Here is a 57,671-nt window from a genome sequence, read left to right on the forward strand (position 1 = left end):
TTTACACGTTAAATAACAACGGCGTGTTTCAATCCAATGATAGCGGCGAATCGTGGGAACAACTAAACATTCCGTGGAAAGATGAGTATAAAACGCAGCATCCACATGCGTTACTCGTAACTAGTTTTTAGCGAAAAGAGAGACTGCCTAATGTTTTTAGGCAGTCTCTCTTCTATTTCTTTAAATCAATTACGATATCATCTAGAACAATATCTTTACTCTTCGCTTCTTTTTTCGGCACTTCAATTTTCTTCTCTTTTCCATTCACATACTCCACTCCACCATGATTTTCAGGTGTATGCACTCGCAAATTCACATGAGGCGTAACGATAAGCTTTGTAGCATTTTTATTCAATTTTTGGAATGTAGTACTCCAACTACTTTTATGTGGTTCTGCTACTGTACCCGTTCCGCCATTTCCTTCACCAGCGTATTGATTTCCTAAATCATCTTTTATTTCTAGCTCAACATCTGCACTATCCCATATGCGCCTTAATGCCTTAGATTCTTCCTGATTATAAAAAACGATAAATGACATAGGTGTTACTTCCATTTTGTCTATATTTACTTTTATACCTTCTTTTTCGGAAATCCCATTAACTTTTATATCCTTACTATCCATCGCCTTTAAAGTAAGAGCAAAATTCCAATTCCCTTTTATTGATTTTTTTTCTTCGTACATATTAATTGATTCCATATTCCATCTAACATTTGCAACGTCCATTCTTTTACTACCAAGATCACTTGTTGTAGTCATACCTACATATTTTTTATCTCCTACTTTCGTAGTTTTAGAACTTCCAGCCGCACCATTAGACATGCTTACTTGCGGGGAACCAAATATGCTCGGATGCTCTCCTAAATCTTTTTCACTTTCGATAGAATACGTTATCGTTACAGTTCTCCCATCAAACACAGCATCATTAATTGTAACCTTAACCCCATTACTCTCTCTCGTCATATTCAATTCAGTCGAAAACTCTTTATAATTTTCATGTAGCCCTGTTCTACCATTATCTAAAAATCGGAATATATCTCCTACTATAGGAAGACCTCCAGCATAGGTTGGAAAACCAATACCAAGTGTTGCAACTGATAATCCTACTAAAATAGATGCAGCAGCGACACCTTTTTTCCAACTTTTCATCTTTTTCTTCGTACGTATCGATTGTTTTACATTACGCTTCACTTTTTCTTTTTCAATTTCAGAAGCCTCAATTTCCTCTAGTTCTTTTTCATCTATATCAATATCATTTAATAGTTCATAAATGTCTTTCATATTGCACTACCTCCAAAACTAATTTTCGTAGCATTTTGTTGTAGTTTCTTTTTCCCCCGGTACACTCGATTATCAATTGCTGCCCGAGTTAATCCTAACTTGTCACCTATTTCCTCTGTCTTCATACCAAGTAAATATTTCATAATGAATACCTTTTGATCTAACGGTTCTAATTGATTAATGAGCTTCAATAATTCTTCCCTATCTTCCATAACGATTAATTCGTCTTCTGCTGATTTTTCTGTACTGATATGAAACTCATCTGAAATAATTTCTACTTTTTTAGTCGCTTTTCGGTAATAATCAATTGCTTTAAACTTTGCAATCGCTGCAATCCACTTTTTAAAATCACTCGGCTCTCCATGGAATTTATTTGCGTTATTCCAAATGGAAAGAAATATATCGTTTATACATTCCTCTATGAGTCCATCATTTTGAATTGGAAGTAGAACTTTATGCGTGATCCCCTTTATGAGTGGTAAGTATGTATCGACAACAAATTCTAACGCGCCTTCTTTTTGCCGCTGTAATCTTTTTATAAAATTTTTCTCATTTGATTTCATGTAGCGATTCCCCTTATTGTTTTGTAAAAGCTTTTACACCCTATATAACGTCTGAAGAAATTTTTTCTCTCATCTTTTTTATTTTTTGTATGTAATGGAATACTTCCCCTTAGCCATTGTCTCACATGACTATGCGTTCAAAGAAAATTTTCTCAAGTCTACAATTTAATTCATGTAGTACACTATTTATATAGTCATTCTTTAATTTGGTGTACATTTTATTTCATTAATATATTTTTTAAATTAGGAGATGAGATGTGTATGTGTGGAATTACAGGTTGGGTAAATTGGAATAAGGATCTCTCCAATGAACATGTTATTTTAGAAAAGATGGCAAATAGTATCCAGCATCGTGGTCCTGATGCTGAAGGATTTTGGTTTTCACCTCGCGCGGCCTTTGCACACCGACGTTTAATTGTTATTGATCCAGAAGGCGGGACGCAGCCGCAGACATTTCGTGCTGGTGATTATACGTATGCTCTTACTTATAATGGAGAAATTTATAATTTCCGTGAACTGAGAGAGCAACTTCAAAAATGTGGTCATACATTTGAAACCCATTCAGATACAGAAGTATTACTACATGCTTATTTAGAATGGAAAGAAGACTGCGTACGACATTTAAACGGAATTTTCGCTTTTGCATTATGGGATGAACAGAAGCAACAATTGTTTTTAGCACGAGATCATTTAGGTGTAAAACCGCTCTTTTTTACAGAAAGAAATGGCAGTATTATTTTCGGCTCTGAAATTAAAGCATTATTAGCGCATCCATCTGTCCCTGCTGAAATTGATGCGGATGGAATAAATGAAATATTTGGATTAGGCTTATTTCGCACTCCAGGATGTGGTGTGTTTAAGCATATTCAAGAAGTACGTGCTGGACATTCTATAACATTTACACGTCATAAAAAAGTAGTTACGAAGTATTGGAATTTAGAAAGTAAGATCCATACAGACTCTATAGAAGATACATCTTCGCATATTTTATCTATTTTACAAGATACAGTAAAAAGACAATTAATTGCCGATGTTCCTCTCGTTTGTATGTTATCAGGCGGATTAGACTCTAGCGGTATTACTGCACTTGCAGGTAAAGAATTTGCAGAGGAGCACGAAACACTTCACACGTATTCAATCGACTTTTTAAATAGCGCCAAAGATTTCGAGCTGACATTTGCTCGCACTGGCTTAGACGCTCCTTGGGTAAAACGTGTTTCCGAACATGTAGGGACATCGCATCATGACATTATTGTGAATGCTGAAGAATTAGCAAATCACTTATTCGTTCCCCTCCATGCGAAAGATTTGCCAAGTGCAGGCGAAATGGAAACTTCACTATATTTACTATTTTGCGAAATGAAAAAAGATGCAACCGTAGCTTTATCTGGTGAATCGGCTGATGAAGTATTCGGGGGATATCCTTGGTTTCATCAAGAAGAACTACTGTATGTAGATAAGTTTCCATGGTTAACAAACTGGAAAAACACATCTTCTCTATTATTAAACGAAGTAACAAAGCAATGTAATCCTGAACATTATATCAATAAAAGATTCCATGAAGCTGTTCATGAAGTACCTACTCTTGAAGGGGAAAGTAAAAAATCCGCGAAACAACGCCAAATGTTTTATTTATTTTTAACGAGATTCCTTCCTTTCTTACTTGACCGTAAAGATCGTATGAGTATGGCTGTTGGTTTTGAAGTTCGTGTACCGTTTTGCGATTATAGATTAGTTGAATATTTATGGAATGTTCCTTTCAACATAAAAAGTATTGATAATATTGAAAAAGGCATTTTACGTAGAGCACTACATCCAGCTTTACCTGACGATGTACGCAATAGAAGAAAAAGCGCTTATCCAACTTCACAAGATCCACACTACTTAAAAACAATCCGTAATTTAACACTTGATATGTGTAGCAATAAAAACAATCCTATTTTCTCACTTATTAACCATTCCATCTTACTTTCAATTGCTGATCAAAGTAATAAAGAGATTAACAATTTTGAGGCAAGAAGTGCCATGGAGTATATGCTACAAGTAAATGAATGGTTGAAAACATATCATATTCATATTGCTTAACAAAAAAGAGTTCAAGGATAAAAACCTTGAACTCCTTTTATATTAATTAGCACATTGTTTATTATCAGTATCAATAGACCATCCAATAATCGTGGCACAATCTCTACCTTTCCACTGCAATACATTTGTTAATACGGGCTCAATCTGCAAGCAACTTCCGTCGTGTAATATTTCTACTAAAGATTGATCATCATCAAACCTTCGTTTGTCACACTCTAAAATACCATCTGTTGCCATTACAATGTGATTCATTCCTTTTTCTAATCCTCTTACACCTGACGTAAAGCAAGGTGTATTTGCTGCAAAAATATTTTTCCTACCAATATATTCGTAATTTTTCCGTTTATTTAATCGTCCTTTTCCATTTTTCGTTTTCTCAGAATGGAATAAATACGCGAAACAATCACCAACTGATAACCAATATAAAAATTCGCCTTTTCGTAAACAAATTAAGCAAGCGAGTTCCTCATCATCTTGATCACATTTTTTAATAAATAACTCATCTGTAAATAACGCTAATAAGTACATATGTGTATGATGAAAAGCTAAATGTATTGGATATGAGAATAACTCTTTTAGTTTTTCTTTTCTTGCCGAAATCGCTTCTATTATATAATCTATATTTTTTGTTTTGTGATGTGTATCAAAAATCATAACAAATTCAAATTGTAATTCAGGATCCCACCAAGCAAGCACCGCATCTCCTCGTTCATATGCATCACTCTCTTGATTCCCCCCATATACGCCGACTGAAAGAGGACCACATTTTTCAACATGTATTTCATCTACATACATCTGTTCATGACTAATCCATTTGAATGTATTCACAGCTATCATCCTCTCTCTTGCTAAATGTATACCTTTACACATAGATTACCTTATATTTCAATAAAAATAAACTTTTTCAACATTTTTTATCCAAATAAAAGGATTTTATTTCTAAAATAACGAATATATCTTACTATACGATATAAAAAGGGGATTTATTATTATGAACAACATTAATCAACATTGGGAGAGCATTTATTATCACTTACGATACGAATACGAGGACAACCTTTCCCACCAAGCAATTCGTATTTTACAAATCGTTTCTCGTGAGAAAGATATAACAATTGGAAAAGTCGCTACTGAGCTTAGTCTTTCTCATAACACAGCGTCTGAACACATAAAGCGCCTTATTCAAAAGGGCTTCATCGTTAAAGAGAGAAATAAACAAGATGAAAGAGTGGTAAACCTTACATTAACAATTGAAGGGATTGAAGTATTAGAAAAACATACTTTACTGGATAAAGAAAAGATAAAAATATTAGAATCACAGTTATCAAAAGAAGAACAACAATTAATTGAAAAAGCATTTTCGTTATTAGCGAAGGAGGCAAAATATGCATTTCCTCGTTAAAGTAATCGTTTCGGCACTTATTATCGGCGTTATCACTGAAGTTGCTAAACATTTCAGTACGATAGGTGGCTTTATTGCTGCCCTTCCACTCGTTAGTTTACTTAGTCTATTTTGGATTTCATTCGAAGGCGGGAATAAACAAGAATTAAGTCAATTTGCTTTAGGGGTATTATATGGATTCCCCGCATCAGCACTACTATTATTTATCGTCTATATTGGTTTAAAAAATTCATTTACACTTAGTACATCTGTCCTACTCGGTATAGGTGTTTGGTGTATCGTTTTTGCTTGTCAAAAATTATTTCAAGCTTAGGAGGAATTAACATTCATAAATTTGTAGAAATAATGGGGCAAAATATAGAAGTACATATAAAAGGAAGTGGTAAACAAACTGTAGTCATTCAAACCGGAATGAGTTGCTCATTTTATGATTGGTTTCCTATTATAGAAAAGCTTTCAGAGTACTTTACAGTCGTTTCATACCATCGCCCAGGTTACGGAAAAAGTGATGTAGGCCATCAGCCGCGTACAATAAGGCAAGTTACAAAAGAGCTACATATGTTACTAAACAAACTAGCTATTCAAGAGCCATTTATTCTAATCGGTCATTCCTACGGAGGATTATGTGCACAACATTTTGCGATGTTACATGAAGATAAGCTGCAAGCACTTATTTTAGTTGATTCTACTTCGATGAACTTACACCGTTTAGATGAACTTCATTTACCAATTTCTGATCAAACTGATTCTGATGATGTTTGGTTTCAAAAATATAATATGTATTCCAAAATGGATGTAGACACACTTTATAATGAACTAAAATCTATGCTCGCCAATCAATCAAAACAGCAAATTGAATTCTCTACCTCCGCCTCATTATATAAAGCGACAGCTTCTGAACTATCTGAGTGGAAAAACTGTGCTCTCTCACTAAAAGAGCTATGTAAAACATTAGAAATACCATTAATCGTTATCGGTAGAGATCCTCAATATTCTATTACTCAATTGACTAATGGTGGCATGCCAAAAGAGGAAGCAACACAACTTGAAGCAATGTGGCAAGAACTAATTCATGAACAATTACACCTCTCAACTAACAGCCACTATATTCTTGCCCAACATGCTAGTCACGGTATAGAAAATGATCGACCAGATATTATTATTGAAGCAATTCATTTCTTACAAATCAAAAAAGGAAGCAACTAAAGCTGCTTCCTTACTTATCTTCTATTCATAATCTTCTTCATCATCGATTTCTTCGTAATATGAACTACCATTACTTACATATATAGGGCCATTCGCAACATCAATACGTAGTACCCACGCCCATGGCACAGCTAAACGTTTATGTATCGCTCGCCAAAAGCTCATTGATTTTCTTTCGTACTCCTGGAACTCCTGAAGTAACTCTTTGTAGGAGGAACCGTCTAACTGAATATTTGCTTCTAACAAACGAGAATGAGCATAGTACTGTAACTCTAGTTCAGCAGCAATTTCCATTTCTTCTTCCGTTGCCATACCAATAATTGTTCCATCTTCTGGTGCAATTTCATATACGTTTTGAACTTCAATAAGCCCTTCTTTCTCTTTCTCAAACATGTAAACAGCCTCCTTTAACATATATTTTTTATGTTACAAAGTCATACTTCTACAATAACTTCTCTGTTTCCTCTTTTTTTGATAAACTTTTACAAAATATTTAACCGATGACCTGTTTTCTCTATTCTTTCAGCAGAAATGAAGCGATTTTTATCAAAATTTAATTTATACACATCAGGCATATGAAGTGTTTTCCAAAACTCAAAATCATATTTCGAATTAAAATAATTCATTAGTAATACCATAATATTCCCATGCGTACCTATTACAATGTTCTTACCTTCATATTGTTTTAATATATTTTGCATACATATTACAGCGCGCCTTTGTGCGACATCACTCGATTCTCCGCCTTCGTATGCAAAACTCCAATCTTTCCACACATTCTGCATAGCAACATTAAAATCTGCTACTGGCTCTGTACTCAATAATCTTTCACGCAAATCTTCTTCTGTTTGTATTAATAATTTATATGTATTCGCAATTCCTTGTACAGTTTGGATCGCTCTTTTGTACGGACTAGAAATAACAACATCAATATGTTTATCTTTTAATAAATGCGTTACATTCTCTGCATCACAGTGCCCTTTTTCAGATAAAGGTCGTTCCCTTTCTTCTTTTGTATATGTAGAGTGGGCATGGCGAACGAAATAGATTGTCGTCATTTATTCATCTCCCTTTTCCGTTTTTATCCAAATTCAATACATTACCATCAAATCCCTTTACCTTTATTATAAGTACTGTCAAATTTAAATGTTGATTTTCATATTAATAAAAGGGAAACACCTCATATGGTATTTCCCTCAATTAAAATAGACTACATCCAATTAAATACTTTATCAATTTTATTTCTATCGTATTCTAATATCCAATCATTATATGTATTATAAATATCCCTAATTGTATCAGGAGAGATAGCTAATACATCACAACCTCTATCATCATAAACGTGAAATATAGTATTCTTGTTAACATTTATAAAATACACCCTATGAAAAATACTCGGTTTTATTCCCATATCTTGATTACAAATTGCTTTTAGCATAGGAATGTATGTAAAGTCAGAGATTTCACATTTCAAAGTATATCTATGTGTTTTATATGCTCCATCTTCATCTTCATCTGGAAAAACATAAGGGATTGTATTTTTCTGTAACTTAAACAAATCGGACTTCTCTTTGACATACTTAGAAAAGATATTCAATTTCTGTTTGAAAGTTTCACCGTTTGCATGGTCATTTACATCCACTACAATATAAATATCATCTTTTGTTGAATGTAAAGACTGAAATAAAGTAATCGTCCTTTTATAAACGCCTTCTAAATATAGACAATTTTCATAAATGTTATTACAATCATAGTCCACACCTAATCTAAAACGAATACCAATATCCCAATTATAAAATAGAGGTGGTCTAAGTTCTAAATTCGGAAACGTTTCAAGCATATACTCATTCAACCTCATCTCAATACCTACCTTTAATAGCATGTTGTTTACATAATAAAATTATTTCATTATAATTTATTTCTAAACTCTTCATCTGTTATAGCATCTTGAATAAAATAATTTATATTATTTCTCAGCTTTTGATATACAGCTTGATTTTCTATATCGTTAAACATAATGACAGCTTCTATCTTATTACCTTTCTTATCTGTACTATACAAACTTTTGGTCAATACGAATGCGGTAGATCCACCTTTTTGCCCCGCAAATTCTAACTTACTATTATTAACTGTTCCTTTGAAAATATTCTCGATTTCTTCTTGCATTAATTTAGGAAAATAATTTCTACTATTTATTTTTTCCATTATACTCATATAATCTTTAGCGTTTGCACTCACTAATCGATCTGACCAAATTCGCTGAAATTCCATATCTACCTTTAATGGAATTTCACGTTTTTTCCATTCTTCTTCATCTTTCATCCATTCATGAATTTGTAACACATGTTTATTATACTCATCTTTTGACATGTTACGTAACGTTTTTAATGACTGATTTTCTGGCACATGAAGTTCTTTTTCTACGTATCCTCTCATATATAGTGCAGCCGTATAAGAAGTGAACTTATCATGACTAGTAAGCTCTAACTCTTTTATACTTTCATTTACTCTTTCTATTCCAAGCTTATCTAACAAATATGTTGTATTTGCATTAGAACTATAATGAATCATTCCTTTAGCGACTTCTTCTAAAGCGATTTGTCTATTTTTCACTAATTCTCTCACTTTGGCATCTTCTAACCAGGTAGGATGCGCTCCACCATCAGTATTTTTAACGTAATATTTTTCTAGCTCCTGCAATGAAATTTGTTCATCTCGACTTATTTTTCCTTCTGACACTTGCTTAGCAAATTCAACTGCTATTACGATTTTTGCCGTACTCGCTAATGGCAATTTTTTATTTTCATTTATAGATGTTAATACCTCACCATTTTTTCTAATCAGTAATGAACATGTCTCATCGTCTTTATGTTCTTTTATATACGTTAATACGTAATCAGAATCTTTTTTTGACAAATAATACTTCATTATGACAAAGAAAACTATAACTGCTACTATGATCACTCCTGCAACAATTCCTATAATCTTTAATATGTTCACAATGTACCTCCTCTAACAAATTTCCTTCTATATCATAATTATACCGAACTAAATTACAAAATTATACAAAATAGAATAACTCTTCCTACACATAAAGAATTATTATTTTATTTCACACTGTATTGCACGAAAAAAATCTCATGAATATGTCTAACATTCACATAACAAAAAAACATGCTTTCATGATGAGAGCATGTTTTGTGATATTCTTCACATTGTTTCGTTAAAAAATTATCTTTTTATTTACCATGATGTAACATTAAATCACTAAGTTCTTCTTCAATGTGATTTAATTTCGCAACGCTTTCTTTCCATTTATGAATATAACGTGAAACCCCAACAAAAAACAAAACAATAATTGTGGAAAGAATAATACCATATACGATTGCTACAGTACTCATAGTTACACTTCCTTATAATTAGTAATGTGGTTATTAGTTATATTTTTATTATAAACCTTTTTCTTTTAAAATACTTCAATTTCAACTTTTTGTAACAAAATTGATTTTTCTAATATTTCATTCGTAAAAATGGCATATTTTTCACAAATTATACAAAACTTCACCATATGTACTATTACCATATGAGTTATATTATTAAATAGAATAAAGGGGATGATTACTATGACGACTTGGTTTATTGTAATGTTAGTTGTATTTGGGGCATTTAAAATTATCGTTTCTAGCCTTCCTAACACTGTTATTGAATCCATTATTAGCAAGTACGAAACACATCCAAAACTTGAAGAAGAGAATGTGACTATTACAATTCACGGAAATAACGTAGAAGGCGAACAGAAATCAAAAATTATTCATGATTTTAACGAAGGTTTATTTTTAGATCGCTATTATGCACCACCCCATAATGAAGGCACTCCTTTAATTATCAATGCAAAACGTGGTAAAAAAGATTTCACATTTTATATTTACAGTCATGAAGAGCATGTTGATGTTGTAAAACAATATAAAAAGAAGGTAGTTGCTTATAGTTTACGCTCTAAAAATCTTCAAAATAGTGATATGTTCGTGTCAGCTGATTTGTATAGTGATAATAAAGTTATTGAATTTTGACTAAAAAAGATAAGAGGCTTACTACATTCTATATGCAGCAAGCCTCTTTAAAGTTGTTTCAAATTATATCCATCTGCTTATGTAATGCTTAAAAAATGAATAATACAGTTGTTTACTTCTTATTGAACTAACGCCCCCGTTAGTTTAAGTGTAACTCTTCACAATTATTTCATATTATATAGGTAAATAGAAAGATAAATTAGAATTTAGTTTATAGTTATAAAAATAAGTTATTTATATCCGTATAATTCTTCAAAAGGAGAGTGTATGAAAAAGACTATTGTTTTTGTATTAACTATATTTATATTATTCCCAGGATTCGCAACACAAAGTTATGCGTTGTCAGATTCGAAATCTGAGGCAATACAAGCATTGCTAGATGATGCCCGTCGTACATCAGGTGTGCCTGGAATGTCAATCTCAATACTTGCTGATGGTGAAGTGTTCTACTTTTCTTCTGGGTATGCGGATCTTGAAAAGGGATTGTCTGCAAGTGAAAATACACTCTATGAGTTGGCCTCGGTGAGTAAAGCTTTTACTGGTATGGGGATTTTGCTATTGGAAGAGCAAGGGCTGCTATCAATGACTGACCCTATCCAAAAATATTTACCTTGGTTTACGTTAAAGTATCAAGGTAAACCTGTTGATATGCAAAACCTTACACTAAATAACTTTCTTCACCATACCAGCGGCCTAACAAATATTAGACATATTCAAAATATTCCACAAGGTAATACGCCTGATATGTTGCAAAAGACCGTGGAAAAGCTGGTAGATGCAGAATTGGCGTTCTCTCCCGGTGAACAATATAACTATGGAACCGTTAATTATGACGTATTGGGTTTGGTTATTGAGATTGTATCACGACAAAGCTATGAAGACTTTATGAAGGAACAGGTATTTATACCCTTAGGTCTTCACCAGACGTATGTTTATAAAGAAGATGCTCAAGCCACTGGACAGTTAGCACAGGGCTACCGTTCTTCCTTTTTTATAACAACTCCATTTAACGCTCCGGATTATGCTGGGAATAAACCTGCCGGCTATATCATTTCTAATACAAAAGATATGGCGCGTTGGATGGGCATACAGATGGGTATTGTGCAGGACATACCCGAAATATTTCACAGGGCTATCGAAAAATCACATAGGGGTGATATGTCTGTTTCGGCTGTCAATGATATGTATTATGCGGCAGGTTGGTCGGTAAACGCCGAACAAACGTTTATAGAACACACTGGGGGTAATCCAAATTTTAGTACCGAAGTAGCCATACTGCCAAATGAAAGAACAGCCATCTGCTTACTGAGCAACGGCGCAAATACCAATATAAACCTGGTACTAAAAGTTAAAAATATATTAAACGGCAATCTAACTCAGTCATATGAGATAAGCGGCACACAGCTTTTGGACATCATTTTGTCGTCTACCACAATTATTCTTTGCCTATTAGCCGTTCTGTTATTTTTCTTAGGATTAAGAAAAAGGAAAACGAATGAGCAGCAGCCAATGACAAAAAAGAGAACAATCGTAACAATTATTTTCCTAATCGCTACGATTGCCCAGTGTATAATGTTTTTTGCCTTCGATTGGTCAACGATACTTATTTGGCAAACATATAGTGTTCTTACAGCTTTAATTTCGTCAACATTATTAACAGCAAGCATTACTTGGTTTGTATATACTCACCGATTAGATGCCTCGGTCCGAAAATAAGTATAATGTTAAGTAAATAAATCCTAATTTATCGATATTTTTAATTTAAAAAACAGAAGACACCTCGGTGTCTTCTTTAATGTCATCGACACTTCTCCTAGTTAAACCCACTTGCTATTTCTTCCACTAACCTGCCTCGTTAGTAGAAGAAGGATTTTTAAACAACTATATTATTTTTTAAATGACTTTATTGTAAATTAAACAACTTTATTATCTCTGTACATGATTTAGCTTAATACTCATATATAAAAAGGAATCCATGGCATATGGATTCCTTTTTACTATTTACTGAAAAATAAGCTCTGTCTTCAAACTATCTTTCGGTAACAACCAGCCTTTTTTCTCTAAACTCGCCATTAATAATTCCCTTTGTTTTGTCGCAATACTTTCTTCATTTGTTTTAAATGACACTTCTATTACGAAGTCATCTTCTAATTTCCCAGTATTACTTAATGGCCAAATTTCAATATTTGCTTTTATGTTTTCAAACTCTCCTGTATATCGCTTCATCAATACAGGACCGTAAATACGGGAATTCTTTAACATCTCTTCTCCCCAATTTGTATACAACCATTTGTTCATTTTCCCTGGTAATTTTTCTATTAACATGTTTTGAGCAGCTTGTTCATTTGGTAAATCAAGTATCCCATATCCTTTAGCACTGTAGCTTTTCTTATTTGAAATGCTTAATGTTTTCTTCTCAAATCCCCAATCTATTTCCGCCTCATAACTATCCGTATTACTATCGAATCCTTCTTTTTTAGCTACTTCTAGTGCATCTTGAATTACACCATTTTGAATAGGATATCTTTTTTTATATGTTAGTTCAAAATCTTTACTAAATTCTTTCTTTCGAATTCTAGCAAACCAACCTTCATCACTTAAACTTTTATTTGCAGTATCTAAAAATTGTACTTGTATTCTTTCATATTTTGTACCAGCCTGGAAATGTTCTAGCACCTCTTGCTTCATCTCTTTGTTATAACCTAATACTTGTTCTGGCTTCAATAATAACTTTACTTCAAAACTAGGTTTCATTGGACTAGCAGCAAACCCTTCCTTAACGTTATAAAGAAAACAACAAAAGAAAATACTTACGAATACAAATACTTTTTTCATATACCTATCCCCTTTACATTTTAAATGACTTCTATACGTTCCATTGCAAGTGAATATACATTTTCATATCCTGCTGTACTTAGCTTTTGTTGTAATCGATCCGTATCCTCTTTCAAAGCATGCACTAGCACCGTATGTTCTGGTAATAATGTATTTAACATCTCTTTAACGTCTTTTATACTTTGGTGAACTTTATACGGAACTCGCTTCACCCTACATGTACTCCTTACATGTTCTTTCATAACTCTTTCTGCAAAACTCCCTTTCGCAATATGCCCAGTAAAAATAACGGAATTACGTTTTTCATTCCGAAGCTGTTCATAGCATAACTGTGCTCGTTTCGTTTGCATATTCGCATCACTCATTACAACTATTCCATAACTATTTTGCATACTAATGTCATTATCCATCACTATTATGTTTCTTTTTAAACTCTCCATAATCCATTTAAGTTCTTCATTATTTTTTATCCAATCTTTATATATGAACATCTCTTCAAATCCAGCCAAAATTTCTTTATCTACTATAAGCGGAAATTCTTTATATCGTTCATATAAATACAATACTATATCTTGCGCCCTACCAAGTTGTGGCAGCGGTAGCAATGCTATTCCTTTATTCTGCATAACTCGCTCAATTTCTGCACATAGATCATCTAATCTTTCATTTTGCGAAACATCATCTGTGTGGTAAGCGGCATCTACAATTGCAACTTTTATATTGTGGCCCAATTTCTCAGGTAAATTAGCTCGTAGTATATTAGACTCTGCTGAATAATCGCCGGAATAGAACACGTATGTATTACACAAATCAACTAAAAACCAAACAGCTCCTAATACATGCCCACTATATCCCCACTGAAACCGCAATGTAGGAGTAATTTGTATCCATTCATTTGGATTACTAATCTCATCAATACATACATAATTTAAATCTTTTATGTGTTGGTCGCTATAAGGTAAATTCCACCCTTGCATCACATTATAGTTTCTCCATTTTTCATAATATAACGGCAGTTGCTCCTTCGTATAACGAGTCGTCCAAATTTTTTTCTTATATCCATACTTCGCTAATAAAGGTAAACCCATCGTATGATCTTCATGAATATGTGATAAAAATACCGCATCTAAAAATGGAACAGCTTCTCTCTCTATTTTTGGATAACTATCCTCATAAGATCGATTAATACCACAATCAAATACTATTTTCGTCTCTTTATTTTTTACAAAATAGCAGGAGCGACCGTATTCTCCTGCCCCACCCCATACTTCTATCCTCATCATGCTACCCCTTTTCGCTTTTGCTCCATATGTTGTAGCAGTAATAAGCACATTGTTGTAAGTCCAACAGAAACAACGGCCATCGCCATGCCTATAGATACTTCACCCTGTTCAAATTGAGCAAAAATAAACGTTGCTGACGTTTCTACTGATGGAGGTAATACGAGAAGCGATGCTACTAACTCTCTTATCGAAATTGTAAATGTCATCGCCCATCCAGCAAGAATGCCTGGGATAATAAGAGGCAATATTATTTTTCTAAAAATATAAATATAATTTCCCGAAAAAACACTTCCTGCCTGCATGAGAGAATCATCAATTTGTCCGAGTGATGATTTTACATATTGCACCGTGTAAGGTAAAAACAGCACAACATACGTTACGATAACCATGACTGGTGTATTGTAAATTGACAGGGGCATATATGGTGAATTCCAAAATAGAATAAGACCTACAACCATAACGATTCCTGGTACCATATTGGGTAACATACCGCACATATCGAGCCATTTTTCAGAGTTTTTTTTCCCCTTTCGAATCATAAGTGCCAAAAAGACTCCAATCATTACCGCAATAATCGCTGTTACGAGTGAAAAAAGAAAACTATTCCATAAAGCCTCTAATCCCGGAGATCCCATTGTAAACAATGCCTCATAATGGCTTGTTGTAAAGTTATTTACATGTAAACCGCCGCCTCTTAATTTTGACAAAGAAGCAATCAGTATAGAAAAGTATGGAATTCCAATTGATACGATTAATAAACCAATTACATACATCCATGCTACAACGCGCGTAAATATAGACAAAGTATATCTTTTAGATTTCACACCTTTTCCACTAACCATTGCATATGAATACTTTCGATTCAATACATTTTGCATATACCAAATGAGCATACAAGCACTAAGTAATAAAGAAGATAATGCTGTTGCACTACTAAAATCAATTGGCCAACTCGAAATAAATTTATGGATTTCTGATGTTAACACGTGGAATCCTATTCTACGTCCGAATGTAGCCGGTGTTCCAAATTCAGCAATCGTCTTTACGAAAATGAGTAAAGCACCCATTACATAACTTGATACTAATAACGGCAATATTATTTTTCTTAAACGATAGAGAAAACTTCCGCCATGAACTGCTGCAGCTTCTTCTTTACTACTCCCAATCTGAAGTAACGTGTTTTTCAGCATGAAATAAAGGAATGGGAATAAATGCAGACTCATAATTAAGACCATACCTCCTAAACTAAAAAACGATGATGAAACTGTCTTTAGCATCGGAAAAAATTGTTCAAAATAGCCGTTAGGTTGCATGAACAAAATCCAGCCCATTGATCCAATATACGGCGGTGTCATAAATGGAATCATAAAAACAATATCTAACTTACTATACTTTCCTACATCTGTTTTGCTCATAATAAACGCCAATGGAAATGCAAATATTGTAGCTCCTATTACAACGAGTACACCTAGAAGCATCGAGTTTAGAAAAATCCCAGCTAATCCACCACTCTGCATCACTTCAAAAGGCTTTAAAAAGTTCCAGCTGCTATTTTCATATATACTAGAAAATAAAATGAGAAAAAGCGGAATGACGATTAACATCGCCACAAGTAATAACGCTACCGTCATTCCAACTTGTCTTACTGATATGAATCGATTTACCATGGAATCACCATCTTATTGAAATACTTTCTTAAATTGTTTTCCTATTTCATCTTGCTCTTTCTCAACTGTTTTCCAATCAATATTTAATACTGGAATCTCTTCTACATTCGGTCTATTTTCAGCTTTTATATCTGTTCTACCTGGCAATAAATACGCTTTAGCAACTTGTTTTTGCACATCATCTGATAATAAATAATCAATAAACTCTTTTGCACCCTCTACATTTTTACTATCCTTCATAATCCCCGCTGCACGTGGGCTAATAACTGTTCCGCTTTTTGGATATACGATATCAACCGGTTCACCCTTTACTTTTGCGCTGTACGTCATATAATCAACACCTGCAATTACCATATCTTTCGCACCTGTTACTACTGGATCTAAAGCTTCTTGATTTGCTCCTGCTACTGTAACTTCATTTTTCTTAAGCTGTTCAAATAAATTCCATCCATCTTTTCCATTCTTTTTCACATATCCTGTTACAAAGTCTAAAGCTGAACCTGAAAGTGCTGGATCTGGAAGATTCACTTTTCCTTTCCATTCCCCTTTCGTTATATCGCTCCAATCTTCAGGCGCTGTCTTCACATTTTTTGTATTGTACACAATCCCTAATGCTGAAGCACTATACCCGAAATAATGTCCTTTATCATCTGACCATTCAGAACGCAGCTTATCAGCTTGTTTCGCTTCTTTATAAGCTAACGTTTGACCCTCTTTCTTTAATCCTTCCATCGCTGGTAATGATGCAAGTACGACTACATCAACGACTGGATTTTTCTTTTCAGCTTCCATTCTCGCTAAAATCTTACCTGTTGTTCCTTGAAACATTTCTACTTTTATACCTGTTTTCTTTTCAAAGTCTTTTTGAATTTTTTCTGCTAACCCTTTTGGCCCTGCACTATATACAACAATTTTCTTTTCATTCGTATTTTTACTTTTTGCATCTGCATTGCCTGTCTTTGAACTACACCCTGTTACTACAGCCGAAAATAATAAAGTACATATAAATAAAGACTTAAGCGAACTGAATTTCTTCATACGATTCTCCCCCTATATGATGAATACATTTTTTTGGCACATATAACGATACTGGTTTACCGATGCTTAATTTACTATTGTGATAAGCTGTCCATATTCCGAGTGCCCCCATGTTTACTTTTATTTCATACCGTTCTCCTACATATGTAACGTGCTTAATTTCACCTGTATACATTTCGCACACTTCATTTTTCGTCCAGCTCACATGCTCTGGACGAACCATTTTTTTACCCTCTACAAGCCAATTCGCCTTACCAACAAATTTGGCAACAAATTCATGAGACGGTTTCACATAAATATCTTCCGGTGTTCCTTTTTGTAATACTTCTCCTTGTTTCATGACAATAATTTGGTCTGACATTGACATTGCTTCTGTTTGATCGTGAGTGACATACAGTGCAGTTAAACCAATGGAATGAACGATATCCATAAGCTCTATTCTCATTTCTTCTCGCAAAATTGCATCGAGTGCACTTAGCGGTTCATCAAATAAAATAAAATGAGGTTTTGTTACAATTGCTCTAGCGAATGCGACACGTTGTTGCTGTCCACCAGAAAGTTCGTGTGGATACCTTTTCTCCATACCTTGCAGGCGAACTCGCTTTATCGCATCTTCTACTTTTTCTCGTAAATGATTTGTTTGCTTTGTAGCCCTTAAACCAAATGCAACATTGTCAAAAACAGTCATGTGCGGCCATAAAGCAAAATCTTGAAATACCATACCGATATTCCGTTCATGAGGAGGTGTCTTTATCTTTTTTGCAGCAGAATACATGCACTGGTCTCCAAAATATATTTCTCCCTTATCCGGTTCTTCAAGCCCTGCTATCATTCTAAGTAAAGTCGTTTTCCCACACCCCGAAGGTCCTAAAAGTGTAGTGAATTCCCCTTGTTTCATTACAATCTGCAACGGCTTTAACGCCTGTGTTTTTCCAAAGTTCTTTTCTAATCCACTAATAGTAATATCCATTGCTTCACCTCTCTCCCCTCATTCTTAACCTGCTTTCATTCTATATGGAAGATTTATACTGAATGTTAATGTACTGTAAAGATTAAATTAAAAAACTTCTAATAAACTATTTATTTCTATAGATTTTTTCTATAGTTAAAATAAAAAAGGCGGCAATTCATAATGAATCTCTTAAAATTAGAAATTGTAGTACTTATTAAGAAATACAAAAAGCTTACAATTGTTGCAGAAAAACTTGGCGTTAAACAACCAACTATTACATTTCATATAAAAAGCTTAGAAGAAGAACTCGGTGTGTCTTTATTCGAATTACGTTCTGGAAGGTATTTCTTAACAGAGGCTGGTGAGGCTTTGCACCATTATGCTTCTAAAATAGATGCACTTATGAAAGAAGCTAGACGTGTCACGCAAGAGTTTAAAGATTTTAATAAAGGTGCTATAACAATCGGCGCTAGTTATGTACCAGCGACTTATCTTTTGCCAGAAGTCGTTCATGAATTTCAATGTGAATTTCCCAATATAAAAATAACGCTACTAGTTAAAACAGCCCCTGAAATTCGAATGATGCTACAAAATCACGAAATCGATTTTGGGATAATTTCCGCTGCTCCATTTGATGAACCACTTTTAAAACAAACGAATATAATACCTGATACACTTGTTCTTGCCTTTTCCAAAGAACATCATTTTTCAAAGAAAGAAAATGTATCGTTACAAAATATCGAAAAGGAACGCATACTATTGCATCGTAATCCATCTACAACGAGAGATTTACTTACAAAATGGATGTCAGTTCATAACATTACATTCCAATCAGAAATTGAATTAGACTCATTAGAAACGATGAAACAAATTTTAAAATATGGTAATGGAATTGCCTTTATTTCTAAACTTGCTATTGAGCAAGAAATACAACGAAATGAGCTATGCTATATACCAATCCCAGAATTTGAATTTCAACGTAATATTTATACGATTCATCATGAGGACAGATGGAATTCTAAAATCATTACTTTTTTACTACAGAGCATCCATTCATTTGCAACAAAAAATTAAAAGGCTGTCGTTATGCACGACAGCCTTTTACACTATAAATCTATTTATTTTTCTTTGCCTCAATTTTTGCTTGCGCCTCTTCAGCCTTATCTAATGCTTCTGATACTTTCTTCTCTTTTTCTTTCACTTCATCTATACTATCGACAGCTTTAATAATTTTATCGATTCCTTCTTCTTCTACCTTTCTACGCTTTGCTACTCTTTCATTCACTTTCTCTTCTACATCTTTTGCTTTTTGAAGCATATTCTCTGCATTTGATGTTACAGCTTTTTCAAGTGCATCATCTTTTTTCTTTTGTAACACTTCATTTGCAATGTCTTTCGCTTCTAAATACTTACCGTCTTTTAATACTGTTGCCCCGTGATCCATTTTCTCAGCAACTTCTTTATATGATTTCGCTTCATTTCCTGATTTCTCTTTTTCTGCTTTTTCGAACCACATTGTTGCATCACTATACTTTTCATCTTTCAATGATTGCATACCTGTTTCAATATATGTGTCATAATTGCTACATCCAGCCATTACGATTAATAGAAAAAGCATAACAAAACTTAATTTTTTCATGCTGTTGTCTCCTTTTCTTTGCAAGCTCACTTTACTTTAACATACATGAAAAAGAGTTTCAAAAACTAAAATACTAATTTAGTCATTTTTATAATGATAAGTCAAATTTTTATTATTTTTAAGCGGACACATCTACTTGTTTTTTCGCCATATGTTGCTTTACTCCAACTAATACAACTAACAATAACCCTCCGCCTATTGTCATCATAACAATGCTAGTTGGCAACATATCTAATAGTAGTCCATATACAATCATACCAAGTGGTGCGATTGCAGTCGCAATTGTTTCAAGTAGGCCAAACACACGCCCTAGGTAGCTCGGACCTGTCGTTTTTTGCATATGTACTTGCATTGGAATGTTTACAATCATAATTGCTATACCAGTTAACATCATAAAAGCAATATAGTAAATAAAACTTGCTACTTTTGGAATGACAACTAACAACGGAAAGACTGTACATAAACTTAAACCTGCAAACAAAAACAGTCCAGTATAAATAGAACGAAACGGATTATTCAATTCTTTACGCACTGATAAAGCAATCGCTCCCATTAGCATCCCGACTGCTAACATTCCCTCTACAGTACCGAGTTGCTTTGAAGATAAATGCAATGTATGGACGATAATGTACGGAAGTGCAACTGTTAGACCACACGCAAAAAAGTTTACCCACAATGCTATTTTCATTAAACCATATATTTCACGTTGTCTTTTTACATATAAAAAACCTTCTTTTATACTCGTCAAGAAATGCTCTGTACTTTCAGCCACTTCTTTTTTATATAAATCAAATACGATAAATAATTGCAAAATAACCGCTAAAAAGAACGTAATGCTATTTAATAGGAAAAACGATTTAATTGAAAAGAAACCATATACAACTCCGCCAATAATCGGTCCTAAAATATTTGATAAAGAAGCCGCCGTTTGATTTAAAGCACTCGCTTTTTGAATACGTCCTTCATCTACTAAACTCGGAATAGACGAAGTTAATGCAACAGAATAAAAACTTGCACAAATTGATAATAATGCTGCTGAAATATAAATAAAAAGAAGTGATGGCCCAAATATAGTAGCAAGAATAAACATACTAAGCATCGTTAAACTACTTAATAAATCAGTACCAATGACAAGCCATTTTCGATTCACACGGTCTGCTACAGCACCAGCAATTGGGCCACAGATCATCCTTGGAAGTGATCCGCAAACGAGCGTAATTGCAAACCCCATCCCTGAACCAGTAGTCTTTAATACATATAACCCCATTGCGAACGTATAAATACCTGCGCCTAATAAAGACGTCATTTTTCCAATCATCATTAAAATGATATTTCTAGTTGCAATCTTCATTCTTGAATCATGTTGTCCTATACTTATATCTCCCATTTTTGACTCTCTCCCCTTAAAAGTTAAATTGTGTTAAACTTATTATATAATCAACTTTCCAATTTTCACAACAAAAAGTTAAATACAATTAAACTTTTTAAATATAAAGGAGCAATTATATGGCAACTCTCGGTGAAAAAATTAAAGCATTACGAAAAGAAAAAAAGCTTACGCAAACAGCACTGGCAGGTTCGGAACTGACAAAAAGTATGCTTAGTCAAATTGAAAATGGAAAAGCTACACCTTCTATGAAAACATTACAATATATTGCGGAAAAACTTGAATGTGAAACGAGCTTTTTATTAGAAGAAGATGAAGAAGAAATTGTGGAACTCATTCAAAAAATGGAGCCATTAATAAAATCAAATAAATGCGATGAAGTATACAAGACTTTACTACCTATCGTTCAAAAAGAACTACCCCTTACTTTAAACACAGCACGTTTATATAAACAGTTCATAACTGGAGCGGCCATTATGAACGATTACAATATTGAATATTACGTTGAAACAGCTGTTTCTATATTTGAAAAATATACTTTGTATCGTGAAAGTACTGAAACGAAACTACTGTTTTACTATATGCTCTACAAACGGAAAAAATATAAAGAATGTTTACAGTTGATTAGCAGAATTCGCGATGAATATAAAACGAAGAATTTAGAAATGGATCTTATTACACATATACAATTATATTTAAAAGAAGCAATTATTTTACTCGCATATGGTAATTATGAAAAATGTGAAAAAATCATTTTAGATGCACTTGCATTTTCAAAAAAACATCAAGTGTATTATAAAACAGATGAATTTTACCGTATTTTATCTTATCAAAAAATCATTACAACCGATAAAGAACGATATTTATATTACATAAAAAAATCGGAGCAATTTGCCATTTTTACAGAAGATACTTTATCCGCTGCAAATATAGATATATTAAAAGCTTATTACTACAATACCGTTACGAATGAATATACAATTGCATTAGAACATTTAGAACAATTCCGAGAAAAACTAAAAGATGTACCGATTTTTCAAGACGATGGATTGTATTATCTTGAAAAAGGAAAATCTCTGTATGGTTTAAAACGTTACGAGGAAGCTTTGGAAACATTAAAACGTGCTAACATTCCAGATTATATGAGTCATCCACTTGATCAGTCATGGTTATTAACAGCTGGATCATATCGTGCCCTGTGTCATATAGAACTTCAAGATAAAACGGCTGCTCTGAAAGAAGCAAAAGAAGCAGTTCAAACGATGGATGGTTATCCTAATTCCATCTTTTCTTCATTTATTAAAGAAACATTACAAATAATACAAAAACTTTAAGAATGTCTCAAAATGGTATATTATTCCTCTTTTTTAGCAAAGATAATAATGATGGGAGGAATATAAATGAATATACAACGTGCAATAGAGCTTTCTGTGTCAGCGGAACAAGCCAATGTCAGTTTTCAAGGCATGCCTGTTATGATTCAACACGTCGATGAAAGCAATGAAACCGCCCGCATATATGAAGTAAAAAACCCAGGACGCGAATTAACTGTTCCAGTTAATAGCTTAGAGGAAATATAAGAAATGCCACTTCTCTTTTGAAGTGGCATTTTTCTTATGAATCAAAAATACAACTATTATTTCTTCTAATTTTTTAAGCTTATAATAAGAAAATGTAAATTTTATACTCTAACCCTATATTTTGTGATATTTTATACTCTGGAAATAATCAAATCTTTATAGATGAATAATATAAATTTTTTTCTATTTCCCACTCTATACATAAAGGAGGAATTGTATGAGCCTCTCTATATACGAAGGTTTAGGTATTATTTTTTTCGTAATCATTATTACTTACGCCCTTGCACACAAATATTTATGGTCAAAAAAATTACTTATTATTCTATTTCTCATTTGTAATGCTATTTATCTTATTTGGCGAACTTTTTATTCGTTACCAACTATTAATCTCATAAGTATTATCGCTGGTATTATATTGTTAATTACAGAATGGGCTGGTTACTTACAATCTATCGTTTTTAGCATTGTTTCATGGAAACCATATAAACGGAAAGAAGTACCATTATCCACTTTTGAAAAACTACCTACTGTCGACATATTTATTGCCACTTACAATGAACCGATCGATTTGTTAAAACGTACTGTAGCTGGTTGTACGTTGATTACTTATCCAAAAGAGTTACTAAACATTTATATTTGTGACGACGGGCGCCGTGAAAGTGTAAAGCAACTTGCGGCAGATTTTTCTGTTCATCACATAACTCGCACCGAAAACAAGCATGCAAAAGCTGGAAATTTAAATCATGCGATGCTTCATTCAAAAGGTGATATTATCGTAACAATGGATGCCGATATGATACCACGAGCTAACTTTTTAGAGCGAACGATTGGATATTTTTCTAAAAATAATGTTGTATTCGTTCAAGCACCACAAGTTTTTTATAATGCTGATCCTTTCCAATATAATTTGTTTTTTGAAGATAACATCGCCAATGAACAAGATTTCTTTATGCGCCAGTTAGAAGAAGGGAAAGATCGCTTTAATGCTACGATGTATGTTGGTAGTAACGCCCTATTTCGCCGCACCGCGCTTGAAGAAATTGGAGGATTTGCGACTGGAGTTATTACTGAAGATATGGCAACTGGTATGCTACTACAAGCTAACAAATGGGAGACTATATTTGTCAATGAAACACTAGCTGTTGGATTATCCCCAGAAACATTTAGTGATTTATTAAAACAACGGGACCGCTGGTGTAGAGGGAACATTCAAGTCGTAAAAAAATGGAATCCTTTCACTATAAAAGGATTATCTTTTATGCAGCGTCTTTTATATGCAGATGGAATTCATTATTGGTTTTTCGGTGTTTATAAAATGATATTTTTATTAGCACCGCTATTATTTTTAGTATTTGATATTTATAGTTTAGAAATTAATTTCATGCACTTATTTATGTTCTGGGCACCTGCCTTTTTAACATCACAGCTTATTTTCAAAGCTGTTTCTAATAAAAAACGAACAACTACGTGGAGTCATGTGTACGAAGTTGCTATGGCTCCTTATATGGGATTTGCTATTTTATCAGAAATTTTCTTACGTAAAAAGTTTCAATTTCATGTGACAAGAAAGGGAGTTCAAAATAATACAAGGCATTTTTTATGGATTGCAAGCATCCCTCATCTCATATTACTCATTTTAACAATTATTGCACTTATTCGAGCAACACTTATGCTCTTATACCCTGAGCAATATTATATTGAAAGAGAGAGCTTATATATTAACATTTTCTGGTTACTATACAACGGGATAGCTATTGTCACTTCACTATTTGTAGCATTTGAAAGACCGCGTTTTCGAAATTCAGAACGTTTCGTAGTAAATTTACCAGGTACTTTATATGCCGAAGATATGATCATTTCTTGCAATATCCTTGATATTAGTGAAACGGGGGCACGTTTTGAATTAGATTCCTCCATTCCATTTGAAACTTTATCAAGTCTATCTTCCTATATGCTATCTTTTGGCGAGGTAGAAAAGATTTATAGTACAAAAAAATGGATTCGGAGACAAGAAAGTTCTGTACAAGTTGGTGTATCATTTGATGATGTATCCCATGAGCAATATTGTAAACTCATTCTTCATCTATTTAGTAAACCGGTTAATGACCGGGTGGAAAAGGTGTACGATAAAGCATTTCTTACACTAGCAATTGCATCTTTCATAAAAAACACAAAAAAAGCACCAAGACAATTTCGCAGGCAACATATACGTGAGCAACTGATGTCTCCTGGAACATTGCATATGAATGGGATGCCGATTGAAGCGACCATTATCGACTATAGTACAGGTGGGTGCCAAGTACAAACGAACATCCCTCTTGTGATTGACCAAATTATACAAGTAACAATGGAAGAACGTAATATTCAAAAGAAAAATGCACAAGTGTGTTGGATTCAAAAAAAGGGTCGTAAAATATATGCTGGATTAAAATTCACAGCGTAAAAAAGAAAAGAAGCGTCGTGCTTCTTTTCTTTTTTACATGCTAAAATACTTATTAAAGGGGGAATGTATATGAAAAATACTTCACAAAAAATGAGTCATTATTATGCTGTGATATTCACTTCTAATTTATCAAATGATACAACAGACTATAATACCGTTGCCGAAACAATGGAGGAACTTGCAAAGCAACAACCTGGATTTTTAGGTGTAGAAAGTGCACGAGGTAATTCTGGGCTCGGAATAACAATTTCTTATTGGGAATCACTTGATGCAATTGAAAATTGGAAGAAGAACGCCTTACATAAAGAAGCGAAAAAAAGAGGTCGTGAGCAATGGTATGAAAACTTCCATCTGCGTATTTGCCTTGTTGAGAAAGAATTTAAGTTTCAAAGAGGCACAATATAACTATGAAGGAAAAATTAGCTCTCGTTATTGTTCATGAAATATATGGTGTGAACGACCATATGCATCACGTTACCGAGCAATTTACTTCATCTCATATTGACGTATTCTGTCCTAATCTTCTGCACTTACAACACGCATTTCATTATCGTGATGAAGAAAAAGCATATGAACATTTTGTAAATCATATTGGATTTAATGATGGAAAAGACCAAATTGAAGCATTCATCAATACCCTTTCAAGCAATTATACACATATTGGACTTATCGGCTTTAGTGTTGGAGCTACCATCTCATGGCTATGTAGTAACAATCCGAAAATAGATTTTATCATCGGATGTTACGGTTCTCGTATACGCGACTATGTTCACATAAAGCCTACATGCGCTACACTACTTATATTTCCTGAAAAAGAAGCTAGTTTTTCAGTATCCTCTTTAATTCAAACATTGCAGCAACAAAAAAATCCTTTACTAGAAATACAACAACTACACGGTGAACATGGATTTCTAAATCCGTACACTGAAAAATATAACGGGCACTCTACAAAACAAGCATACAATGTAATAGATTCATTTCTTGTAAAGTGAAACTTTATTAGTTCTTTATTTGGGTTATTGTTGTTAGTTATTTCGGGGATGTAATAGAAGAAGGAAGAAAAGCCAACATTCAACTTTTCTTCCTTCTATCTTTACCTTTAGCTTTCACTGTCACTGATTCACAAGGTGTATAATATATTTGAGGTGTCGCCTTATCAACAAACATCATAAACGTAATAAAGCCGATAATAAAGAAAATAAACAACGTTAACAAAATTGCTCCTATCGTTAAAAGTATCATAACACCACCCCTATATTTTTCATGTTATTACACCTTTCGCTATTATATGAGCGTAATCCTTTTTAGAAAAAGAAACGTAACAAAATAATCACAACCACTCCCGTTAATACTGTACCTAATAAACTACGAGTATATATCGCTACAAGAAATGTGGGAATTGCTGCGATAAGGTAATCCCACTGCATCGTCTCATGCATAAATAAAACTTGTGCTAAAAGCGCTGCTAATATCGCAATTGGTATGTAATTTAACCATTTTAAACCCCAGTCAGGAATTTGTAGTTTGCTAAATACGAGTAGAGGTAAAATACGTGGCACGAGTGTAACAGCTCCTGCTGCTAGTAAAAGTAATAATACATCTAATCTCATTTCCATTTTTCAATCACCACTCCAATCGTCGCAGCTAGTAAGGTTGCGATAATAACCGCTATACTATCTGGCATAAATAGGTGTGAAACGTATGCGATGATAATCGCTACAATTGCAACACTTAAATGAATTGCTAGTTTTGGTTTACTACTTATGAGCTGAAGAACAAATAATCCAATAAACATCGCTGGTAATGCATAATCCATCCCGTATGTATGTGGATCTGGTATCCACTCACCAAACAGTCCACCAATAATAGTAGCAAGAATCCAATTTAAATACGCTGTTACGTTAAGCCCGATCATCCATCTTTCACCTAAATATCCTTTTTGCGCCGCGTGTTGCACTGCAACGCCGAAAGTTTCATCTGTAATTTGCGAACCGATGATTAAGTTTTTAAATAGAGGAATTTTCGTAAAGTACGGCGCGAGTGCAGCACTCATAAGAAGGTGGCGCAAGTTAACAAAAAATACAGTAAAAATAATTGCGGAAGCAGGAGCACCGGCTGCATACATACCAGCTAATATAAATTGGGCAGAACCTGCATAAATTAAAGTGGACATAAATGCAATTTCAATGATAGAAAAACCTGCTGTTTTTGCAATTACACCAGCTGCTATACCGATGCTCAAGTAACCAAATACAGTTGGTAAACAATCTTTTACTCCTTGCTGAAATGTATCATCGCTCTGCAAAGCTACATGTGCCTGAGCTTTACTCATCTCTATCATCCTCCATTCCTTCTAAAGTTCGTTTTCCTGTTACGACATGAACTAAATCTATATTTTCACGCCATAACGTATCTAACTTATCAGCTCCAAATTCCTTCGTGATTTCTTCAACCATAATATCGTGCCGCACATACTCTGTAGCAACGAGAACTAGCGCTGGGTCATACGTTGTAACGGCCCATGAAGTGCTATCATTTGAGAAGTTCGCAATTAATACTTCCTCTCCATCACGCGCAATAACAGTTAAATGACCACCCATTCTCTTTTCAACAACGTGAGGCGTCATATAATTATGGTGAAACGTCGCTCCTATTTTTGTTTCTGGAGCTCCAAATAAGATTGAAAATATATGTACGCCTTCCTCTTCCTTTTGATAAATGTATGGCTCAATTTCATGCACTTGATCTTCCCATACAGAAATCCATAATTCTTCCTTTGCCCTATTAATTATATTGCATATTTCTTTTAAAACACGATCATTTGAGCGAATATGCGAAATTACATCTATTTGTCGCTCTTGTTCTAAACAATTTAATTTCTCATCTAAAAATTCAAAGGACTTTTCAAAGTCTTTTCGCATTCGATTCATTAATTCGGTAGCTGGTACTGGTACATATTTAACTGGTTCAGAAGGTACAATATGCACTGCTCCTTTATCCATTAACTTACCGAGTACCTCGTAAATCATAGAACGAGGTACTCCTGTTTGTTTACTCACTTCATAGCCAGTTACTGGGGAATGTTTTAACAATCCAATATACGCTTTACATTCATATTGGGAAAATCCTAACTTTTGTAATTCCTTTATAATTTCATCCATCGGTAACCCCTCACAATCTAAATCGCTCTTACTTCAAAACGGCGATTTTGCTTCCCTTTACTTTTTACTTTATCAATAACAAGTGTTCCTATTTCACTCGTATTTTTCACATGTGTGCCTCCACAAGCTTGTTCGTCTAAGTTTTCAATTGTAACAATGCGGATTTCTTGGATAGTAGTTGGCAGGAGATTTATTGCTGTTTTAATCATTCCTACAGCATTTTCTGCTTCTTCGCGGCTCATATAACGAGTGGAAATTTCTTTATTTTGCTTAATAAGTTTATTCACTTCCTCAACAATTTCTTCTACTTCCACGCTCGATAACTCTTGTAACTCATTAAAATCGATACGTGCTTTATCAGGATAAATTTGATTTCCGGTGCATAGAGCTCCATACTTTTCATAAACTACAGCTCCGATAAGATGCAGTAAAGAGTGATGACGCATTAAATTATGACGTCTTTCCCAATTAATCTCTAATTTAACTGGACCTAATTTTACTTGAGCTTCATCTTTTATATAGTGAACTATTTCTCCCTGCTCCTTCTTTACTTTTTCAACTTCAAATACAGACCCATCTTGTACAATGACACCCGTATCACATTCCTGTCCTCCACCAGTTGGATAAAAAACTGTTTCTTTTACAAATACTTTATTCCCTTCCACTCTTATCACTTCTGTCTCGCAACTCGTTTTGTATGCATCTTCTAAATATAATGCCGTTTTCATACTCTCACCTCTTTAGTAGTTATAGTTATACCTACTAATATAAAAAATAATATTCATACAGTCAACTTATATTTCAGAATTTTTAATTTTAAATAAAAAAAGCCTTTTATAATAAGGCTTTTTTATACATGCTATTATTTATTTTAACTGTAAAGTATTTAACATGTTTCCCGCCAAATGCTCCCGTAAAGTAGAACCTGTATACTCTTCCCTAAATACCCCCGCCTTCACAAATAAAGGAATGACTTCACTAAAGAATAGATTTAGTGACTTGGGAGGTCCTCCTGGAATAGCAATAAATCCATCTAACGCTCCGGCCTCAAACCTATCCATAATTTGCTTCGCAACGCCTTTTGGTGTACCAACCGCAACCCAATGAGCCGATCCAACAACTTCTGGTCGCTCTAGTATTTGTTCAACTGTTGGTTCATTTTTAATAATGAAATGCCGTAATAATTCTGCATGTGTTTTACTACGTACAGTTTGATCCCGACTTGGCAGCATCTCTTCGGTAATTTTACTTTCTAGCGGAATCCCTCTCGCATCTAATCCGAGAACCATTTCAAGTAACGCATATCTCTTCTCTTTTGTGAGATGTTGATGAGCTTGTCTATGCATTTCTAGCGCCTCTTCATATGTATCACCTATAAAGAAATATAATCCAGGTAATACGCGTATAGCATCTTGCTTCCGGCCATGCTGTTCTGCTCTTCTTCTTAAATCTTGACGAAGTTCAATACCTGACTCTACATCTGGCGTTGCAGCAAAAATTGCATCTGCAACAGAAGCAGCAAAATTCCGACCAGACTCTGAAGCACCGGCTTGAAATAATGGCATTTCTCCTGATATATGCTGTGGGATATTCAGTGGACCTTTTACCTCAAAATATTCACCGCTATGTTCAATTGGCTTGGCCATCTCTCTAATAACTTCAGTGTTATCTATTTTCAACACTTCATAAGGATGGCTCCTCCAAAGTTTTCTTACTAACTCTGTACATTCTGCCGCTTTCGCGTATCGTTCCTCAGATGATGGCATCTCTTCCTTACCAAAGTTTTCAGCACCGTCAATTGATGTAACAATATTCCACCCTACTCGTCCGTTACTAATCCAGTGTAACGATTGTAATTGCCTTGCTAATATATATGGTGGATAAAATGAAGTTGAAGCGGTTGTAACGACTCCAATTTTTTCTGTTGCATAAGCAATAGCAGTAAACAGTAACGTCGGGTCTAAAATGACATTCCCTTTATTACGAGCGATTAAATCTGGGTGCGCCACTAAATAATCGGCTTTAAAAACAAAATCTAACTTAGCCTTTTCTGCCTGTAGTGCCAACTCTACTTGCTCATCAATTCCGGAATTAAACTCATTCTCTTGTTCTTTCTTTCTAGAAATTAAACATAATCCAATGCAAAGTTGATTCTTTTTAGACATCTTCACACCATCCCCTTATTTTTAATTCACTTAGTTAAACAAATGTTGCTGTCATTATGAAATTCTATTCTTATGAAAATATATAAAATGATATTGATAATCATTATCATTTTATGATGTAACTGTAATAAAAGCAATAACAAAAAAGACTCCCACTTTTGGAAGTCCTTTATCTCAATATTTCATTCGCTTCTTTTTCATAAATTTTATCAAATGACGTCATAACGCGCTGTGATGCTTGAATCATCTTTTGATCCGTCATAAGATCGGCCATCTCTTTCGTCATATCTACATTTGAATTTTCTAGCATATGATTTTTTACTATTCCTGTTCCGTTCGGTAAATTAGCAATGTTTCCTTCTGCTAGTGTAAAGCTTTTGTTTTCACGTTGCACGAGACGTGCATTCGTTTCTGCATCTACTGTTTTTGTTTGTAAACGAGCAATATTATTTTGTGTTACTTCATCATATAATGTACCGTCTGCTTGTACAGCAACCTTTGCTCCTTCCGGAATACGAATACGCTCATTATTCTCTCCCATTATGAAAGCACCTGAAGATGTTTGTAAATATCGATCACTATTTAATGTGAAACTACCATCTCTCGTTAAAAATGTTTCATCATTTTTAGAAGTAACGAAAAATGATGTTGTGCCAGCCGCGCCGTCATCTAAAAAGAAATCTGTAGCGCTATTTGTCATTTGTATATTTCCTTGTACTAAATTCACATGTGTTGCAGCTGGTACTACAGCGTAATCGACCGAACCGATATTTGTTACCGCCCCATCTCCTCGGCGATATGTGTCTTGTACATCAAATACTTTAGACGTCATATTTTCTGCTTTAAATCCTGTCGTTTGAGCATTTGCAACGTTATTCGAATGAACATTAATACGCTGCATGTAATTCATCATACCCATAGAACCTATATAAAGACCGTTCATACTCGTTTGAATAAGGCAAGCGCCTTATTCTTCACCTCTTTTCTACGATGTTTGTAACATTTGTTTCGCTAAATGTTCAGCTGTAGCGATATGTATATTTTTCTTTATATCTTGTCCGTCTGTCATTAATACAATAGGAGCTGATGATACTGCTGGAATTTTCAACAATTCACCACTACTTGCTGTTTCATCAAATTTTGTAAACACAATACCATCTATATGAATATCTTTAAAGTTTGTAATGATTTCAATCATATCTTTACTTTTCATCGAAGCTGATAACGTTAAACAAATATAATCTGGTTCTACTTGTCCCATCGTTTCAATCATTTCTTCCACTGTTTCTGACGTACGATAATTTTTTCCGGCTGTATCAATTAAAATATAATCGACGCGTGCTTCTTCTTTAAAATACGTAAGCGCTCTTGTCATTGCAGCCTCATCACGCACAGCAATTACTTCAGATCCAATTGTCTTTACGTTATCTTGCAATTGCTGCACTGTCCCTATGCGAGAATGATCTGTCGTTATAAAACCAACTGTTTTGTTCTTACCGTGAAATTGCCATGCCATTTTCGCGAGTGTCGTCGTTTTACCAACGCCAGTTGGACCGATTAATGCGATTGTTTGTACTTCTTTTTCAAAGACGTTTTCCGTATTAAAATGAGATTTCATATCTTCCAATATGTACCTGATAACTTCTTCTTCTGTAATCATCGTTGCATTTTCAAACTTTATTTTTAACTTTTCAGCATATGCATAAATGAAATATTGTTCTACATCGTTTTGTTCTAGCATCCGAATTACTTTTTGAATAATAAACGGTACAGATTCTTGATTTTCTTTCTTTGGAACTACTTCTTCTTTCTTTACCGGAACGACTTGTTTCACAACTTTTTTCTTTTTCGGTACTTCCGTTTCTTTCGTCTGTTTCACAACGACAATTCCTTTTTCAAAGAGCTTTAATAGTTTTTCTTTTTTTCTTGCCCATTCTTCACTATTTCCTGTTTGCATTGCCGCGTATGACATAGAAGTCGTTACGTTTTCTAAATTGTGCAGTACTGATTGAATTCCATTCGCCTTCACAATTTGTTCTGAAGGATCATTCACAACATCCATTAACTGTTCATGAAATTGAGCTGTACCTTCATTCACTTCTTCCTGTTTTTCTTCTGGAAAAGCAACTAACATTTCATAATCCTTTTTCCAGAAAAACGGTATATTTCGTTTTACACTTTCATCGACAACGTAATAATAATCTGTACCATATTGGTCAAATAACTTTCGATACAATTCATTTTTCGAAGCTGCTTTTATTCGCATTAACGCTTCTTTCTTTTCTGTACTTTCCATTACTTCACCCCCTACTATTCAATATAGGCAATTTGATCCACAACAATTTCTGGTGCTAATTCGCTAATACAAAGTACTTGTGCTTCCACTTGATAACGTTCTAGCAGTCTTACGATCGCAAATCTAAAATCTTTTCTACGTGTTAATAACACTGGTTCTCTTCCCATTAAACGTGCTTGCTTAAAGACGCGCTGCACTTGCTCAACGACACGTGTTTCTAAATCTAAATCCCAGTTTAATAAGTAACCTTGATATGAATTATTCACAACATCCGCATCTAACTCAATTGAATCAGAGAAGAGCGCTGCATATATTTTTCCGTCCGGATTTTTCGCATTTTCACAAATAACTTTTGAAATACATTCACGAACAAATGATGTCACACCGTCAACGTGGTTTTGATAAATTTCTTTGCCGTCAATAATACCTTCAATAATTGTTGGTAAATCACGAATAGAAATACCTTCTTTTAGAAGTTGTTTAATAACATTTTGAACGAGTGATAAATCAATTTCTTTCTTCTTAATCTCTTCTAATAGAACGCCATTATCATTTTCAAGCGAGTTAATTAAGTCTTTTACATGTTGACGCTGAATTAATTCATGAAGATTACGTCTAACGACAACATCTAAATGTGTAATTAATATGCTAAGTGGCTCTAACACTTGATAGCCTTTCATTTGTGCATCTTGCACCATATGCTCTAAAATCCAATATCCATCTTCACCGAAAATTGGATCTTTAGCTGGCTCTGCATCTAAATCAGCCATTACGTTCGGTGTTTTCAGTGCTAATAAATAACCTGATTTTAAAACACCTTCAGCCGCCTTAGCACCTTTAATTCGAATAATGTAACGTCCGCGTGGTCTAAAGCTCGTATTATCTTTAAAGTTAATTCCAGGAACGTTAATACCAAGGTCAGTAATAATCGACTTCCGCATAAGAACAACTTTATCACGAGCTGTTTCCCCGTTAATTTTCTGCTTTACAAGTGCTGCTAAATCTAAACCGAGTTCTACAATAATCGGATATTTATCCGTAAATACTCCGAATGAATCTTCCACTTGTTGCAGTTGCTCATCTTCGCCTTGAATCATTTCTAATTCTTTTTGAAGCTCGTCTTCTTTTTCTTTCTTTATTCGATTTTTATTACGAATGCCTAAGAAGATAATCGTTCCACCAACGAGTGCGAATGGTAGAAACGGTAGCGGAGTAAAAATACCCATTGAGATAAATAAACCACCTAGTGCATATACAACGACTTCATGCGCTAATAACTCTTTAAAGATACCTTCTGTTACTGTATCCGGTGAGCCGTCAAATACACGCGTTACGATAATACCTGTTGAAATTGCAAGCATTAATGAACCGATTTGGTTTACGATTCCGTCACCGACAGTTAACTGTGTATAATGAAGAGCTGCATCTGCAAAGCTCATTCCTTGCTGCATCATGCCGACAATTAAACCGAAAATAATGTTTACGAATAAAATGACAATCCCGAAAATAACGTCCCCTTTAATGAACTTTCCGGCACCATCCATCGCCCCGTAAAACTCTGTTTCCATATTTAATTTTTTTCGTTTTGCCTGTGCATCTTTTTCTGAAATAATACGCTGGTTTAAATCAGCATCGATAGACATTTGTTTCCCCGGTAAAGAATCAAGTGTAAAACGAGCTGCTACTTCAGCTGTACGAGATGCACCGTTTGCAACGATAAACTGGAATATGATTAATACTGTAAAAATAACGATACCAATTAATAAGTTTCCGCCAATTACGAACTGGCCGAACTCTTCAATAACATGACCTGCATTTCCATCTGTCAAAATCGCTCGCGTCGTCGAAACGTTAATCGATACGCGGAAAATCCCGATTAATAACAACATCGTTGGAAATGACTTTAATTCATCCCACTCGTTAATACTTGTCGCTCGCATATAAATAAGCACTGACATACTTAGTAGAAAAACGATAATGATATCAAGTATAAATGGTGGAAGTGGAATTAAGAGCGCCACTACGAATGACGCTGCTAAAAAGATAGAAAAATAGGTTCTTGCAGACTCTATCTTAAACAAAGAGATCTCCTCCAAACGCGCTATTACACTTCAAGTTCGTTCGTCTGAATTAAATAGCGCATAACTTCAATTACAGCTACGTATAAATCTTCTGGAATCGTCTCATCTTCCTCGACTTGATAATATAAAGAACGAGCAAGCGGACGGTTTTCCACCATTGGTATTTCTTGTTCACGGGCAAGCGTTCGTATATATAATGCGAGCTCATCTTCCCCTTTTGCAACGACAATTGGTGCTGCATCAACGTGTTTATTGTAACGAAGTACAACCGAAATATGAGTCGGGTTGTTTACAATAAACGTTGCGCCATCCATCTTCTTCGCAATTGTTCCTTGCAAGATCGCATGCATAAAGTTTTTTCGTTTCCCTTTTACTTGCGGGTCCCCTTCATTATCTTTATGCTCCCTTTTTACTTCTTCTTTTTTCATCTTAATATCTTGTTCGTACTCCCATTTTTGATAAATGAAATCAATAATAGAAAGAATGATTAAAATAATTAAAATGGCTAAAAAGATAAATTTAATTTGGCTAATAATTTCAGTAAGTGACGCTGTCCAGTTAAATCCAATCATACTAACAATCTTCTCTAAATTCTTTTTAAAGAGAACGTACGAAACGTAACCGATTAATCCCATGTAAAACAGTGATTTCAAAATATCTACTAAACTTTTACGACTAAACAATCTCGTAAAATAGTTTTTCGGATTAATACGTGACGCTTTCGGTTTAATGACTTTAGAAGAAAATAGGAAGCCGACTTGAATCATATAATTGAATAAATGAAAAGCATATACGAGTATTAATATCGGAGCCGATACTTTCAGTAATAAAATCCCCATTAAATAAAAATACTCGGTTGAATCTGTATTTTTTCCAATTTGATCAAACAGCACCGCTACGGAATTTGCAATCTCATAACCTAGCCAATCTCCGAAGAAATAAACGACAACTGCTAATACGAGAATGGAAAATAAATTATTTAAATCTTTACTCCGGGCAATATTCCCTTCTTCACGCGATTTTTTACGCTTCTGCGGGGTGGCCTTTTCTGTTTTATTATCCTTTGCCATGCGCGTCCCCCTACTTCGTTAAGAAAAAGTTAAATAGTTTCGTATATTCTTCAAGTAATACATCCGTCATATTTTTAAACACATAACCGAGCATCGGTACACTCATCGCAATAAACAAAATACCACATGTAATTTTAATTACGTATGCATTCATAAAAACGTTTAATTGCGGAGCGTTTTTTGCAATTAAAATTAGAACAAAATTAATGATGAATAAACTTCCCATAAGCGGCAGAGCAATTTCAACCGCTGATGTGATCGCAAATAATAACGTTGCGAGTAGACTATCTAAAAAACTAGTCGTCAACAATTTTGAAATCGCCTCTGTATATTGAAACGACTTTAAAATAGTGGCAACGAAATAGTTAATGCCGCCAAGTGAAATAAAAATAATGAGAAAAAATATATCAAAAATGGTTGATAGTAAAGTAGACTGTGAGCCTGCATTTACATCAAACAAACTTGCTTGTGATAAACCAATATCAAAGTCTAAAATATGCCCTGCCATTTTCGGAATGTTCCACAGCATTTCTACAATTTTTGAAAGTGATAATCCAATTACAATTTGCGTTCCTGCATAAGCTGCAACGTCCCAAACTGTCTTGATGTGAGAGACATCCACTTGATCGGCCACTGTAATTGAAAGAGCAAGTCCAACTGTAACCTTCGCCATTGCTGGAATGGATCGGCCTGAGAAAAACGGTAAAAAATATAAAAATGAAGTAATGCGACAAAACGCAAAAAACGTCGCCGCCCATAATTCCATATTCATTTCAGTTCACCTATCTTAGTACGAACGCAATAGCGATGGGATTTTATCAAATAAATCTAAAATAAGCATCGTTAACTCTTGGAACATCCACGGACCTAAAATGATAATAACGAGCACAATACTCGCCATTTTCGGTAAAAACGTCAGCGTTTGCTCTTGAATTTGCATCATTGCCATAATAACCGCGATAATAATAACGACAATCAGACTTACAACGGCAATCGGCATTAAAATCATAACCCCTTTATAAAAAAAGGTTTGGAAAATATCTATAATTGGTGACGTATTCATTTATATGACTCCTATCACATAGCATCAAACGCTTCAGGCGACCGTCTTAAACATAATATCGACAATTTTTGTATATCCACCTAAATATACGAAAACGAGTATTTTAAACGGTAAACTTAAAATCATCGGCGGTACCATCATCATCCCGAGGTACATTAAAAGTGTACTAATAATCAAATCTATAAATACAAACGCTAAATAAATGAACATCCCTGTTAGTAAACCTTTTTGAATTTGCGTTAACGTAAAGGATGGTACAAGTGTAAATAAGGAAAGATCTTTCAAATCTTTCGGCAACTCTTCTCCGCGTACTTTCAGCATCATTTTCAAATCATGCTTATACGTATGCTTTGACATATATTCTTTCATAATAGGAGCTGTCGTTTCCGCAGCTTGGCTTACTGTTATTTTCTCTTTCGTCATCGGATCCCACACATCGCTCTTCAGTTGCCCGAGTACAGGCTGCATCGTAAAGAGTGATAAAAATAATGCAAGTCCAACAAGCACTTGGTTTGGTGGTAAATTCATTACCCCAAGTCCTTGACGTGTAATCCCAAGAACGATCATAAAATAAGTAAAATGTGTAAATAATAGAACGATAGAAGAAGATAATGATAAAAGGGTAACGAGCGCAAATAGTTGTACACTTGAATTACTCGTAAACTCTTTTCCATTTTCGAAATTAATAAAACCGTTCGGGGCCGCATACGCTGGATTTACAAAAATAATTGAAAAAACGATAGAAAATACGAAAATAACGGCTAATAATGATAACTGTTTCTTTATTCTCATGATGGATCCTCTACTTTTTTCGTTTCAGTCTTCACCGCGTCTTCTAGTGCTTGTTGAAACTGATTTCCTGTTCCGGTTAATTGCACAGACTGCACACCGTTATTACTAATAACAGTGAACACTTGCTTTCCGTCCACTTCAAATAAAAAGGCACTCGTTTGATGATTTAAATACACGCCGTCTTTTACTTGAATATGGCCATTTTCACCCTGCTTAAAAAACTGCTGTTTGCGCGTCTTTTTTGTCATATAATATGCACCGTAACCGAGCGCACCAAACAGTAAAACGACTTGAAATAAGGTCGTCATATACGACATATGACTCCTCCTCTACTCTTTATCTTGCATTTGACTTTGCGCTTTCATAAGCGCCGCTTGTTTCTTGTCAGCTTCAATTTCAGAAATGATAATACCGAATTTCTCGTCCATTACGATTGCTTCACCGATGCCGACTTTCATATTACTTAAATACACATCTACTTTATGTCCTAAGTTTTTCTCTACTTCAAGAACATCGCCAACTTTTAACTGCTTTACATCACCAAGCGTAATAGATGACTTTCCAAGCTTTACACCAAGTTCAATCGAAATATCTGAAACAGTATCGATATGTGCTTTGCCTGCTTCATTTCGCTTTCCTGCAAAATCTTCTAATCCCATTAATGACACAGGAGATACTTCATGCTTCATATGGATCCTCCTACTCTACAAAACTTTTAAATAGGAGCGCCTTACGCGTTCCATCTTTTCCAATAAAACAATTAAATTTATGCTTTCCATCTACATAACCAAGTAATTCATCCGAAACTTTCGTATGAAGCGGAATAATATCGCCTTCTTCAATTTGTTCAATCTCACTCATTGTCATTTTCTGCTCACCAATCGCAACGTGAACAGGTTTGTACACTTGATTTACTTTCACTTCCACTTCAGACGTATACTTCCTACGTTTATCCGAAGAATGTTCGACAATATTTTCAGACGTTAACTTATCCATAATTTCTTCAACAGATAAGAACGGAATCCCGATACGCACCGTCGTATTCCAAAAATCTGTTTTCATATTTACATTAAGTAATGAAATGATATCGCTCGCTGTCGTAATCTTTAGTGCATTCGGATCTGTTTCCGTCGTTACAAATTTCGGTTCAATCGCAACAACACTTTCGAATGATTGCTCCAAATTTTTACAAAGAAGCAAGAATATATTATCAAGCGTTAAAAACTCAAATGCTGTTAACGGTCTGCGCATCGTAAAGTTACGCTTACTATCTCCGCCAAGCCAACATTCATGAATATAAATAACGAATGCTAAATCAATCTCAATAACAATTTCTCCAAGCTCTGGTAAACCGAGATCAATTACGCAATATAAATAATAATCTTTCGGCATTTTCTCCACATACTCACTCGTAAATGGAACTTGCTCAACTGTTGAAGGCTCTAGTTCAATTGGAATACGCATACGCGCTGATAACGTCTGTGACGTCTGTTTTCCAAACGTAGAAGCAATCGCTTGCAAACTACGTAAATGCTCAACACCGAACTTCTCTGGTCTATTAAAATCATACTCTTGAAATTTCTCTTGCTTTCCTGCTTCTTGTGCGAAAGCTGGCATTTCCTCGCCTTCATTTACCGCCTTCAGCAGGGCATCAATTTGCTCTTGGCTTAATTTTTCGCCACTCATGACAATCCCCTTCCCTACCTTTTCAATTCAACGATTTCAACGTACATCTTCCCATTCTTCGTCAAAATCTTTCCGGTTCCAATCTCTTCATTCTCAAGCATAAGACGCACCGTATTTTTCGTTGAATTTTCAAGACGATACAATGTACCTTTCGTAATATGAAGCAGATCTTCAATTTTCTTTTTCGTATTTCCGATTTCAAAATAAATTGTTAACGGAATATCATCTTGTAATTTCAAATCTAGCCAACTCCCATATCATGTTCACGAAAATTTCATGTTCTCTCTATATGAAACTTCTTATTTTGAAACGTCGATATTTAATATTTTTTTAATATATCCTTGCGTTTCTTTAAATGGCGGTACGCCTCCGTACTTTCTCACATTGCCAGGACCAGCATTATAAGAAGCAAGTGCCAATACTAAGTCGCCGTTATTTTTCTTTAAATAACCGCTTAACTCTTTCACGCCACCTTCAATACTTTCAGCTGGTGAAAAGGGATTCTTCACACCCATCTCCTTCACATTCGCTGGCATAAGCTGCATAAGACCCATCGCACCGGCATGTGACACCGTTTTCGGATTAAAATTAGACTCTACTTCAATCATTTTTTGAATTAACGTTTTTGGAATTCCATATGTACGGCTAGTGCGATCAATAATATCCTCATACTTCCCTTCATTGGAAGAACGTATTTTTTGAATATTATACTTCTTCGTTAATTCCCACGTATCAGCAGCCTTATTTTTCGTTTCTGGGAAACGTCGTTCAAACTCTTTTTGCGCAACTTGCACTTCATCTGCTTTCTTCGTTTCAGCCTTTTCTTCAGGCTTACTCGCTTCCTCTACTTTATTAATAGTTTCTACGGGTTTATTAACAACCGCTTCTATTTTCGTAGATTGTACCGGCTGACTCATATCTTCTACTTTTGCCGGCTGCGTAGTTTCTTTCGTCTCCTTCGCAGGCTCACTCTGCAACTTCTCTTGAAAACGACTACTAACAAATGCTTGTGGACTACTTAGCTTTTGCTGAATTTGTCCTTTCTTATATGCAAGCACTTCTTTTACTATATTTCCAACTATCATAATATCACCTTTTCGGTAAACAAAGATAATCTAATATTAGAGTTTTTTTTTAAAGTTTGCAATAATCCTTTTAATAATTATGTAATAAAAAAATGAATATATTGTTAAACTGTTATTTTTTTATATTTATTAATTCGAATTTTTAGTTGACACCCGTTGTAGCAAGGATTACAATAAATCTCGAAATTGATTTTTTCGCATATTACCGTTTTTCAATTTGCAGAAAAGTCAATATAAAAAAATGGGGGTTTCTTAACATGAGAATTAATACAAACATTAACAGCATGCGTACTCAAGAGTACATGCGCCAAAACCAAGCTAAAATGAGCAACGCTATGGACCGTTTATCAAGCGGTAAACGTATCAACAACGCTTCTGACGATGCAGCAGGTCTTGCAATCGCAACTCGTATGCGTGCACGTGAAAGCGGATTAGGTGTTGCAGCTAACAACACACAAGACGGTATGTCTTTAATCCGTACAGCTGACTCAGCTTTAAACTCTGTATCTAACATCTTACTTCGTATGCGTGACATCGCTAACCAATCTGCGAACGGTACGAACACTGGCGATAACCAAAAAGCATTAGATAAAGAATTTTCTGCATTAAAAGAACAAATCGATTACATTTCTAAAAACACAGAGTTTAACGATAAGAAATTATTAAATGGTGATAACAAATCTATTGCTATTCAAACTCTAGATAACGCTGATACAGCTAAACAAATCAATATCAATCTAGCTGATTCATCTACTAAAGCTTTAAATATTGATACATTATCAATTGCAGGAACTACTGATAAAACAATCACTATTACAGCAAAAGACCTTACTGACAATAAAGCAACCCTTGATGCTTTAAAAACAGCTAAAGCTGACTTAGCTAAATTAGATGATAAATCTGATCAAGCTACTATTGACAAAGCGGTTGATGCGTTTAAAACAGCATTTAATAACGTTGATAAAAACTTACTGTCTGACAAGGCAATCGAAGGTATTACAGACAAAATGACTGCTTTTGATGGTACACATACAGCGGCTGCGGCAATCGGAACTGCTTATACTGAACCTACTGCAGGTGATATTACAAAATCTGCACCAAACGCTTCTGGCGCAATCAAATCAATTGATGCTGCATTAGAAACAATCGCTTCTAACCGTGCAACTCTAGGTGCTACATTAAACCGTCTTGACTTTAACGTAAATAACCTAAAGAGCCAATCTTCTTCTATGGCTTCAGCTGCTTCTCAAATCGAAGACGCTGACATGGCGAAAGAAATGTCTGAAATGACTAAGTTCAAAATCTTGAACGAAGCTGGTATCAGCATGCTTTCTCAAGCAAACCAAACTCCACAAATGGTTTCTAAATTATTACAATAAGCCATTTGAGTTAGTTTCCTGAATAAACCTCTCTGCTTGCGGAGAGGTTTATTTTTTTCTATATAGATGAATTATTTGTAAGATCTTTCTTTTTTAGGTAGGAGAGAGCATCCGCGTGGCGTAGAAGCGGTCAGTGCCTATCTCTATCCCTTCTCATGTTAAAACACAACTAGAAGATAAGCATAAAGTTCCTTTTTCTTTTTATAGCTGTTTATTGGCTTTAAGACCATATATGAATCAATAAGGAGTGTCTATTATGCGTATTGGTACGAATTTTTTGAGTATGAACGCTAGGCAATCGCTATACGAGAATGAAAAACGTATGAATGTTGCGATGGAACATTTGGCTACTGGTAAGAAGTTAAACCATGCTTCTGATAATCCAGCTAATATTGCGATTGTGACTCGTATGCATGCAAGAGCGAATGGTATGCGCGTGGCGATTCGTAATAATGAGGATGCAATATCGATGCTTCGCACAGCCGAAGCTGCACTTCAAACTGTGATGAATATTTTGCAGCGCATGCGTGATTTAGCCATTCAATCCGCAAACAGTACAAATTCAAATAAAAACCGTGATTCACTGAATAAAGAGTTTCAATCTTTAACAGAACAAATTAGCTATATTGGCGAGACGACTGAGTTTAATGATTTATCCGTATTTGACGGTCAAAACCGCCCTGTTACATTAGACGATATCGGTCATACGGTACATATATCAAAGTCTATTCCACCACCTTCCCCTACACAACACGACATCAAGATTTCAACAGAACAAGAAGCAAGAGCGGCAATTCTTAAAATTGAAGAGGCTTTGCAAAGTGTGTCACTTCATCGTGCTGATCTTGGAGCTATGATAAATCGTTTACATTTCAATATTGAAAATTTAAATAGCCAAAGTATGGCGTTAACAGATGCTGCATCTCGAATTGAAGATGCAGACATGGCGCAGGAGATGAGTGATTTTTTAAAGTTTAAATTATTGACTGAAGTTGCACTTAGTATGGTTTCACAAGCGAATCAAATTCCGCAAATGGTTTCTAAGTTACTACAATCGTAAAAATTCATCTTCCATCTTTGGAACGATTCCATACAAAACAAAAGGGAAATACATATAAACTATGTATCTCCCTTTTATTTTGTACCCAAATTTTATTACTGTGTTACCGTCATAACTTGTCCGCTACGGTCAACCATTATTTTCATTTTTCCGTCTTGTGCATTATATAGCCCAAGTTTATGTAATTCCATTTTACAATCTTGTACGAAAGTTGGTAATTTACGAATTTGATCAATATCAGAACTTGTAATGAAATGAATTAAAAGCTGCGTCATACCTTTAATATCTTGTACAAGCTCTTCTTTCTCTCGTTTTAGCCTTTCATTTTCTAGTTGTAACGACTGCAATTCACCTTCTAGACTACGTGTATTCTTTGCTTCTCTAGAACGCCCTGCTGCCATGCTAGAAAGCTTATAAATACCTTCCATAAACTGATGTAGTTCGTCTTCTTTCCTTTCACTACATTGATTAATTGTTTCAAAGTTATCAACGATACCAGATATAACTGTTACAAGATTTTTTTCATCCTCTTTATGCTGGATTTCTTCTTTTAATTCGTACTCGTTTTCTTGTTTTCTTGCAACGATTGTCTCTTTTACTGGTATATATTTTCGCTTTCGTCCTGGTTTTTGTTTTTCAATATTTTCAAACGGTATTTCACGTTTTTTCAATTTATAATACGTATTTTGCAATTGACTTTCTGTTTTCGGAAAAAGATTTAGTTCATTTTTACTTACGTATTTTGAAATATTTAAAATGTTTAAACCGTGACGTTGACAAAATTGATACACTTCATAAAGTAGCTCTAGTTCAGACTTCAGCCATGTAATTGCTGATTTTTCATATGCGCGCATCCCGCCATTTTTTTCTATATCTATTTGAAATAATACCATTCTATTATGTAAATCAACTAATTCTTCATACTTTACTTGGAATTCTTTTTCTATTTTTTTTAATTCCACCTCTAGTTGCATATCGTTCATTTTATTATTTGACATGTTTTGTAAAAGATCTAATACATTAATTGCTGTGTGGTGATACATAATCTGTGCCACTCCCCCTCATCCTTTCACAATTCTCATCTGACTCCCATGTCTTTTAAGAAAATAGCAATTTTTACATATCCATATTATAACAGTTCGAAATTATCTGTCAAATAATAAACATACAAAAATGTATAGAAAGTATAAAAATTTGGAAAATGTTTTTATTAATATGTAAAATTGCATATTAATTACATTTAATTATATTATATGGTATTTTGAATACTTTTTCACCGAAAAAATTTGCGTTACCACGAAATGTTACTAAAATAATCCCGAAAATACGCTCGCTTATATTTTTAAATCAAAAATCTCTAAATAAAGATTATTCACATATACAGCGTCAAACACCCAAGAAACCTTTCATTTTTTTGCCTGTTTAAAGTATAGAATACTAAAAAGGAACTAACCAATGCTTACACATGGCTAATTCCTTCCTCTGTCTAACAGAATAGAGTTATAAACCCAGTCTTCCAATCCTCAATCGAAGTCTCACTTCTTCTTACCTAAAACTACTTCATACCTCTGAACTCACATCGCATGAGACTCTATTAATCACTGAAAACTTCCTTACATAAGTAGTTCCTCTATTCCTACTAAATAGAAAAATGTTATACACCAGCTCTTCTACTTACCTATAACCAATCTATATTTCTGGTCTCAACATCGCATAGGGCTCTATTAAGCACGACCGCTCAACACTTGGCTAGAGCTTCTATTCCGGCTAAAAAGAAGCTTTTAAAGCACTAACTTATCAACTAAACCAATTAGCTCTTGAATATCTGGCTTACTTACTTGAGCATTTGCTCCTACAGCTTCACCTTTATGGAATAATTCATTTGTAATTAATGAAGAGAAAATAATAACTGGTAAACGATTCATTACTTCACTATCCTTAACCACTTTCGTTAAATGATGTCCATCCATTTTTGGCATTTCAATATCCGTAATTAGCAAGTGAATATGTTCAAACATTTTCTCGCCTTGCTCTTTCGCTAATTTTTCAATTTGCGCTAACGCTTCTGCACCATTGCTGAAGAAGTTCATTTTCGTATATCCAGCTGATGATAATGTTTCTTCTAATATTTGGCGAAGCATCGCTGAATCTTCTGCAATATAAATTACTTTTTCAGCTCGGTCTGTTTTTTGTTCTAACCCTGCAATTGATTTATTGTCATAACCAGTACCGCTAATTTCACATACAATTTTTTCATAATCTAATAGCAAGATGATTTTTCCATCTAGTTTTACAATACCAGATGTCGTTTCTTCTAGTCCCATAGATAATGAAGCTGGTTCATCAATTTGTTCCCACGAAATACGTTGAATACGATGCACTTCATCAACGCGGAAAATAACTTTCATTTGGTTTAATTCTGAGATGATAAATTTCGTTTGATCAAGCGGCTTTGTTGACTTTAAATTAAGAGCCATTGCCAAGTTAATAACAGGTAAAATTTCACCGCGTACTTGAACAACACCTTCAACTGCATGATGAGATTCTGGCACAGTTGTAACAGGGAATGGATTAATGATTTCACGTACTTTCATTACATTAATACTAAATAGGTTTTCACCAACAGTGTACGTAACAATCTCTAATTCATTTGTTCCGCTTTCTAATAAAATACTTTGTGCTTGTGACATAAAGGTGTCGCTCCCCTTCCATTAATTCCGTATATCTAATTATTAAGCTTTATAAAAGCGAAAAAGTCAACTACCTATATAAAAAATATAGATAGTCGAACGATTCATTTTATTAAAAAACAATTAATCTTGTATAAACGAAGCAAGTGCCTCTAATAACACTTCTTGTGCTCCTACAATTTCCGTCGGCATTGCTTCCCATTTTTTCGAAAGCTCCGTCTCTACTCTTATTCTCAGCTCAGAATTCATTTCTGCTAGCACATATTCTTTCGTTGCTATATCAACATCAAGTAGCGCGAGTGCATATAATTCCGGGTCATTTATTTTTTCGAATAATCGTTTTAATACCACCGGTGCTATATGTTTTAATTTTTCAATATGAATTTCCTTATCCGAAAATAGTAACTCATATTGAATAAACGTAACATTTTCTTTAATCACTTTAAAATAGCAATTATTTTTTTTATCATTCACAAAATAACCGTTTGGATCGGCAATAACACTCTCTACTTTACGGATTAAATCTGGCAAACTATTCGCCGCCATTACAGTCCGCTGCTCAACCTCACTCGGCGAAATGAATGTAACGCGATACTTATTTTGCGCCATCCTCCTCACCTCTCCTTTTATAGAAATTCAGTCTAATTGTATACTACAACTACCTTAAATTAACTTAAAACTATTTCATATTACCACTTCTTACACTACCACATTACTCTAGTAACGCTACATATCTCTGGTCTTACACATAGGTCGGGACTCTATTAGGCACTAACCGCTCCAAAACATCGACAGGTCCTCTCTCAAAACCTAAAAAGTACTTCTAAGAACTTTTCAATAACTCTATGTTATTAAACCAAAACGCTATTTGCTGATCCGTAATATTTGGCAACATAACAAAAAACTCACGACACTTCATCTCATCCTTAAACAGTTGATACTTCCAAACGCTATCGCTACCAACACTTATGAAATAAAACTCATGGATACGGCCAATGATTGCTTGTTTTTCGCCAAATGAATACGGAGGCACTTGCTTAATTTCAAATTGATCTGGTAAATATACATGCTCTTCTCGTTCTATTTTTAATACTTGCTCGGCAAGTTCACGTTTATTTTCGAAAAAAGGCAATTGTAAAATTCGCTCTTGTCTTGTCATACGAATAAAAAACCCTTTCTACTCCATTACATTTTTTCCATGCGATATATTATCGAATTAAGTTTACAACTTCATTTAATACTTCATCTGAAACTTTAATTACTTTCGCATTTCCTTGGAATCCGCGTTGGTATAACATTAAGTCAACGAACTCTACAGATAAATCTACGTTTGCACCTTCTTGTGCACCACCGCGTACTTTACCTGCACCATTTTGACCAGATGCACCAAGTGCTAAAATACCTGTTGTATTCGTCGCTGTATAGTTACCATTACCTGTTTTCATTAGTCCGCCTTCGTTCGGGAACATCGCAACAGCTAATTGACCAGCTGATTTCATACTTCCATCAGAATATTTTACCATTACATATCCACCGTCAGCAATGAAGCAATCTTTAACCGTCGCTGCTGCTCTACCATCTACGTCTGTTACTGATAATGTTTTATCTGTTGGATGATTTGTTAAATGACTTAAGTCTAATTTTATAGAGCCGCCATCAAATGGAATATTGGCTCCTTGCTCTTTCGGATTTGGATTTCCAACAGCATCAAATGTCATATTACCACCTGCACCTTGAACATCTTTAAACTCTGTTTCTTTTTTCGAGTCATTGCGCATTTGTACTTTATATGTATAATTATGTTCACTTGTTTGTTTAAACTCTACACGCATTGTCCATGTATTCCCCGCATTATCATATACTGGTAAATCTTGTGTGATTTGTTTTTCACCAGTTGGAATATTACCTTTAATTGTCCCTTTCGATGTTCGAATACCACCAATTGCTGTTCCCATTGGAATTTGCAACGGTCCTGGAATTCCAGATAAATCAACCTCACCAGTTGCCTCATTCGCAGGGTATGCAAACACGTATTGACCTTCAGTATTCGTAATATAGTAATCTGAAGATATCCCAAACGTACCTTTACGAGTAAATTCCATATTTCCGCCTTTTGAATCACCTACAACGAAGAAACCATTACCTTCCATTGCTGCTTGTGTTTTGCCACCTGTTAACGTAATTGTACCATCACTATAATCCGTAACCGTACCACTCATTTTCACACCGTTACCAATACTTTTCGGATTCGTTCCTGCGTATTTACCGTCACCTTTTGCACCAATCGAATTGTTATATAGTAAATCATCAAACATTGCTTTTTGTTTTTTATAACCTACTGTTTGTGCATTGGCAATATTATTTGAAGTTACACTTAATGCATTTTGTGTTGCATTCATTCCTGTAATACTTGTATATAACGCTTTAATCATAACGTATGGACACTCCTTATGAATTTGTAGTTTTTACTTCTTCAGTTACTTTTTGATCGTCTTTCTTTGCGTCTTCTGGGTTCGTTTCCCCAATTGGTTTATCAGACACTCTCTCAACGAAACGAAGAGATACAACCTTATTATTAATAACGAGCTGTACATCGTTATTTTCCGCAAGGCGAACCGTTTCTACTTGACCGGTTACTTTGTTTCCGTCACCGTCAACACCTCTTACGTATTTACCTAAAAACTTCATTCCACCATCAAGTGCTGTTGAATACATCGTTGATTGCAGCTTATCTACTGCTTTCGTCATATTCTGTACTTGTTCCATAAGAGATAACTGTGCTGTCTGATTCATCATTTGATTCATATCCATCGCATTAAATGGATCTTGATGTTGGAAACTTGATAAAAACAATTTTAGGAAATCATCTTTCCCCATTACCCCAGGAGTCTTTTGCGCTCCTGCAGAAACTCCATTACTTTGTTGCACTGGCGATTGTACACCATTAACAGGTACATTACTTTTTTGCGCTCCTGTTTGTAACGGAATATGATTTGTACTCGTTGTATTTAATCCAACTGTTGGCACACTTTATTCCTCCAATAATCCCGCAAATTCTGTTGATTGTTGTTTTTCATGATTTGTATTTGCTAATTTCTGTTTTTGCCTTTGCTCTTGTTCTCGCTGTTCTTTACGATTTTCATCTTTATCTGAATAGCTAATTTGAATATTGATTTCTTTTTCTTTTAACTTTAATTTCAATTCATCAAAAATGATTTCAACACGTTTTTTCGCATCGTGTTTTTCCATTTCTACGTGAACGTCAATTTGATCTCCGTGTTTTTTCATAAACACTGTTAATGTACCAAGTTTTTCTGGATTTAACTGGAATAAAACACGTTCTTGTTTCACTACAAATTTTTGCAGCGCTTCTACTTGCGCTTCCATTTTCTTTCCTAAGTCAGGTAATGACACTTTCTCAGCACCACTATTTGATTTCCCTACTTGTTCGGTACTCGTCGTTTTATTTAATAACTCTGCACCTGTAGAGCTCGAATCATTTAATGCATCAACCTCTGGCAACTCTACCTTTGCATCATCGCTCTCACCTTTCGGAAGATCTACGTCTTTAAACTCTTCTTGTTTCTTTGCAATATTACAAGTTTCTGTTTCTACAACCTTCAATGCTTGCATCATTTGCTCCGGCATCTTCATTTTGTCTAATACCATTTGCATTGTATCTTCTAAACATATAGCATTTTTGATATTCATATTTGAAAGAAGTTCTTGTAATTGTTGTAATTCAGCTGCAGGTAATTCATTAAGTTTAATATTGCCGTATTCTTTATATAGCTCTTGTATTTTTTGTATGTATTGATATAACAATTCCGGCTGCACATGTAATTGCTCAATTGCAACCATTTGCTCAGATACAGCTAATAACAACTGTTCTGTCTCTTTTTTTTCTTCTTTCTTTACAATTGGTTCTTCTTTCGTTACCGATGGTTTAGAAAGGTTATATTCTTTTTTCTCTTCTTTTGGTGCTTCTTCTCGTTTCGTTTTCTCCGTTTTCGGCTGCTTTTTATTTTCGATTCTCATCGTACGATCGAATGAAGAATCTTCATTTTTTGATTGTATTTCTAGCCCTTTTTCTTTTTGCGAAGGTAAACTTTGTTGCACCGGTAATACAGACTGTATCACTACATTCACCTCATCCATTCATACACATTTTCAAATCCAGAAGCATTTTTTCTTCCAGCTTTTCTTGTGCTTTCGCAAGCTTTTTGCAATCTTCTTGATACATCTCATCAATGACACGTTCTTTTTCTTTTACTTGCTCTAAAAGGCTTTCATTTTTTTGAATAAAATCTTCTGTTTTTTTAATTTTTCGATTCCATTCTTCTATTCTTTCAGGTGAAAACGTATGTGAAGAAAGCATGCCAGCCATAATACGTTGCCCAGTTTGTACGACTTTACTACGCGATTTCACAACATATAAATCATATTCTTTTTTTTGTTCTATTTTTCTTTTTTCAGCTGTTAATTCATACACTTCTTTTAAAATATGTTCTTTTTCTTGATTTATTTGCAATTTTATTGTGTCGTACTGCTGTTTATCCACCTGTTTTCATAGCCCCTTCCTATTATAACGTTCTCTTTTTCTATTATATAGTTTTTTTCCAAAAAAATCTGTGAAATATTAAAAAACAAAAAAATAAGACCTCTTGGGCAGAGGCCTTATACTATATGGTGTATCGCTTCAACGATATCATCAAATTGGAAACTATCCGATCGGCCTTGCTTTAAAAATGTATTTATGCCTTCTACTTTATTTTTACATTCAAAAATATAAGCATTTTCTTCATTTTCTTGAATCGTTCCTAACTTAAAATACAATTCATTTTCTTTATAAATTGATAAAATTTTCCTCATTTCATTTGCAAGTTGCCAATGATGTGGCGACACGATTTCTTCCATAATCCTACTTACTGAATCTAATACTGAAATTGCAGGGTAATGACTAAGCGTTGCAAGCTCACGCTTTAATACAATATGTCCATCTAAAATACCACGTGCTAAATCTGGTACAGGACCATTTAAATCGTCCCCATCAACAAGCACCGTATAAATACCTGTTATAGATCCCTTTTGCGTTTTTCCGGACCGCTCTAACAGCTTCTTCATATAACTTTCCATTAACAGTGTTTTACCACCAATCGGTAGCTCTTTTACAGCAATATCCACGCTTCTACGGGCATCGGCAAAACGAGTAACAGAGTCCATCATAAGTAATACGTTATTGCCTTGATCACGGAAGTATTCAGCAATAGACGTTGCGAGTTTCGCTGCACGAAGTTGCATAAGGTGACTTTCATCTGACGTCGCTACAACAACGACGCTTTTTCGCATCCCTTCCTCGCCTAACTCTTTTCGAATAAAGTCTTTTACTTCCCGGCCACGTTCTCCTACTAAACTAATAACGTTTATATCAGCTTTTGCATTTTTTGCTATCATTCCAAGTAAAGTAGATTTACCAACACCTGACCCAGCAAAAATACCAATCTTTTGACCGATACCAATTGTTAGCATAGAATCAATTGATTTTATTCCTGTTTCAAATACATCGGTAATCTCTTCACGTTCAAATGCATGTATAGGCGGTGCATCTAGTTTTATTTTCTGTAATGGAATGTTTTCAGCTTCCTCATTTAATACTTCACCATTTGCACTTAACACTTTTCCGAGTAAGTGATTACCACGTGGTACAACAACATCTTCTGAAATTAAAGTCACTGAATCTCCATAACATACTTTTTCTGTCTGTTCAAATGGAAGTAGCATATTATTTTCTTTTTCAATGGCAATCACTTCACATAAGACCTTATGTTCTCCAACGAAGCAAACATCTCCAATCTTCGCTTTCGGCCCTTTTGCTACGAAAAACTGTTCTTGTACACTATGAACTTTGCCTACTTTCGTATACAGTGGTGTTTCAATGAACTTATTCCATTTTTCGTTCTCATTCATTAACAGACGGCTCATACATTTTGCTCCTCAAATAACTTCTCTTCTTCCCATTTCTGACGAAGTTTCGCAAATATAGGTGCAAATTTAAATTCAAAGAACTCTTTCTCTTCTTCCAGAACAAATTCACCAAACTGCAAGGAGAAATCATATTTCCATTCTACTAATTGTAGTAACCAATATTCTTTCGTATTTTCCTTCTCTTCTTGAATACGTTCAAACGTTTCTGGATGTACTGTAATGATTAATTTTTCAAATGAAGTTGGCAATGTTTGCACGATGCCAGTTAAAATAGGTAACACATCAAGCGATCGTGAATCTACCGCTTGATTCACGATTTTTTCTGCTAGATGAAAAGATTGATCCCATAATAACTCTGTCCATTCATATGCTGTTTCTTGTTGTTCTTTTTGAAACTGCACACGCGCTGCTTCCATCTGTTCCATTTGTTCATGAATATGCATTTGAAATTGTTCTTTATCTTGTAATAACTGCTGCCGCTCTCGTTCTAGCATTTGCTTCTCTTGCCTTAGCTGATTCATTTCCATATGTAATGACTCTTGCTGGGCGCGAAGCTCTGCATGATCAGCTTGTAATTCTTCCTCTTCTATTTGAACTGAAGCTGGTTTTGGAAATTGTAATTCATACGTTTCTTCAGAAAAAGAAACAGAATTCTTCGGAATTCTGTTTTTAAATAAGGACATCCTCTTCACCTCTTTGAACGATAATTCTTCCTTCTTTCTCTAGCTTTTTCACTGTACCAGTGATCGTTTGCTGTGCTTTTTCAGCATCCGTCATCTTAAGCGGTCCTAAGCCATCTAATTCTTCTAGAATCATCTCTTTACGGTTTGAAGACATACATGTAAATAGTTTCTCTTTAATTTCTTCTTTTGCAATTTTAAGTGCTTTCGCAAGAACACCGTTATCTGTAATTTCTTCTAATACACGGCGAAGCGCAAGATCTTCAAGACCAAGTAAGTCTTCAAAGACAAACATATTTTCTTTAATTTTCTCAGATAACTCATAATCGACTTCATCCAGCTTTTGAAAGACTGTTTTTTCAACACCACGTGAAACATTATTTAAAATGTTTACGATTGTTTTCAAGCCATCAGTTTTATTAATTGCACTGAATGCCATATTATTTAATTTCGATTTTAACAACTCACCAATTTGATTAATTAATTCACCATCAACTTGTTCTAACTTCGCAATACCCATTACCGTCTCTACTCGTTTATGATCTGGCAATCTCTCAATTAATTGAGAAGCAAGCTGCGGTTTAATATAAGAAGCGATAATTGCAATTGTTTGTGGTGATTCATCATTAAGCACTGTAAGAAGTGGCTCTAAATCTGTAAGTGAATTTAAGAATTCAAATGGATTATCTTTGTTATACCAAAGGTCTTCCAATAATTTTTCCAGTTCGTCTTCTGGCATGTTTTTAAATATGCGACGAATGTATTCTTTATCTGGAGTGACTAAGTTCAATTCTTTTACATTTAGTTCATATAAGAACTCTCCCAGTACATTTTCTAACGTTTCTGGTTTATATACACGAAACTTCGCGATTTCACGAAGTAATACTTCTTTTTCCTCAGCTGTCATATATTCAATGACTTTTGCTGCCACCCCTTCTTCTAATGTACGAATAAGGATGGCAGCTTTTTCTTTGGAGGAGATTTCATCTAACATCGTTGTTCCTCCCTTACTGTCCGTTTAGCCATTTTTTAATTACTTTTGCAGTACCTTCTACATGTTCTTTCGTAGCATCCTGCACTTGTTCATCTAACGTTGGTTCTTTCGGTTCTTCTGGTTCAGGTTTTGGCTCTGGCACTATTTTTTCTTCAGGAATTTCCAAGATACTTTCATTACTTGCAGCAACTTCATCTTCTGCTAAGTATTCTTCATATTCCTCTTCTTCTTCTTTCTTTCTCTTACGTCTTGCTAATAAGAACCATACTAGACCACCGATCGCTAATAAGCCAGCTGTAATTCCACCGAATAACCACCAGTTCATGCCACTTTTTTCTGGCTCTTTCTCTTTTTCGACTTTCGGCTGATCGAACTGAACAGTTACAACGTTAACTTGACCATTTATAAAGTTACCGTTCGGATCAGCTTGAAGTCCTGCCGCTGTTCCGATTGCTTCTTTAAAAGTTGTCATATCCATTCTACGTTTTACTAGCGTATCATTATCTACCCATACAACAACATTTGTTTTCGTTAATTCTGGGTGTTTCTTAATTGTTTCAACTGTTTTATCTATTTCATAGTTTTCGATTTTGTTACCATTTTTATTATCATAGACAACTTTACCATTTTGATTATTGTTCGTACCGTAGTTTGGCACTTCACCGTTCGCTGTAATACCAGCACCTTGCTTCGGATCTGCCCCTTCTTGCGCAGTAGAGCTTTCCTCTTGCTCTTGTTTACTACGAAGTACACCTTTATCACCATATTTCTCTGACTGACGTGTAACTTCATCGTAGTTTACAGATACTTTCGTATTCACTTTATATTCATTCGGTTTAAACATCGTCATTAACGTTGCATCAATATCTTGTTTTAATTTACCTTCAAGTTGGTGCTGCATCTCTACTTCTTTCTCATAAGAAGAAGAACTACTAGAATGTGCTTCATCTGTCCCTTTTGAGATAACACCTTTTTTACTATCAATAACGCTTACTTCTTCTGCCTTTACACCAGGAACTGCTGCACTTATCATTTGCTGTATACCTGCAACTTGATCAGCTGTTAACAATTGGCCACGCTTCACCCCAATTGTAATCGCCGCTGTTCCTTTTGCTTTTTCTTCATCAAAAATTGTCTCTTTTTCAGGCAATGTAATTTGAACATTTGCCGTTTCAACTGTCGCAAAGTTTCTTACAATATCTTGCTCCAATTGCTTCTTCGTACCGACAATTTGCTTCATTTTTTTATCTTGCTCACTTGAACCGAGCGAGCTTTCTAATAAAATTTCCTCACCGCTTTTAGAATTAAACGGTAAGCCCATCCCATTCATTTCTTTTCGAACCCATGGAGCATCATTCTTTTGCACACGAATCGAACCATCGGTCGCTAATTGATAATCGACACCTAACTTCGATAATTCTGCTGTAATCTCTTGTTTATCTGTATCATTTAAATTTTGATATACAACAACATATTTATCTGGCAAGGTGAAGTATAAAAGTGCTCCTGTTACAATCGCTAAAAGCGCAGCACCAATTACTAACTTATGCCACGTTTTTAACGATCGGATAACATTTTTCATCTTTTCCATTTAAACACACCCGTCCACTTTCCTAAATTTGCATATTAATTAGTGACTTATAATTTTCAATAAGATTATCACGTACGAGAGCAGCTGTTTTCATTTGAGACTCAGCTTTCTTTTGCTGAATTAAAACGTCATGTGTTTCTCCTACCCCTTTAGTTAGTAAATCATATACTGCTGTTTGCGCATTGTTTTGCGTTTGATTCATATCTTCCAATAAATCAATAAACTTTTTCCCCTCAACTACAGATGTTTGAGAAGTTTTCGGTGCACCAATTGACTGAATTGCTCCAAATGGTTGTGTATGTAACATTGGTTGGATTTTCATATTACTATCTTCCCCCTTATCCTCGGCCGATTTCTAAATCTTTATCAAGCATTTTTTTATTCGCATTTAATACACTCGTATTTGCTTCATACATTTTTTGAGCAACCATAACATTCGTCATTTCAGCAGTTACATCAATATTTGGATAACGTACATATCCTTCTTCATTTGCGTGCGGATGCGTCGGATCATACACTAAATTTTCCGTTTTGTCTGCTTCAATACTTTTTATCTTTACTCCGTTAGTAGGAGCCCCATCTAACATACTTGCAAAACTATTGTTTGATTCTAGCACCACACTACGACGCTCATATAAATCTGTCCCCGGAGCCGCCGTCGTATTTGCATTTACAATATTGTTAGAAGTAACTTCCATCCACTTTCTCGCTGTCGTTAGCCCTGAGCCACTTGCATTTATTGCCTGAAACATCCGTTGTCTCTCCTTCTACCTTTAACGTCCGCGTGCCGCTTGGTTAATTGCATATTGTGTATTAATTGCGTTAATTGAAATACCGTATAACTGATTTGTTTTCATTAAATCTAGCATTTCTGTCGTTACATCCACACTATTTCCGTCTTTATTCGTTTGCATTGATTTTGTTTGAATCTTTGCATATGTATTTTTCGTATTTACTGTCGGCAAGTGCATTTCATTCGTTTGATATAAATCTGGATTACTCTTTAAATCAGCCGCATTGTTTTTATATAATGCACTACTTTTATTCATCTGCTCAGCAAATGTTACATCTTGTGCTTTATAGCCAGGTGTATTTGCATTTGCAATATTACTAGAAACAGTATTTCGTTTCGTCACTAAATAATTCATATAATGGCTTACATCACTCACTAAATCTGGCATATTCCACACCCTTTCTTTTCTAAATTAATAATCCACTGATAGAAGTTTCACTTCATTATTTATTTTCTTATATGCATTTATTAAAATATTTACTTTTATGTACCCCTACATATTTTATTCCATTTTTCCATTGTTGTCTTTAGAAAAATACAAAAATATAAAAAAGAATGCAAAAAACTGTATACACACAGTAATCTATACAACATTTCAATATATGAACTATAAACTAAAGTCCATTTTTCTATTATTTAGATTACTATTATTTTTCATCACAGTCATAAAATGAAACCTCAATCAGCGGAGTTCTTTATGTAAACGAAGGAATAGACCCCCTTTTAAAAGGGGAATCTGTTTCCAAACGTTATTATTAATATTTACCGTAAAATGAATTAGCCTTCATTCGTCCATCATTTGTCATAATCATTTCTTCCAAAATCTTTTGCTTATCCCGAATATGCTGTGCTGCCTTAATAATGAACGGGCTTACTTCTGCTGCAACTTGCGTACGCGTTTCTTCATCCAATGTCATCATCCAGCGATTTAACATCTCACTCTTCTCAGCAAACTCTCTGTCTGACACTTGCAATTCACCGATTTCATTAAAACAGCTGACAAACGTCCGATAAATATCATTGTTCATTTTCAAGTGCTCCGCGGTAACCGTCTATTAAATCTTGTAACACTTTCACAATTGCATCAATATCTTTCGCTTCACGCGTTACTTTCATCGTTTGAATTTGAATGCTAATCCAATCGTATAAACCATATAAGCTATCATATAAATCTTTCGTAATTTCAGGATTCAATTGAAGTTTTAATTCTTCAAAAATACGTTCTAACTTTTCAAGAAGTGCGTCCCCTTCTTGTAAGTTAAAAGTATGTAAAAGTTCTTCTAAATTACGAAACTCTACAATACACCTTTCATAAATAAAAATTGTATTTTTAATCGGATTACTCGTCATAATATCATTTTGCATATAACGTTGCCATGCTTGCATATGATCACTTCCTCAACTTTCATTAATCATCACTTTTTTGTTTTGTCATTGCTTTAATTGTTTTTAGTTGGCTATCAAGCGCCGCCAATGTACTTTCTAGCTTTTGATACTTCTTCACAATTTCATCTTGCTTTTGCAAGTTTTGCGTCTCAATATCTTTAATCTTTTTATCTAAATCACTTACACGTGAATCAATGTTTTTAACTCTCTCGCCGACTACGCCTTTATCACCGAATAGTTTATCAAGCGGTTCTTCCATCATTTTTCCTAAACCGTTAGAACTAA

The 57,671-nt window shown here is 34.6% G+C and carries 67 protein-coding genes (2 of these 67 only partly in view); 15 read left to right on the forward strand and 52 right to left on the reverse strand.

Translation table 11 applies throughout. From position 1 onward, the window contains the following. A protein-coding gene (locus N2V92_RS26265; protein ID WP_000825316.1) for a WD40/YVTN/BNR-like repeat-containing protein crosses the window boundary here: on the forward strand, nt 1-131 show its end. The gene continues 943 nt to the left of window position 1, outside the view; the window shows 131 of its 1,074 coding nt (coding positions 944-1,074); its start codon lies off the left edge, out of view; the stop codon is at nt 129-131. Nucleotides 132-172: 41 nt separating this feature from the next. Here the strand turns inward: N2V92_RS26265 and N2V92_RS26270 are convergent, their stop codons facing one another. Further along, nucleotides 173-1,279 (reverse strand): DUF4179 domain-containing protein, encoded by a 1,107-nt coding sequence (locus N2V92_RS26270; protein ID WP_000653118.1) that lies wholly within the window; start codon nt 1,277-1,279, stop codon nt 173-175. Continuing rightward, on the reverse strand, nt 1,276-1,842 hold the full coding sequence (locus N2V92_RS26275; protein WP_000840029.1) for a sigma-70 family RNA polymerase sigma factor: 567 nt from the start codon (nt 1,840-1,842) through the stop codon (nt 1,276-1,278). Before N2V92_RS26275 ends, N2V92_RS26270 begins: the two co-directional genes overlap by 4 nt. Before the next feature lie 261 nt (nt 1,843-2,103). Here N2V92_RS26275 and asnB point away from each other — a divergent pair, with 261 nt between their 5' ends. Next, entirely contained in the window at nt 2,104-3,927 is a 1,824-nt protein-coding gene (asnB, locus tag N2V92_RS26280; RefSeq protein ID WP_033668884.1) for an asparagine synthase (glutamine-hydrolyzing), read from the forward strand. Nucleotides 3,928-3,969: 42 nt separating this feature from the next. Here asnB and N2V92_RS26285 read toward each other — a convergent pair whose 3' ends face one another. Next, entirely contained in the window at nt 3,970-4,797 is an 828-nt protein-coding gene (locus N2V92_RS26285) for a protein phosphatase 2C domain-containing protein (RefSeq protein WP_002083203.1), read from the reverse strand. Between the two features lie 121 nt (nt 4,798-4,918). On the opposite strand from N2V92_RS26285, the gene N2V92_RS26290 reads away from it, so the two are divergent. The 3 genes from N2V92_RS26290 to N2V92_RS26300 are packed head-to-tail and all read left to right on the forward strand — an operon-like array spanning nt 4,919 to nt 6,535. Next, nucleotides 4,919-5,329: a MarR family winged helix-turn-helix transcriptional regulator gene (locus tag N2V92_RS26290; protein ID WP_001059787.1), complete on the forward strand. Its 411-nt coding sequence runs from the start codon at nt 4,919-4,921 to the stop codon at nt 5,327-5,329. Next, complete coding sequence (locus tag N2V92_RS26295; protein ID WP_000545623.1) at nt 5,313-5,642, forward strand: DUF3147 family protein; 330 nt, start codon at nt 5,313-5,315, stop codon at nt 5,640-5,642. Before N2V92_RS26290 ends, N2V92_RS26295 begins: the two co-directional genes overlap by 17 nt. Then, on the forward strand, nt 5,603-6,535 hold the full coding sequence (locus N2V92_RS26300) for an alpha/beta fold hydrolase (RefSeq protein ID WP_002083200.1): 933 nt from the start codon (nt 5,603-5,605) through the stop codon (nt 6,533-6,535). Before N2V92_RS26295 ends, N2V92_RS26300 begins: the two co-directional genes overlap by 40 nt. A gap of 21 nt (nt 6,536-6,556) precedes the next feature. Here the strand turns inward: N2V92_RS26300 and N2V92_RS26305 are convergent, their stop codons facing one another. The 6 genes from N2V92_RS26305 to N2V92_RS26330 all read right to left on the reverse strand — a co-directional run bounded on the left by N2V92_RS26305 (nt 6,557) and on the right by N2V92_RS26330 (nt 10,118). Then, nucleotides 6,557-6,928, reverse strand: a complete 372-nt coding sequence (locus tag N2V92_RS26305; protein ID WP_000461779.1) for a hypothetical protein — start codon at nt 6,926-6,928, stop codon at nt 6,557-6,559. Nucleotides 6,929-7,017: 89 nt separating this feature from the next. Next, the gene (locus N2V92_RS26310) at nt 7,018-7,593 is read right to left on the reverse strand and encodes a histidine phosphatase family protein (RefSeq protein ID WP_000208260.1); all 576 of its coding nucleotides are present in this window, start codon (nt 7,591-7,593) and stop codon (nt 7,018-7,020) included. 152 nt (nt 7,594-7,745) lie between these two features. Further along, entirely contained in the window at nt 7,746-8,375 is a 630-nt protein-coding gene (locus tag N2V92_RS26315) for a DUF3885 domain-containing protein (RefSeq protein ID WP_000894372.1), read from the reverse strand. A gap of 68 nt (nt 8,376-8,443) precedes the next feature. Next, on the reverse strand, nt 8,444-9,535 hold the full coding sequence (locus N2V92_RS26320; protein ID WP_016077891.1) for a serine hydrolase: 1,092 nt from the start codon (nt 9,533-9,535) through the stop codon (nt 8,444-8,446). A gap of 239 nt (nt 9,536-9,774) precedes the next feature. Next, nucleotides 9,775-9,936 (reverse strand): hypothetical protein, encoded by a 162-nt coding sequence (locus N2V92_RS26325; protein WP_000108702.1) that lies wholly within the window; start codon nt 9,934-9,936, stop codon nt 9,775-9,777. A gap of 65 nt (nt 9,937-10,001) precedes the next feature. Further along, nucleotides 10,002-10,118 (reverse strand): hypothetical protein, encoded by a 117-nt coding sequence (locus N2V92_RS26330; protein ID WP_002011946.1) that lies wholly within the window; start codon nt 10,116-10,118, stop codon nt 10,002-10,004. 40 nt (nt 10,119-10,158) lie between these two features. On the opposite strand from N2V92_RS26330, the gene N2V92_RS26335 reads away from it, so the two are divergent. Both N2V92_RS26335 and N2V92_RS26340 read left to right on the forward strand, forming a co-directional pair. Further along, complete coding sequence (locus tag N2V92_RS26335) at nt 10,159-10,605, forward strand: YfmQ family protein (protein WP_000214590.1); 447 nt, start codon at nt 10,159-10,161, stop codon at nt 10,603-10,605. A 267-nt stretch (nt 10,606-10,872) separates the two neighbouring features. Next, a complete protein-coding gene (locus N2V92_RS26340) occupies nt 10,873-12,321 on the forward strand; it encodes a serine hydrolase domain-containing protein (protein WP_016077892.1) in 1,449 nt (482 codons plus the stop codon). A 285-nt stretch (nt 12,322-12,606) separates the two neighbouring features. Here N2V92_RS26340 and N2V92_RS26345 read toward each other — a convergent pair whose 3' ends face one another. Genes N2V92_RS26345 through N2V92_RS26365 form a run of 5 tightly spaced genes read right to left on the reverse strand, consistent with a single transcriptional unit; the run spans nt 12,607 to nt 18,398 of the window. Continuing rightward, on the reverse strand, nt 12,607-13,440 hold the full coding sequence (locus tag N2V92_RS26345) for a hypothetical protein (RefSeq protein ID WP_016077893.1): 834 nt from the start codon (nt 13,438-13,440) through the stop codon (nt 12,607-12,609). Between the two features lie 20 nt (nt 13,441-13,460). Next, on the reverse strand, nt 13,461-14,723 hold the full coding sequence (locus tag N2V92_RS26350) for an MBL fold metallo-hydrolase (RefSeq protein ID WP_033669464.1): 1,263 nt from the start codon (nt 14,721-14,723) through the stop codon (nt 13,461-13,463). Continuing rightward, on the reverse strand, nt 14,720-16,390 hold the full coding sequence (locus N2V92_RS26355; RefSeq protein WP_000248135.1) for an ABC transporter permease: 1,671 nt from the start codon (nt 16,388-16,390) through the stop codon (nt 14,720-14,722). The genes N2V92_RS26350 and N2V92_RS26355 overlap by 4 nt, the downstream gene beginning before the upstream one ends. 12 nt (nt 16,391-16,402) lie before the next feature. Next, the gene (locus N2V92_RS26360; RefSeq protein WP_170264786.1) at nt 16,403-17,428 is read right to left on the reverse strand and encodes an ABC transporter substrate-binding protein; all 1,026 of its coding nucleotides are present in this window, start codon (nt 17,426-17,428) and stop codon (nt 16,403-16,405) included. Continuing rightward, nucleotides 17,406-18,398 carry an ABC transporter ATP-binding protein gene (locus N2V92_RS26365; RefSeq protein ID WP_000355535.1) on the reverse strand — a complete coding sequence of 331 codons (993 nt, stop codon included), beginning with the start codon at nt 18,396-18,398 and terminating at the stop codon, nt 17,406-17,408. Before N2V92_RS26365 ends, N2V92_RS26360 begins: the two co-directional genes overlap by 23 nt. Nucleotides 18,399-18,560: 162 nt before the next feature. On the opposite strand from N2V92_RS26365, the gene N2V92_RS26370 reads away from it, so the two are divergent. Continuing rightward, nucleotides 18,561-19,454 carry a LysR family transcriptional regulator gene (locus N2V92_RS26370; protein WP_001050620.1) on the forward strand — a complete coding sequence of 298 codons (894 nt, stop codon included), beginning with the start codon at nt 18,561-18,563 and terminating at the stop codon, nt 19,452-19,454. 40 nt (nt 19,455-19,494) lie between these two features. Here N2V92_RS26370 and N2V92_RS26375 read toward each other — a convergent pair whose 3' ends face one another. Both N2V92_RS26375 and N2V92_RS26380 read right to left on the reverse strand, forming a co-directional pair. Further along, complete coding sequence (locus N2V92_RS26375) at nt 19,495-20,019, reverse strand: DUF4398 domain-containing protein (RefSeq protein WP_000736418.1); 525 nt, start codon at nt 20,017-20,019, stop codon at nt 19,495-19,497. A gap of 118 nt (nt 20,020-20,137) precedes the next feature. Further along, nucleotides 20,138-21,406 carry an MFS transporter gene (locus N2V92_RS26380; RefSeq protein ID WP_016077896.1) on the reverse strand — a complete coding sequence of 423 codons (1,269 nt, stop codon included), beginning with the start codon at nt 21,404-21,406 and terminating at the stop codon, nt 20,138-20,140. 119 nt (nt 21,407-21,525) lie between these two features. On the opposite strand from N2V92_RS26380, the gene N2V92_RS26385 reads away from it, so the two are divergent. The 5 genes from N2V92_RS26385 (at nt 21,526) to N2V92_RS26405 (ending at nt 26,421) form a co-directional block, all read left to right on the forward strand. Then, a complete protein-coding gene (locus N2V92_RS26385; RefSeq protein WP_000212346.1) occupies nt 21,526-22,740 on the forward strand; it encodes a helix-turn-helix domain-containing protein in 1,215 nt (404 codons plus the stop codon). Nucleotides 22,741-22,806: 66 nt separating this feature from the next. Beyond that, the gene (locus N2V92_RS26390) at nt 22,807-22,986 is read left to right on the forward strand and encodes an H-type small acid-soluble spore protein (protein WP_001025734.1); all 180 of its coding nucleotides are present in this window, start codon (nt 22,807-22,809) and stop codon (nt 22,984-22,986) included. A gap of 217 nt (nt 22,987-23,203) precedes the next feature. Further along, nucleotides 23,204-25,429, forward strand: coding sequence for a glycosyltransferase (locus N2V92_RS26395; RefSeq protein ID WP_000059018.1), 2,226 nt, complete (start codon nt 23,204-23,206; stop codon nt 25,427-25,429). Nucleotides 25,430-25,498: 69 nt separating this feature from the next. After that, nucleotides 25,499-25,834 (forward strand): antibiotic biosynthesis monooxygenase family protein, encoded by a 336-nt coding sequence (locus N2V92_RS26400; RefSeq protein WP_000799455.1) that lies wholly within the window; start codon nt 25,499-25,501, stop codon nt 25,832-25,834. A 2-nt stretch (nt 25,835-25,836) separates the two neighbouring features. After that, nucleotides 25,837-26,421, forward strand: a complete 585-nt coding sequence (locus N2V92_RS26405) for a dienelactone hydrolase family protein (protein WP_000660112.1) — start codon at nt 25,837-25,839, stop codon at nt 26,419-26,421. 79 nt (nt 26,422-26,500) lie between these two features. Here the strand turns inward: N2V92_RS26405 and N2V92_RS26410 are convergent, their stop codons facing one another. The 18 genes from N2V92_RS26410 to N2V92_RS26495 all read right to left on the reverse strand — a co-directional run bounded on the left by N2V92_RS26410 (nt 26,501) and on the right by N2V92_RS26495 (nt 40,828). Beyond that, the gene (locus N2V92_RS26410; protein ID WP_000602229.1) at nt 26,501-26,671 is read right to left on the reverse strand and encodes a DUF3951 domain-containing protein; all 171 of its coding nucleotides are present in this window, start codon (nt 26,669-26,671) and stop codon (nt 26,501-26,503) included. A 62-nt stretch (nt 26,672-26,733) separates the two neighbouring features. Next, on the reverse strand, nt 26,734-27,045 hold the full coding sequence (locus N2V92_RS26415; RefSeq protein WP_000425944.1) for an AzlD domain-containing protein: 312 nt from the start codon (nt 27,043-27,045) through the stop codon (nt 26,734-26,736). Further along, nucleotides 27,036-27,761 carry an AzlC family ABC transporter permease gene (locus N2V92_RS26420; RefSeq protein WP_000030479.1) on the reverse strand — a complete coding sequence of 242 codons (726 nt, stop codon included), beginning with the start codon at nt 27,759-27,761 and terminating at the stop codon, nt 27,036-27,038. Before N2V92_RS26420 ends, N2V92_RS26415 begins: the two co-directional genes overlap by 10 nt. Continuing rightward, nucleotides 27,754-28,590 (reverse strand): TrmB family transcriptional regulator, encoded by an 837-nt coding sequence (locus tag N2V92_RS26425; protein WP_000343356.1) that lies wholly within the window; start codon nt 28,588-28,590, stop codon nt 27,754-27,756. Before N2V92_RS26425 ends, N2V92_RS26420 begins: the two co-directional genes overlap by 8 nt. 17 nt (nt 28,591-28,607) lie before the next feature. After that, a complete protein-coding gene (locus N2V92_RS26430) occupies nt 28,608-29,318 on the reverse strand; it encodes an alanyl-tRNA editing protein (protein ID WP_000844967.1) in 711 nt (236 codons plus the stop codon). Between the two features lie 138 nt (nt 29,319-29,456). Then, the gene (locus tag N2V92_RS26435) at nt 29,457-30,755 is read right to left on the reverse strand and encodes an NtaA/DmoA family FMN-dependent monooxygenase (protein WP_042597526.1); all 1,299 of its coding nucleotides are present in this window, start codon (nt 30,753-30,755) and stop codon (nt 29,457-29,459) included. A 169-nt stretch (nt 30,756-30,924) separates the two neighbouring features. Next, complete coding sequence (locus N2V92_RS26440) at nt 30,925-31,698, reverse strand: flagellar basal-body rod protein FlgG (RefSeq protein WP_080775469.1); 774 nt, start codon at nt 31,696-31,698, stop codon at nt 30,925-30,927. A 42-nt stretch (nt 31,699-31,740) separates the two neighbouring features. Beyond that, nucleotides 31,741-33,051, reverse strand: a complete 1,311-nt coding sequence (gene flhF / locus N2V92_RS26445) for a flagellar biosynthesis protein FlhF (protein WP_016513056.1) — start codon at nt 33,049-33,051, stop codon at nt 31,741-31,743. A gap of 14 nt (nt 33,052-33,065) precedes the next feature. Next, nucleotides 33,066-35,132, reverse strand: coding sequence for a flagellar biosynthesis protein FlhA (gene flhA, locus N2V92_RS26450; protein WP_016077898.1), 2,067 nt, complete (start codon nt 35,130-35,132; stop codon nt 33,066-33,068). Between the two features lie 23 nt (nt 35,133-35,155). Beyond that, nucleotides 35,156-36,202 (reverse strand): flagellar type III secretion system protein FlhB, encoded by a 1,047-nt coding sequence (gene flhB / locus N2V92_RS26455; RefSeq protein ID WP_001040120.1) that lies wholly within the window; start codon nt 36,200-36,202, stop codon nt 35,156-35,158. 10 nt (nt 36,203-36,212) lie between these two features. Continuing rightward, entirely contained in the window at nt 36,213-36,974 is a 762-nt protein-coding gene (locus N2V92_RS26460) for a flagellar biosynthetic protein FliR (RefSeq protein ID WP_001055718.1), read from the reverse strand. 15 nt (nt 36,975-36,989) lie between these two features. Then, nucleotides 36,990-37,265, reverse strand: a complete 276-nt coding sequence (locus N2V92_RS26465; protein WP_001098080.1) for a flagellar biosynthetic protein FliQ — start codon at nt 37,263-37,265, stop codon at nt 36,990-36,992. Between the two features lie 33 nt (nt 37,266-37,298). Next, complete coding sequence (locus tag N2V92_RS26470; RefSeq protein ID WP_001220582.1) at nt 37,299-38,057, reverse strand: flagellar type III secretion system pore protein FliP; 759 nt, start codon at nt 38,055-38,057, stop codon at nt 37,299-37,301. Beyond that, nucleotides 38,054-38,374, reverse strand: a complete 321-nt coding sequence (locus N2V92_RS26475) for a hypothetical protein (RefSeq protein WP_000121178.1) — start codon at nt 38,372-38,374, stop codon at nt 38,054-38,056. Before N2V92_RS26475 ends, N2V92_RS26470 begins: the two co-directional genes overlap by 4 nt. Nucleotides 38,375-38,386: 12 nt before the next feature. Continuing rightward, nucleotides 38,387-38,746, reverse strand: a complete 360-nt coding sequence (gene fliN, locus N2V92_RS26480) for a flagellar motor switch protein FliN (protein WP_000680010.1) — start codon at nt 38,744-38,746, stop codon at nt 38,387-38,389. A 10-nt stretch (nt 38,747-38,756) separates the two neighbouring features. Further along, complete coding sequence (gene fliM, locus N2V92_RS26485) at nt 38,757-39,743, reverse strand: flagellar motor switch protein FliM (protein ID WP_000012361.1); 987 nt, start codon at nt 39,741-39,743, stop codon at nt 38,757-38,759. Nucleotides 39,744-39,757: 14 nt separating this feature from the next. Then, complete coding sequence (locus N2V92_RS26490) at nt 39,758-39,982, reverse strand: flagellar motor switch protein FliN (protein WP_000775712.1); 225 nt, start codon at nt 39,980-39,982, stop codon at nt 39,758-39,760. A 60-nt stretch (nt 39,983-40,042) separates the two neighbouring features. Further along, nucleotides 40,043-40,828 carry a lytic transglycosylase domain-containing protein gene (locus N2V92_RS26495; RefSeq protein WP_016077899.1) on the reverse strand — a complete coding sequence of 262 codons (786 nt, stop codon included), beginning with the start codon at nt 40,826-40,828 and terminating at the stop codon, nt 40,043-40,045. A gap of 257 nt (nt 40,829-41,085) precedes the next feature. Between N2V92_RS26495 and N2V92_RS26500 the strand changes: the two genes are divergently transcribed. Together N2V92_RS26500 and N2V92_RS26505 are read left to right on the forward strand one after the other, a co-directional pair. Next, on the forward strand, nt 41,086-42,207 hold the full coding sequence (locus tag N2V92_RS26500) for a flagellin N-terminal helical domain-containing protein (protein ID WP_016077900.1): 1,122 nt from the start codon (nt 41,086-41,088) through the stop codon (nt 42,205-42,207). 256 nt (nt 42,208-42,463) lie between these two features. Beyond that, nucleotides 42,464-43,267: a flagellin N-terminal helical domain-containing protein gene (locus tag N2V92_RS26505; RefSeq protein ID WP_042597520.1), complete on the forward strand. Its 804-nt coding sequence runs from the start codon at nt 42,464-42,466 to the stop codon at nt 43,265-43,267. 95 nt (nt 43,268-43,362) lie between these two features. Here the strand turns inward: N2V92_RS26505 and N2V92_RS26510 are convergent, their stop codons facing one another. The 18 genes from N2V92_RS26510 to N2V92_RS26595 all read right to left on the reverse strand — a co-directional run. After that, nucleotides 43,363-44,310, reverse strand: coding sequence for a DNA-binding domain-containing protein (locus tag N2V92_RS26510; protein ID WP_016077902.1), 948 nt, complete (start codon nt 44,308-44,310; stop codon nt 43,363-43,365). Nucleotides 44,311-45,048: 738 nt separating this feature from the next. After that, nucleotides 45,049-45,957, reverse strand: coding sequence for a chemotaxis protein (locus N2V92_RS26515; protein WP_000075943.1), 909 nt, complete (start codon nt 45,955-45,957; stop codon nt 45,049-45,051). 123 nt (nt 45,958-46,080) lie between these two features. Then, nucleotides 46,081-46,566 carry a hypothetical protein gene (locus N2V92_RS26520; protein ID WP_016077903.1) on the reverse strand — a complete coding sequence of 162 codons (486 nt, stop codon included), beginning with the start codon at nt 46,564-46,566 and terminating at the stop codon, nt 46,081-46,083. Nucleotides 46,567-46,780: 214 nt separating this feature from the next. Next, nucleotides 46,781-47,116: a DUF3964 family protein gene (locus N2V92_RS26525; RefSeq protein ID WP_000198167.1), complete on the reverse strand. Its 336-nt coding sequence runs from the start codon at nt 47,114-47,116 to the stop codon at nt 46,781-46,783. A gap of 49 nt (nt 47,117-47,165) precedes the next feature. Then, nucleotides 47,166-48,389: a flagellar hook protein FlgE gene (locus N2V92_RS26530; RefSeq protein ID WP_000588324.1), complete on the reverse strand. Its 1,224-nt coding sequence runs from the start codon at nt 48,387-48,389 to the stop codon at nt 47,166-47,168. A gap of 16 nt (nt 48,390-48,405) precedes the next feature. Continuing rightward, on the reverse strand, nt 48,406-48,984 hold the full coding sequence (locus N2V92_RS26535) for a flagellar hook assembly protein FlgD (RefSeq protein WP_001143485.1): 579 nt from the start codon (nt 48,982-48,984) through the stop codon (nt 48,406-48,408). A 3-nt stretch (nt 48,985-48,987) separates the two neighbouring features. Next, nucleotides 48,988-50,097 carry a flagellar hook-length control protein FliK gene (locus N2V92_RS26540; RefSeq protein WP_016098028.1) on the reverse strand — a complete coding sequence of 370 codons (1,110 nt, stop codon included), beginning with the start codon at nt 50,095-50,097 and terminating at the stop codon, nt 48,988-48,990. A gap of 10 nt (nt 50,098-50,107) precedes the next feature. Further along, complete coding sequence (locus N2V92_RS26545; RefSeq protein WP_042597517.1) at nt 50,108-50,518, reverse strand: hypothetical protein; 411 nt, start codon at nt 50,516-50,518, stop codon at nt 50,108-50,110. 116 nt (nt 50,519-50,634) lie between these two features. Continuing rightward, a complete protein-coding gene (gene fliI / locus N2V92_RS26550; RefSeq protein ID WP_016077906.1) occupies nt 50,635-51,939 on the reverse strand; it encodes a flagellar protein export ATPase FliI in 1,305 nt (434 codons plus the stop codon). Then, nucleotides 51,936-52,625 (reverse strand): FliH/SctL family protein, encoded by a 690-nt coding sequence (locus tag N2V92_RS26555; protein ID WP_016082179.1) that lies wholly within the window; start codon nt 52,623-52,625, stop codon nt 51,936-51,938. The genes fliI and N2V92_RS26555 overlap by 4 nt, the downstream gene beginning before the upstream one ends. Next, entirely contained in the window at nt 52,612-53,616 is a 1,005-nt protein-coding gene (gene fliG, locus N2V92_RS26560) for a flagellar motor switch protein FliG (RefSeq protein ID WP_000883364.1), read from the reverse strand. Before fliG ends, N2V92_RS26555 begins: the two co-directional genes overlap by 14 nt. A gap of 13 nt (nt 53,617-53,629) precedes the next feature. Next, nucleotides 53,630-55,207, reverse strand: coding sequence for a flagellar basal-body MS-ring/collar protein FliF (gene fliF / locus N2V92_RS26565; protein ID WP_042597514.1), 1,578 nt, complete (start codon nt 55,205-55,207; stop codon nt 53,630-53,632). Between the two features lie 22 nt (nt 55,208-55,229). Next, a complete protein-coding gene (fliE, locus tag N2V92_RS26570) occupies nt 55,230-55,529 on the reverse strand; it encodes a flagellar hook-basal body complex protein FliE (protein WP_000701672.1) in 300 nt (99 codons plus the stop codon). Between the two features lie 16 nt (nt 55,530-55,545). Beyond that, complete coding sequence (gene flgC / locus N2V92_RS26575) at nt 55,546-55,959, reverse strand: flagellar basal body rod protein FlgC (RefSeq protein WP_000484685.1); 414 nt, start codon at nt 55,957-55,959, stop codon at nt 55,546-55,548. Nucleotides 55,960-55,980: 21 nt separating this feature from the next. After that, nucleotides 55,981-56,388 carry a flagellar basal body rod protein FlgB gene (gene flgB, locus N2V92_RS26580; protein ID WP_016077909.1) on the reverse strand — a complete coding sequence of 136 codons (408 nt, stop codon included), beginning with the start codon at nt 56,386-56,388 and terminating at the stop codon, nt 55,981-55,983. Nucleotides 56,389-56,755: 367 nt separating this feature from the next. Further along, nucleotides 56,756-57,028, reverse strand: a complete 273-nt coding sequence (locus N2V92_RS26585; protein ID WP_001058090.1) for a hypothetical protein — start codon at nt 57,026-57,028, stop codon at nt 56,756-56,758. Next, entirely contained in the window at nt 57,018-57,386 is a 369-nt protein-coding gene (locus N2V92_RS26590) for a flagellar export chaperone FliS (protein WP_016077910.1), read from the reverse strand. The genes N2V92_RS26585 and N2V92_RS26590 overlap by 11 nt, the downstream gene beginning before the upstream one ends. Nucleotides 57,387-57,408: 22 nt before the next feature. Then, a protein-coding gene (locus N2V92_RS26595; RefSeq protein ID WP_016077911.1) for a flagellar hook-associated protein 2 crosses the window boundary here: on the reverse strand, nt 57,409-57,671 show its 3' portion. 1,117 nt of this gene lie beyond the right edge of the window; only the last 263 of its 1,380 coding nucleotides appear in the window; the start codon falls outside the window, past its right edge — the gene reads right to left on this strand; the stop codon is at nt 57,409-57,411.

This window comes from Bacillus sp. CH_48 (genome assembly GCF_038008465.1).
Taxonomy (GTDB): domain Bacteria; phylum Bacillota; class Bacilli; order Bacillales; family Bacillaceae_G; genus Bacillus_A; species Bacillus_A thuringiensis_S.

Bases quoted from the DNA above. Each gene is read 5' to 3' on its own strand.
- N2V92_RS26270 (WP_000653118.1), bottom strand. From the start codon at position 1,279: ATGAAAGACATTTATGAACTATTAAATGATATTGATATAGATGAAAAA.
- N2V92_RS26275 (WP_000840029.1), bottom strand. From the start codon at position 1,842: ATGAAATCAAATGAGAAAAATTTTATAAAAAGATTACAGCGGCAAAAA.
- asnB (WP_033668884.1), top strand. From the start codon at position 2,104: ATGTGTGGAATTACAGGTTGGGTAAATTGGAATAAGGATCTCTCCAAT.
- N2V92_RS26285 (WP_002083203.1), bottom strand. From the start codon at position 4,797: ATGTGTAAAGGTATACATTTAGCAAGAGAGAGGATGATAGCTGTGAAT.
- N2V92_RS26290 (WP_001059787.1), top strand. From the start codon at position 4,919: ATGAACAACATTAATCAACATTGGGAGAGCATTTATTATCACTTACGA.
- N2V92_RS26295 (WP_000545623.1), top strand. From the start codon at position 5,313: ATGCATTTCCTCGTTAAAGTAATCGTTTCGGCACTTATTATCGGCGTT.
- N2V92_RS26305 (WP_000461779.1), bottom strand. From the start codon at position 6,928: ATGTTTGAGAAAGAGAAAGAAGGGCTTATTGAAGTTCAAAACGTATAT.
- N2V92_RS26310 (WP_000208260.1), bottom strand. From the start codon at position 7,593: ATGACGACAATCTATTTCGTTCGCCATGCCCACTCTACATATACAAAA.
- N2V92_RS26315 (WP_000894372.1), bottom strand. From the start codon at position 8,375: ATGCTTGAAACGTTTCCGAATTTAGAACTTAGACCACCTCTATTTTAT.
- N2V92_RS26325 (WP_000108702.1), bottom strand. From the start codon at position 9,936: ATGAGTACTGTAGCAATCGTATATGGTATTATTCTTTCCACAATTATT.
- N2V92_RS26330 (WP_002011946.1), bottom strand. From the start codon at position 10,118: ATGGTAATAGTACATATGGTGAAGTTTTGTATAATTTGTGAAAAATAT.
- N2V92_RS26335 (WP_000214590.1), top strand. From the start codon at position 10,159: ATGACGACTTGGTTTATTGTAATGTTAGTTGTATTTGGGGCATTTAAA.
- N2V92_RS26340 (WP_016077892.1), top strand. From the start codon at position 10,873: ATGAAAAAGACTATTGTTTTTGTATTAACTATATTTATATTATTCCCA.
- N2V92_RS26345 (WP_016077893.1), bottom strand. From the start codon at position 13,440: ATGAAAAAAGTATTTGTATTCGTAAGTATTTTCTTTTGTTGTTTTCTT.
- N2V92_RS26350 (WP_033669464.1), bottom strand. From the start codon at position 14,723: ATGATGAGGATAGAAGTATGGGGTGGGGCAGGAGAATACGGTCGCTCC.
- N2V92_RS26355 (WP_000248135.1), bottom strand. From the start codon at position 16,390: ATGGTAAATCGATTCATATCAGTAAGACAAGTTGGAATGACGGTAGCG.
- N2V92_RS26360 (WP_170264786.1), bottom strand. From the start codon at position 17,428: ATGAAGAAATTCAGTTCGCTTAAGTCTTTATTTATATGTACTTTATTA.
- N2V92_RS26365 (WP_000355535.1), bottom strand. From the start codon at position 18,398: ATGGATATTACTATTAGTGGATTAGAAAAGAACTTTGGAAAAACACAG.
- N2V92_RS26370 (WP_001050620.1), top strand. From the start codon at position 18,561: ATGAATCTCTTAAAATTAGAAATTGTAGTACTTATTAAGAAATACAAA.
- N2V92_RS26375 (WP_000736418.1), bottom strand. From the start codon at position 20,019: ATGAAAAAATTAAGTTTTGTTATGCTTTTTCTATTAATCGTAATGGCT.
- N2V92_RS26380 (WP_016077896.1), bottom strand. From the start codon at position 21,406: ATGGGAGATATAAGTATAGGACAACATGATTCAAGAATGAAGATTGCA.
- N2V92_RS26385 (WP_000212346.1), top strand. From the start codon at position 21,526: ATGGCAACTCTCGGTGAAAAAATTAAAGCATTACGAAAAGAAAAAAAG.
- N2V92_RS26390 (WP_001025734.1), top strand. From the start codon at position 22,807: ATGAATATACAACGTGCAATAGAGCTTTCTGTGTCAGCGGAACAAGCC.
- N2V92_RS26395 (WP_000059018.1), top strand. From the start codon at position 23,204: ATGAGCCTCTCTATATACGAAGGTTTAGGTATTATTTTTTTCGTAATC.
- N2V92_RS26400 (WP_000799455.1), top strand. From the start codon at position 25,499: ATGAAAAATACTTCACAAAAAATGAGTCATTATTATGCTGTGATATTC.
- N2V92_RS26405 (WP_000660112.1), top strand. From the start codon at position 25,837: ATGAAGGAAAAATTAGCTCTCGTTATTGTTCATGAAATATATGGTGTG.
- N2V92_RS26410 (WP_000602229.1), bottom strand. From the start codon at position 26,671: ATGATACTTTTAACGATAGGAGCAATTTTGTTAACGTTGTTTATTTTC.
- N2V92_RS26415 (WP_000425944.1), bottom strand. From the start codon at position 27,045: ATGGAAATGAGATTAGATGTATTATTACTTTTACTAGCAGCAGGAGCT.
- N2V92_RS26420 (WP_000030479.1), bottom strand. From the start codon at position 27,761: ATGAGTAAAGCTCAGGCACATGTAGCTTTGCAGAGCGATGATACATTT.
- N2V92_RS26425 (WP_000343356.1), bottom strand. From the start codon at position 28,590: ATGGATGAAATTATAAAGGAATTACAAAAGTTAGGATTTTCCCAATAT.
- N2V92_RS26430 (WP_000844967.1), bottom strand. From the start codon at position 29,318: ATGAAAACGGCATTATATTTAGAAGATGCATACAAAACGAGTTGCGAG.
- N2V92_RS26435 (WP_042597526.1), bottom strand. From the start codon at position 30,755: ATGTCTAAAAAGAATCAACTTTGCATTGGATTATGTTTAATTTCTAGA.
- N2V92_RS26440 (WP_080775469.1), bottom strand. From the start codon at position 31,698: ATGAACGGTCTTTATATAGGTTCTATGGGTATGATGAATTACATGCAG.
- flhF (WP_016513056.1), bottom strand. From the start codon at position 33,051: ATGGAAAGTACAGAAAAGAAAGAAGCGTTAATGCGAATAAAAGCAGCT.
- flhB (WP_001040120.1), bottom strand. From the start codon at position 36,202: ATGGCAAAGGATAATAAAACAGAAAAGGCCACCCCGCAGAAGCGTAAA.
- N2V92_RS26460 (WP_001055718.1), bottom strand. From the start codon at position 36,974: ATGAATATGGAATTATGGGCGGCGACGTTTTTTGCGTTTTGTCGCATT.
- N2V92_RS26465 (WP_001098080.1), bottom strand. From the start codon at position 37,265: ATGAATACGTCACCAATTATAGATATTTTCCAAACCTTTTTTTATAAA.
- N2V92_RS26470 (WP_001220582.1), bottom strand. From the start codon at position 38,057: ATGAGAATAAAGAAACAGTTATCATTATTAGCCGTTATTTTCGTATTT.
- N2V92_RS26475 (WP_000121178.1), bottom strand. From the start codon at position 38,374: ATGTCGTATATGACGACCTTATTTCAAGTCGTTTTACTGTTTGGTGCG.
- fliN (WP_000680010.1), bottom strand. From the start codon at position 38,746: ATGAAGCATGAAGTATCTCCTGTGTCATTAATGGGATTAGAAGATTTT.
- fliM (WP_000012361.1), bottom strand. From the start codon at position 39,743: ATGAGTGGCGAAAAATTAAGCCAAGAGCAAATTGATGCCCTGCTGAAG.
- N2V92_RS26495 (WP_016077899.1), bottom strand. From the start codon at position 40,828: ATGATAGTTGGAAATATAGTAAAAGAAGTGCTTGCATATAAGAAAGGA.
- N2V92_RS26500 (WP_016077900.1), top strand. From the start codon at position 41,086: ATGAGAATTAATACAAACATTAACAGCATGCGTACTCAAGAGTACATG.
- N2V92_RS26505 (WP_042597520.1), top strand. From the start codon at position 42,464: ATGCGTATTGGTACGAATTTTTTGAGTATGAACGCTAGGCAATCGCTA.
- N2V92_RS26510 (WP_016077902.1), bottom strand. From the start codon at position 44,310: ATGTATCACCACACAGCAATTAATGTATTAGATCTTTTACAAAACATG.
- N2V92_RS26515 (WP_000075943.1), bottom strand. From the start codon at position 45,957: ATGTCACAAGCACAAAGTATTTTATTAGAAAGCGGAACAAATGAATTA.
- N2V92_RS26520 (WP_016077903.1), bottom strand. From the start codon at position 46,566: ATGGCGCAAAATAAGTATCGCGTTACATTCATTTCGCCGAGTGAGGTT.
- N2V92_RS26525 (WP_000198167.1), bottom strand. From the start codon at position 47,116: ATGACAAGACAAGAGCGAATTTTACAATTGCCTTTTTTCGAAAATAAA.
- N2V92_RS26530 (WP_000588324.1), bottom strand. From the start codon at position 48,389: ATGATTAAAGCGTTATATACAAGTATTACAGGAATGAATGCAACACAA.
- fliI (WP_016077906.1), bottom strand. From the start codon at position 51,939: ATGAGCCGTCTGTTAATGAATGAGAACGAAAAATGGAATAAGTTCATT.
- N2V92_RS26555 (WP_016082179.1), bottom strand. From the start codon at position 52,625: ATGTCCTTATTTAAAAACAGAATTCCGAAGAATTCTGTTTCTTTTTCT.
- fliG (WP_000883364.1), bottom strand. From the start codon at position 53,616: ATGTTAGATGAAATCTCCTCCAAAGAAAAAGCTGCCATCCTTATTCGT.
- fliF (WP_042597514.1), bottom strand. From the start codon at position 55,207: ATGGAAAAGATGAAAAATGTTATCCGATCGTTAAAAACGTGGCATAAG.
- fliE (WP_000701672.1), bottom strand. From the start codon at position 55,529: ATGAAAATCCAACCAATGTTACATACACAACCATTTGGAGCAATTCAG.
- flgC (WP_000484685.1), bottom strand. From the start codon at position 55,959: ATGTTTCAGGCAATAAATGCAAGTGGCTCAGGGCTAACGACAGCGAGA.
- flgB (WP_016077909.1), bottom strand. From the start codon at position 56,388: ATGCCAGATTTAGTGAGTGATGTAAGCCATTATATGAATTATTTAGTG.
- N2V92_RS26585 (WP_001058090.1), bottom strand. From the start codon at position 57,028: ATGAACAATGATATTTATCGGACGTTTGTCAGCTGTTTTAATGAAATC.
- N2V92_RS26590 (WP_016077910.1), bottom strand. From the start codon at position 57,386: ATGCAAGCATGGCAACGTTATATGCAAAATGATATTATGACGAGTAAT.